The 57,671-nt window shown below is 47.5% G+C and carries 47 protein-coding genes and 3 pseudogenes (1 of these 50 running past the window's edge); 46 read left to right on the top strand and 4 right to left on the bottom strand.

What is annotated here, in order from left to right:
• From O9H85_RS30065 to O9H85_RS30125, 13 genes are all read left to right on the top strand, one after another.
• On the top strand, positions 1 to 209 hold a 209-nt coding region (locus tag O9H85_RS30065), incomplete at its 5' end, for a transposase (RefSeq protein WP_269885096.1).
• 308 nt (positions 210 to 517) lie between these two features.
• Positions 518 to 1,087, top strand: a complete 570-nt coding sequence (locus O9H85_RS30070) for a TetR/AcrR family transcriptional regulator (protein WP_269885097.1) — start codon at positions 518 to 520, stop codon at positions 1,085 to 1,087.
• Between the two features lie 444 nt (positions 1,088 to 1,531).
• Positions 1,532 to 2,029 (top strand): ComEC/Rec2 family competence protein, encoded by a 498-nt coding sequence (locus O9H85_RS30075; RefSeq protein ID WP_269885098.1) that lies wholly within the window; start codon positions 1,532 to 1,534, stop codon positions 2,027 to 2,029.
• 289 nt (positions 2,030 to 2,318) lie between these two features.
• Positions 2,319 to 3,092, top strand: a complete 774-nt coding sequence (locus tag O9H85_RS30080) for an SDR family NAD(P)-dependent oxidoreductase (protein ID WP_269885099.1) — start codon at positions 2,319 to 2,321, stop codon at positions 3,090 to 3,092.
• Positions 3,093 to 4,068: 976 nt separating this feature from the next.
• Positions 4,069 to 4,392 (top strand): NIPSNAP family protein, encoded by a 324-nt coding sequence (locus tag O9H85_RS30085; RefSeq protein WP_269885100.1) that lies wholly within the window; start codon positions 4,069 to 4,071, stop codon positions 4,390 to 4,392.
• A gap of 68 nt (positions 4,393 to 4,460) precedes the next feature.
• Entirely contained in the window at positions 4,461 to 5,000 is a 540-nt protein-coding gene (locus O9H85_RS30090; RefSeq protein WP_269885101.1) for an NAD(P)H-dependent oxidoreductase, read from the top strand.
• Positions 5,000 to 5,635 carry a DsbA family oxidoreductase gene (locus O9H85_RS30095; RefSeq protein ID WP_269885102.1) on the top strand — a complete coding sequence of 212 codons (636 nt, stop codon included), beginning with the start codon at positions 5,000 to 5,002 and terminating at the stop codon, positions 5,633 to 5,635. Before O9H85_RS30090 ends, O9H85_RS30095 begins: the two co-directional genes overlap by 1 nt.
• Positions 5,636 to 5,752: 117 nt before the next feature.
• Entirely contained in the window at positions 5,753 to 6,412 is a 660-nt protein-coding gene (wrbA, locus tag O9H85_RS30100) for an NAD(P)H:quinone oxidoreductase (protein WP_269885103.1), read from the top strand.
• 22 nt (positions 6,413 to 6,434) lie between these two features.
• Positions 6,435 to 7,172, top strand: a complete 738-nt coding sequence (locus O9H85_RS30105) for an SDR family NAD(P)-dependent oxidoreductase (RefSeq protein ID WP_269885104.1) — start codon at positions 6,435 to 6,437, stop codon at positions 7,170 to 7,172.
• A gap of 60 nt (positions 7,173 to 7,232) precedes the next feature.
• Positions 7,233 to 7,469 (top strand): tautomerase family protein, encoded by a 237-nt coding sequence (locus O9H85_RS30110; RefSeq protein ID WP_269885105.1) that lies wholly within the window; start codon positions 7,233 to 7,235, stop codon positions 7,467 to 7,469.
• 190 nt (positions 7,470 to 7,659) lie between these two features.
• Complete coding sequence (locus O9H85_RS30115) at positions 7,660 to 8,079, top strand: organic hydroperoxide resistance protein (protein WP_269885106.1); 420 nt, start codon at positions 7,660 to 7,662, stop codon at positions 8,077 to 8,079.
• A gap of 17 nt (positions 8,080 to 8,096) precedes the next feature.
• Complete coding sequence (locus tag O9H85_RS30120; protein ID WP_269885107.1) at positions 8,097 to 8,306, top strand: hypothetical protein; 210 nt, start codon at positions 8,097 to 8,099, stop codon at positions 8,304 to 8,306.
• A gap of 312 nt (positions 8,307 to 8,618) precedes the next feature.
• Positions 8,619 to 9,695, top strand: coding sequence for an NAD(P)H-dependent flavin oxidoreductase (locus O9H85_RS30125; RefSeq protein WP_269885108.1), 1,077 nt, complete (start codon positions 8,619 to 8,621; stop codon positions 9,693 to 9,695).
• Between the two features lie 190 nt (positions 9,696 to 9,885).
• Here the strand turns inward: O9H85_RS30125 and O9H85_RS30130 are convergent, their stop codons facing one another.
• Positions 9,886 to 10,755: a LysR family transcriptional regulator gene (locus O9H85_RS30130; protein ID WP_269885109.1), complete on the bottom strand. Its 870-nt coding sequence runs from the start codon at positions 10,753 to 10,755 to the stop codon at positions 9,886 to 9,888.
• 134 nt (positions 10,756 to 10,889) lie between these two features.
• Between O9H85_RS30130 and O9H85_RS30135 the strand changes: the two genes are divergently transcribed.
• The 13 genes and pseudogenes from O9H85_RS30135 (at position 10,890) to O9H85_RS30195 (ending at position 35,921) form a co-directional block, all read left to right on the top strand.
• Positions 10,890 to 12,056: a YbfB/YjiJ family MFS transporter gene (locus O9H85_RS30135; RefSeq protein ID WP_269885110.1), complete on the top strand. Its 1,167-nt coding sequence runs from the start codon at positions 10,890 to 10,892 to the stop codon at positions 12,054 to 12,056.
• Positions 12,057 to 12,091: 35 nt separating this feature from the next.
• Complete coding sequence (locus O9H85_RS30140; protein ID WP_269885111.1) at positions 12,092 to 12,661, top strand: TetR/AcrR family transcriptional regulator; 570 nt, start codon at positions 12,092 to 12,094, stop codon at positions 12,659 to 12,661.
• Positions 12,662 to 12,941: 280 nt separating this feature from the next.
• Positions 12,942 to 14,741 carry a cache domain-containing sensor histidine kinase gene (locus tag O9H85_RS30145; protein WP_269885112.1) on the top strand — a complete coding sequence of 600 codons (1,800 nt, stop codon included), beginning with the start codon at positions 12,942 to 12,944 and terminating at the stop codon, positions 14,739 to 14,741.
• Entirely contained in the window at positions 14,716 to 16,341 is a 1,626-nt protein-coding gene (locus O9H85_RS30150; protein ID WP_269885113.1) for a response regulator, read from the top strand. The genes O9H85_RS30145 and O9H85_RS30150 overlap by 26 nt, the downstream gene beginning before the upstream one ends.
• Positions 16,342 to 16,452: 111 nt before the next feature.
• Positions 16,453 to 17,832: an ABC transporter substrate-binding protein gene (locus tag O9H85_RS30155; RefSeq protein ID WP_269885114.1), complete on the top strand. Its 1,380-nt coding sequence runs from the start codon at positions 16,453 to 16,455 to the stop codon at positions 17,830 to 17,832.
• Between the two features lie 90 nt (positions 17,833 to 17,922).
• Entirely contained in the window at positions 17,923 to 18,825 is a 903-nt protein-coding gene (locus tag O9H85_RS30160) for a carbohydrate ABC transporter permease (RefSeq protein ID WP_269885196.1), read from the top strand.
• 32 nt (positions 18,826 to 18,857) lie between these two features.
• Positions 18,858 to 19,736 (top strand): carbohydrate ABC transporter permease, encoded by an 879-nt coding sequence (locus O9H85_RS30165; RefSeq protein WP_269885115.1) that lies wholly within the window; start codon positions 18,858 to 18,860, stop codon positions 19,734 to 19,736.
• A gap of 44 nt (positions 19,737 to 19,780) precedes the next feature.
• The gene (locus O9H85_RS30170) at positions 19,781 to 22,057 is read left to right on the top strand and encodes a heparinase II/III domain-containing protein (protein WP_269885116.1); all 2,277 of its coding nucleotides are present in this window, start codon (positions 19,781 to 19,783) and stop codon (positions 22,055 to 22,057) included.
• A gap of 51 nt (positions 22,058 to 22,108) precedes the next feature.
• A complete protein-coding gene (locus O9H85_RS30175) occupies positions 22,109 to 22,912 on the top strand; it encodes a putative protein N(5)-glutamine methyltransferase (RefSeq protein WP_269885117.1) in 804 nt (267 codons plus the stop codon).
• Positions 22,913 to 23,143: 231 nt separating this feature from the next.
• Positions 23,144 to 23,607: pseudogene (locus tag O9H85_RS30180) on the top strand (NUDIX hydrolase).
• A 1,030-nt stretch (positions 23,608 to 24,637) separates the two neighbouring features.
• Complete coding sequence (locus O9H85_RS30185; RefSeq protein ID WP_269885197.1) at positions 24,638 to 27,709, top strand: carbohydrate-binding protein; 3,072 nt, start codon at positions 24,638 to 24,640, stop codon at positions 27,707 to 27,709.
• A 138-nt stretch (positions 27,710 to 27,847) separates the two neighbouring features.
• Complete coding sequence (locus O9H85_RS30190; protein WP_269885118.1) at positions 27,848 to 30,952, top strand: efflux RND transporter permease subunit; 3,105 nt, start codon at positions 27,848 to 27,850, stop codon at positions 30,950 to 30,952.
• A 40-nt stretch (positions 30,953 to 30,992) separates the two neighbouring features.
• Positions 30,993 to 35,921: an Ig-like domain-containing protein gene (locus O9H85_RS30195; RefSeq protein ID WP_269885119.1), complete on the top strand. Its 4,929-nt coding sequence runs from the start codon at positions 30,993 to 30,995 to the stop codon at positions 35,919 to 35,921.
• Positions 35,922 to 36,038: 117 nt separating this feature from the next.
• Here the strand turns inward: O9H85_RS30195 and O9H85_RS30200 are convergent, their stop codons facing one another.
• Complete coding sequence (locus O9H85_RS30200; RefSeq protein WP_269885120.1) at positions 36,039 to 36,587, bottom strand: GbsR/MarR family transcriptional regulator; 549 nt, start codon at positions 36,585 to 36,587, stop codon at positions 36,039 to 36,041.
• A 330-nt stretch (positions 36,588 to 36,917) separates the two neighbouring features.
• Here O9H85_RS30200 and O9H85_RS30205 point away from each other — a divergent pair, with 330 nt between their 5' ends.
• The 13 genes and pseudogenes from O9H85_RS30205 to O9H85_RS30260 all read left to right on the top strand — a co-directional run bounded on the left by O9H85_RS30205 (position 36,918) and on the right by O9H85_RS30260 (position 47,936).
• Positions 36,918 to 37,730, top strand: coding sequence for an HAD family hydrolase (locus tag O9H85_RS30205; protein ID WP_269885121.1), 813 nt, complete (start codon positions 36,918 to 36,920; stop codon positions 37,728 to 37,730).
• 64 nt (positions 37,731 to 37,794) lie between these two features.
• A complete protein-coding gene (locus tag O9H85_RS30210; protein ID WP_333474284.1) occupies positions 37,795 to 37,986 on the top strand; it encodes a DMT family transporter in 192 nt (63 codons plus the stop codon).
• A complete protein-coding gene (locus O9H85_RS37575; RefSeq protein ID WP_333474283.1) occupies positions 37,937 to 38,062 on the top strand; it encodes a DMT family transporter in 126 nt (41 codons plus the stop codon). The genes O9H85_RS30210 and O9H85_RS37575 overlap by 50 nt, the downstream gene beginning before the upstream one ends.
• A 39-nt stretch (positions 38,063 to 38,101) precedes the next feature.
• Complete coding sequence (locus O9H85_RS30215; protein ID WP_269885122.1) at positions 38,102 to 39,178, top strand: putative 2-aminoethylphosphonate ABC transporter substrate-binding protein; 1,077 nt, start codon at positions 38,102 to 38,104, stop codon at positions 39,176 to 39,178.
• Positions 39,179 to 39,283: 105 nt separating this feature from the next.
• Positions 39,284 to 40,315, top strand: coding sequence for an ABC transporter ATP-binding protein (locus O9H85_RS30220; protein ID WP_269885123.1), 1,032 nt, complete (start codon positions 39,284 to 39,286; stop codon positions 40,313 to 40,315).
• A gap of 14 nt (positions 40,316 to 40,329) precedes the next feature.
• On the top strand, positions 40,330 to 42,036 hold the full coding sequence (locus tag O9H85_RS30225; RefSeq protein WP_269885124.1) for a putative 2-aminoethylphosphonate ABC transporter permease subunit: 1,707 nt from the start codon (positions 40,330 to 40,332) through the stop codon (positions 42,034 to 42,036).
• A 292-nt stretch (positions 42,037 to 42,328) separates the two neighbouring features.
• Positions 42,329 to 42,853 (top strand): annotated as a pseudogene (locus O9H85_RS30230) (DinB family protein).
• A gap of 169 nt (positions 42,854 to 43,022) precedes the next feature.
• Complete coding sequence (locus O9H85_RS30235; protein ID WP_269885125.1) at positions 43,023 to 44,015, top strand: DUF2167 domain-containing protein; 993 nt, start codon at positions 43,023 to 43,025, stop codon at positions 44,013 to 44,015.
• An 89-nt stretch (positions 44,016 to 44,104) separates the two neighbouring features.
• The gene (locus O9H85_RS30240; protein ID WP_269885126.1) at positions 44,105 to 44,536 is read left to right on the top strand and encodes an SRPBCC family protein; all 432 of its coding nucleotides are present in this window, start codon (positions 44,105 to 44,107) and stop codon (positions 44,534 to 44,536) included.
• Between the two features lie 792 nt (positions 44,537 to 45,328).
• Entirely contained in the window at positions 45,329 to 45,673 is a 345-nt protein-coding gene (locus O9H85_RS30245) for a YkgJ family cysteine cluster protein (protein WP_269885127.1), read from the top strand.
• 202 nt (positions 45,674 to 45,875) lie between these two features.
• The gene (locus O9H85_RS30250; protein ID WP_269885128.1) at positions 45,876 to 46,559 is read left to right on the top strand and encodes an HAD family hydrolase; all 684 of its coding nucleotides are present in this window, start codon (positions 45,876 to 45,878) and stop codon (positions 46,557 to 46,559) included.
• A 210-nt stretch (positions 46,560 to 46,769) separates the two neighbouring features.
• Positions 46,770 to 47,312 (top strand): annotated as a pseudogene (locus tag O9H85_RS30255) (alpha/beta fold hydrolase); the annotation flags it as partial.
• A gap of 93 nt (positions 47,313 to 47,405) precedes the next feature.
• Positions 47,406 to 47,936, top strand: a complete 531-nt coding sequence (locus O9H85_RS30260; RefSeq protein WP_269885129.1) for an AAA family ATPase — start codon at positions 47,406 to 47,408, stop codon at positions 47,934 to 47,936.
• A gap of 114 nt (positions 47,937 to 48,050) precedes the next feature.
• On the opposite strand, the gene O9H85_RS30265 is transcribed toward O9H85_RS30260, so the two are convergent.
• On the bottom strand, positions 48,051 to 48,617 hold the full coding sequence (locus tag O9H85_RS30265) for a manganese efflux pump MntP (RefSeq protein WP_269885130.1): 567 nt from the start codon (positions 48,615 to 48,617) through the stop codon (positions 48,051 to 48,053).
• Positions 48,618 to 48,755: 138 nt separating this feature from the next.
• Between O9H85_RS30265 and O9H85_RS30270 the strand changes: the two genes are divergently transcribed.
• From O9H85_RS30270 to O9H85_RS30290, 5 genes are all read left to right on the top strand, one after another.
• Entirely contained in the window at positions 48,756 to 49,316 is a 561-nt protein-coding gene (locus O9H85_RS30270) for a Chromate resistance protein ChrB (RefSeq protein WP_269885131.1), read from the top strand.
• A 771-nt stretch (positions 49,317 to 50,087) separates the two neighbouring features.
• Positions 50,088 to 50,255, top strand: coding sequence for a protein YhfH (gene yhfH, locus O9H85_RS30275; protein ID WP_269885132.1), 168 nt, complete (start codon positions 50,088 to 50,090; stop codon positions 50,253 to 50,255).
• Positions 50,256 to 50,612: 357 nt separating this feature from the next.
• A complete protein-coding gene (locus O9H85_RS30280) occupies positions 50,613 to 51,944 on the top strand; it encodes a DRTGG domain-containing protein (RefSeq protein WP_269885133.1) in 1,332 nt (443 codons plus the stop codon).
• Positions 51,945 to 52,083: 139 nt separating this feature from the next.
• Positions 52,084 to 52,848 (top strand): hypothetical protein, encoded by a 765-nt coding sequence (locus O9H85_RS30285; RefSeq protein WP_269885134.1) that lies wholly within the window; start codon positions 52,084 to 52,086, stop codon positions 52,846 to 52,848.
• Complete coding sequence (locus tag O9H85_RS30290) at positions 52,845 to 53,615, top strand: stalk domain-containing protein (protein WP_269885135.1); 771 nt, start codon at positions 52,845 to 52,847, stop codon at positions 53,613 to 53,615. The genes O9H85_RS30285 and O9H85_RS30290 overlap by 4 nt, the downstream gene beginning before the upstream one ends.
• A 159-nt stretch (positions 53,616 to 53,774) precedes the next feature.
• On the opposite strand, the gene O9H85_RS30295 is transcribed toward O9H85_RS30290, so the two are convergent.
• Entirely contained in the window at positions 53,775 to 54,809 is a 1,035-nt protein-coding gene (locus O9H85_RS30295; RefSeq protein WP_269885136.1) for a hypothetical protein, read from the bottom strand.
• Between the two features lie 630 nt (positions 54,810 to 55,439).
• On the opposite strand from O9H85_RS30295, the gene hutH reads away from it, so the two are divergent.
• Together hutH and hutP are read left to right on the top strand one after the other, a co-directional pair.
• Positions 55,440 to 56,996, top strand: a complete 1,557-nt coding sequence (gene hutH, locus O9H85_RS30300; protein ID WP_409348224.1) for a histidine ammonia-lyase — start codon at positions 55,440 to 55,442, stop codon at positions 56,994 to 56,996.
• Between the two features lie 247 nt (positions 56,997 to 57,243).
• Positions 57,244 to 57,671, top strand: the 5' portion of a protein-coding gene (hutP, locus tag O9H85_RS30305; RefSeq protein ID WP_269885137.1) for a hut operon transcriptional regulator HutP. Its footprint extends 49 nt past the window's final position; only the first 428 of its 477 coding nucleotides appear in the window; the start codon lies at positions 57,244 to 57,246; its stop codon lies off the right edge, out of view.

The following is a 57,671-nucleotide window of genomic DNA, read 5'->3' on the forward strand; positions in this document are numbered from 1 at the left end:
ATCTGAGATGGCTTCACACGATTATTTCAAATGCAAAAGCTTTTATTGGCGGAACTTATCACGGATTAGATTCAAAACATTTACAGGCGTATCTCGATGAATTTTGCTATCGGTTTAACCGACGTGAGGTCAAGAGTGAATTATTCAACCGGCTAGTTCATTGTTGTCTTTCGGCAACGACGATCACCTATCCTGAGCTAGTTGGATAATCAAATAGTTTAATATCAAAAGGGCTGCCGGTTTAGGGAAGAATCTTTCGTGAGCTTTAATGAGGGATCAGGAATTCGTTCGCTTTTATATGCAAGGTGCGTTAAAGAAGGCTTCGAACCACATGTCCGCTATGAGTGTGCCTCTCCACGATGCTGGTGGCAGAGCGACTTGGAGTTGCGGTCCTACCACACTTAATGGCAGTGTTGCCGGGACCGCTGGAAGATTACCAAATCGAGTAGGCATACTAAAGATGATCGCATCTGCCCATTAGGTTGACAGCGTATCTATTAAAAGGTAGAATGCAGAGATGAATAAAAATAAAAATACAGCAGAAGCTATTTTAGATACTGCTCAGTCGATTGTACAGGAATTTGGATTCAATGGTTTCAGTTATGCTCATATAGCTAAGAAAGTAGGAATACGTACCGCAAGTATTCATTACTATTTCCCTAATAAGGAGGACCTAGGAGAAGCGCTGATTGAGAGGTATCACAAAAATTTTATTACTTCAATTGCTCAAATTGATGCCGAAATTCAGAATAATATAGAAAAACTACGTAAGTTCATACTGCTTTATGGTGGCCCAGTCAAAGATTATTGTACCTGTATGGGTGTTATGCTGTCTACTGACCTAGCTTCTTTATCAAGTAAAACACAAGATGGAATAGCACAGTTGTTTACAAGCAATTTGGAATGGTTGAAACGAGTGTTGGATCAGGGGCGGCGTGAAGGTCAATTAAATTTTACTGGTTCTACAGATGCACTTGCTCATCAATTTCTTGCTTCACTTCAAGGTGCGCAGTTATTAGCAAGAAGTTTTCGGGATCAAAATAGATTTAATATGATTGCCGAAGGACTAATATCCGCTTTAATTTAAATAAAAGCGGATTTTCTTGCTTTCATAATCTATCTATAATAAATAGAATAACATTTCAAATCCAAGCTTGACACTCTATCTATTAAAAGGTAGAATACAACAGTGACTACAATATTCAGAGCGGATTTAGGCTGGATATTTTCAGATTGATCTAGGTTACTTGCACAGTTGTTTGCAGTAAATAATGGGTCTACTGTTTAAGCGTTTATTATTTAACGATTTTTTTTCGAATTAATTCTATCATTTAATAGATAGATTTCAGTTCAAAAGAATGATCTAAAATAAAGGAGCCATTCGTGGAATGTAGATTTTGCTGGACAAGCAGTATGTGTCGAGAATAAACGTGAAATTGATCTTGGCAACGATGTGAAGCTTACATTGCTTTCCCCAACACTTAACAAGCTTAAACAATTAGGCGAATACTGAAAGAGAGCGCTATACAAAATGGGATACAAGAAGGAGATCACCGATGGTGACATTTTTGATGACGCATTCGAATTTCTTGTATCTAGAGAAAAAACACGTGCTATAATCAATCATGAAAAGAAAGTTTCTTCATCCCAAGTAAATTTAGAGACACTGTTAAGAAACCCTTTCACTGAGGATACAAGTGCTGCTAACGGAAGTTCTATTGCGTTTATTTTGCAATTTATGGGCAAAAAGATTTTGTTTCTTGGTGATTCTCATCCTTGTATTATTGAGCAGGAACTTAGGTCTCTTTATGGTGAAGAGCCGATCTGGTTTGACGCAGTGAAAATATCTCATCATGGGTCGAGTGGTAACACAAGCCCAAGTTTACTTAAGCTGATTGACTCTGCTAATTTTTTGAGGATCCGTTTTCAGAAAATGAGTTTGTACGCCTTCAATCGAGAACTGATAATAATAATTGGTACTATAGCTGTAAACCATAAATTATTCGTACACTTGACGTTATTTTTGTAGCCGAGTGAGTTTGCCTATACACCTCGCTGTCGTCTATTCCCTAACTCAACACTGCTAGGAGTGTGCCAAATTGATTATCTACCCTAGCCCGAGGTCTTGAATCTCCGCTTTGCGTAGTTTACGGCTTAAGTTTATGTCGCAGTGCGGATCTCGCGGCTTGCTAATGGGAGTACAATTGATTCAAGTATTATTTATAGGTAGAATTAAATAAAGAAATGAGTTACTAATCACAAAAATCACTTTCGACTATGTCGTATATCGTGTTAATTTAAACTAGGAGGTTGCGGCTATGGACTTAAAATTATCTGGAAAAAAAGCACTTATTGTTGGAGGAAGCCGTGGCATTGGTAAAGCGATTGCCCGCCAAATGGCTCTGGAAGGTGTAGACTGTACGATTTGTTCAAGAAACGAATCCTCGCTAAAAATCGCTGCAGAGGAATTGGCTCAGGAAACAAAGAGAAATATCTATCCGATTGTGGCAGATACCACGAATCCTGACTCTATCCTAAAATTAGTTGAAAATTCAGTTGCGGCGATGGGGAGTATTGATATTCTAATCAACAGCGGGGCTCGTGTTGGCGGTCAAGTGCCAGAGGATTTTAACAGCATTAAAGATGAACTTATTCTGAAAGATTTTGAAGAAAAGTATTTGGGCTATTTTCGCAGTATCCGTGCTGTAGCACCTTATATGATAAAAAATAATTGGGGACGTATCATTAATATAAGCGGTTTAGCTGCCAGAATAGGCGGCAGTTATTTTAGTTCCGGTCCGCGTAATGCATCTGTTGTCCATTTAACAAAATCCGCATCATTGGAATTAGGGAAGCACGGAATTACCGTCAATGCGGTTTATCCAGGGATTGTAAGTACGGAAGCATTTAGAGAACGGGTTACTGATGAGGATGCTTTACGCCAGTTAGAGGCAATGAATACACTCGGTCGCTTGATTACAGCGGAGGAAATTGCTAATGTCGTTACCTTCCTGGCTTCACCCTTGTCGGCATCGATTAGCGGCGATGTCATTTCGGTTACCGGCGGCATTGGAAATTCCGTTTATTACTAAAAGTTAGTACGATACTGTTAACTGTAACGCAGATTATCAATAATGCTATATTGGGTCTTTTGAAAAAAAATAGTATTTTAGAAAACGAGCCTCGCTATAATCTGAGTCTCGTTTTTTTGTTTTTATCGTTGTGTGACTTGGTTTTGGGCACCAGTATAAGGACTCGCAGCAGATTTAAATTTGTTGTAGGAATAGCGGCTAAAGAATAATACGCGGCAGCCGCACATTATGGATGTAAATGTCGGGCGGACGAAGATGGGGCGGCATTACAGTTTCTCATTTAAGACTTTTTTCTGACCAACTCGGATGTTCTACAAAACCCAGCCAGCACCACCTTTTTGTCGCGGTAAACACTTGACCAGCTAGATTTCCTGTATATTTGGATTTAGGTATCTAAATTTCAGATATAATTCATCATTATTCTGTATTATGCATGATACGTCGAATGTAGTAATATGAACGAGCGGACAAGAAATCATGAACACATTACACTACAAGGTGAGCAATTAATTGCAAGAAGTTTTCGGGATTTAAGCAGGTTTGATAGGATAGCCAAAGATTAATATCCGCTTTAACCTAAACAGAAGGCGGCATTTTTTTAAATATAAAACTTACCTATTAATAGGTATATAAAGTGGTAATGGAGACATGAGTTTTCAAGGTAAAGTGGCAGTGTTTACAGGTGGAAGCAGCGGTATTGGATAGGCAGTGGCCATTGGACTGGTGAAAGAAGGAGCAAATGCTGTCATTATTGGCTGCCGCGAACAAGCGCTGCAGAGGCTGCAACAGAAATCAATAAGTCATGAGCGCACGTCGCATATATTGCCGGCAACATTTCGAATCACCAAATCGCAGAACGCTTAATCGGCGAGGGACTTTCGCGCTTGGACCGTCGTCACATTGGTGGACAATGCCGGTATTTTTCTAGCGAAACCAATAGTAACGAACCATTTTATTAAATGGAGGAGGTGAAGTGATGTTGTACGAGCTGCGAGTGTATCATGTGAATCCTGGCAAGATGCAGGTAATTCAAGATAGATTCAAAGATCATGTTATCGACTTATTTATGAAGCATGGCATGAGAGTGACGCTATTTTGGGAAGATATTGATGAGGCAAATAACCGTCTTTATTATATTGTCGAGCATGCCAATATGGAAATGCGTAACCTCAACTATGATCGTTTCCGCAACGATCCTGAATGGATTGAATTAAAACGAATTACAGAACTTGACGGACCCTTAGTAAACAAACAAGAGAGTATTTTTATGAAAAACGTATCATTTTTCGAGAATATATGAATCATGCTGGAAACAGGCCGTAAATAAAAAAGATTTTTAAAATAACTACGAAAAGGAGAGCAACTAAAATGAAAACATTAGTAATCGTTACTCACCCGAACATCGAAGCATCCAACTGGAATAAATCATGGGTGAAAGAATTGAAAAAGCATGACGATATCACTATTCATGAATTGTATAAGGCATATCCAGACGAAAAGATCGATGTTTCTAGAGAGCAGCAGTTAATTGAGGCGCATGACCGGATTATTTTTCAATATCCGCTTTATTGGTACAGCACGCCGCCATTACTGAAAAAGTGGTTTGATTCCGTATTGCTGTACGGCTGGGCTTATGGGCCGGATGCGACGAAAACAGTGGGTAAAGAAATCGGAGTTGCGATCTCGACTTATGGTACGAAGGAGTCGTATCAAGCAAGGGGCTCCAATCGTGTTACCCTGGAAGAAATATTGAGTCCAATACAAGCACTTGTTCGTTTCATTAGTGCCACTTACCTGCCTCACTTTTCACTAAACGACACTTCTGATGTGACGGAGGAACGCTTGGCACAGAGCAGTATCGATTACGTTCAACACATTAAAACGGTAAAGCCAGTGGTGGTTGAATAATGAAGAAAAACTTGACCATTGACGTTTACATGGATACGATTTGCCCCTGGTGCCGAATGGGAACGACCAGTCTGCGATCCGCTTTGAAACAATTGCCAGAAGACACGAAGGCAACCGTCCGTTGGCATGCTTATCAGCTTAACCCCGGTATTCGTCCTGAAGGAGAAGATTATCGGCAGGTTATGATTGGCAGATTAGGCGGTAATGCACAATTCGAAGCCAGAATGAAGCAGTATAACGAAACCGGTGTTCGTTTCGGCCTTACATTTAATATGGATATTGTGAAATATACACCGAATACGACGTTATCCCATCAGTTAATTGCGGTTACGCCAGAGGACTTGCAAGAGCAATTGATTGAGAAGATCTATACGGCATATTTTGAAAAAGGTATTAATATCGGTGATGTGGATGAACTTGTGGAAATAGCAAGATCCAACGGGGTCACTGACGATGCTGCTGAACTCAAAATACGGCTCCTTAAAGGCGATGGGCTTGAAAAAGTTGAATTAGGACAACGCAACGCACAAAAATTGGGAATCAGGGGGGTCCCTTACTTTGTAATTAATGAGGAGATCAGCCTATCCGGTCTACAATCTCCAAGTGAATTTATTAACGTGTTTGAAAACAGTTAAGCTGCTGTGCTGGATTACAGAACGATATCAAAGCCATAACTTTCTGATCATTTATCCGCATCCGCGGACGGAGATTCGGCACTCGGCAGATAATAATAAAAGTTTGGAGCGATACCAATGGGCATAATTCAAAAGCTATTTAAAAAGGAGACTACACAAATGTCAACAAATGTAAATTTAGCAGTCATCTATTACAGCTCGAATGGAACGAACTTTCAATTGGCGCAATGGGCAGCGGAAGGCGGTCGTCAAGCTGGGGCAGAAGTGAAAGTTTTAAAAGTCGCAGAAACTGCGCCGCAGTCCGTTATTGACAGCAGTCCATCATGGAAAGCGCATCTTGAAGAAACCAAAAATATCCCAACTGTGTCTGTAGCTGATTTGGAATGGGCGGATGCGATCATTTTTAGCATGCCAACTCGATTCGGTAATTTACCAGCTCAATTGAAACAGTTCCTAGATACGACAGGCGGTCTTTGGGCTCAAGGCAAAACAGTGAATAAAGTCGTCAGTGCCATGACTTCCGCTCAAAATGCAAATGCCGGACAGGAACAAACGATCCTTCAGCTATATACGTCAATGTACCACTGGGGTGCGATTGTGGCAGCTCCCGGATTTACTGATCCATCCGTTTTTGTTGCCGGAGGGAACCCATACGGGACAAGCGTGACAGTGGATCAAAATGGGAAGATGAAGGAAGACGTACGCGCTGCTGCTGAACATCAAGCAAAACGCACCGTATCGGTTGCTAAAGCATTGAAAAACGGTTTAGGACAATAATTGGGAAAAGGAGAATGAACAAATGAGTATTCGGGGAAAAGTATTCGTAATAACCGGCGGAAGCAGCGGACTTGGGAAAGCTATGGCGGTTGAGATGGTGAATCGAGGCGCGAATGTCGTTATCAATGGACGCCGAGAGCAAGAGTTGGCTGAGGCTGCAAAAGAAATCGATCCTACTGGAAAACAAGTGCGGTTTGTTGCCGGTAATGTTGCAGATCCTAAGATCGCGCAGCGCTTAATCGACGAAAGTTTGGCTCAATTTGGACGCGTTGATACGTTGGTTAATAATGCCGGAATCTTCATGTCTAAGCCATTTACGGAGTATTCAGAAGAGGACCTTGCAACGTATTTATCGACTAATGTCGTCGGCTTCTTCCATGTTACCCAGCGTGCAGTGGCGGAGATGCTGAAACAAGGAACGGGACACATCGTTACGATCACGACGAGTCTGGTTGACCAACCGTCGGCTTCCGTTCCTTCCGTACTCGCCTCATTGACGAAAGGCGGTCTGAAATCTGCGACGAAATCACTAGCCATTGAGTATGCTTCCCGAGGTATTCGCGTGAATGCAGTCTCACCGGGGGTCATTAAAACACCAATGCACCCTGTTGAAGCACACGAAGCCCTTGCTAAACTACATCCAATGGGACGTATGGGCGAATCGCATGAAATCGTTGAAGCCGTCTTATATCTGGATTCAGCCAACTTCGTAACGGGTGAAACCCTTTATGTTGATGGTGGACAAAATGCTGGTCACTAAGCAAATATAGCAGCAGATACTAAATAACTAAATATTCCAATTCGAATGGGGAGAATATCCATGCCGATCGTTACGATCCAAGTGACCCGCGAGGGCACAGCACCAGATCGTCAGTCTATCACGGCGGAAGAAAAGGCGGCGCTCATTAAAGGGGTTAGCGAGCTTTTGCTCAACGTTCTGAACAAGCCGTTAGAATCTACCTTCGTAGTTATCGAAGAGGTTGACACCGATAATTGGGGTTGGGGTGGACTACCTGCGTTGGAGTATCGTAAGCAGCTTGCCGATAAGAGGAAGTAATCGTTAGATAGATGACAATGCGGGCGTGATTAAGCGTTTTTGCACCTGATGACACGATTGTGATCATGGCATGCTTGTCGGGGATTCATGGGCAGTAGGTTCTGCCTTGCTGATCCGGCAGGTTCGCCAACGCAGTCGTGTTTGTCATTATACATTAAATATGTAGATACTCATTAAGGAGGAAACTTACATGCAAAACTTATACACAGGTACAGCAACAGCAGTTGGAGGAAGAAACGGAAAAGTGGTTTCTTCTGATCAGGTCATTTCACTTGATCTCACAATGCCTAAAGCGCTCGGCGGATCTGGCGCTCATGGAACGAATCCGGAACAGCTTTTTGCAGCTGGATATTCCGCTTGTTTCGATGGCGCAGTTGGTCTAGCGCTTCGCCAAAAGGGAATCAAAGCTGAAGGTACAAAGGTAACTGCCCATGTGACCATCGGCAAAACCGAAGACGGCGGCTATGCTTTAGCGGCGGAGCTTGATGTGACAATTGTCGGTGTGACTCCGGAAGTGGCTAGAGAGATTGCTGAAGCGGCGCATCAAATATGCCCGTACTCCAAAGCTACAAGAGGCAACATCGATGTGAAAATCAAGCTTGTGGAATAAGAGCTTTCCCAAATAGGGTGGCAGCCCATTTATGGCTGCTGTATGCTGACGGTATCCGTGCGTTCTCTGTGCATCCGGACGCGGCTTCGCGCGAACGAAACTTCCAGGCCTTTATGGAAGATCCTGAATGGCTGGACCTTAAGGAGAGAACTGAAGCAAACGGTCCTCTGCATGAGAAAATCGATATTATCTATATGAATAAAGCGCCTTTTTTCCAAACCGAGTAGAGCAAGAATTATGCAAATATTTAACCGTTTGACGATGCAATTATTTCTGCTTACCCCTCATCGAGTGATTGGCGCTAACCACTTATTGGTCAATGACGTCTTCTCTGCCGCTCGAGTTGCTTAACGATGTGCTCAGTTGGGTAGAATACTGTGAACAAGAGCGAAAATCAAATAAATATCTATCTGATATCTCATTTTAAGATATCAGATAGCATGTTTATGTATTATTCACGATTATTAAATGTATGTATACTTTTAGAAGTAAGCCCACGGCGATAAGATGAGGATCCAATCAAGAAGGAGTGAAATCCAATGAAAATCACGCTACAAACCGCTCTATGCGAACAATTTGAAATCCGCTATCCGCTCTTTCTCGCCGGAATGGCAGGCGGCCCTTCTACGCCCGAACTGACGGCAGCAGTATCCGAGGCGGGCGGACTTGGCACTCTGGGGGCGGCCTACATGGAGCCGGAAGCCATCCGAGCGGCTGTCCGTCGCATAAGAGAACTAACTGCGGCGCCCTTTGGAGTCAATTTATTTGTATTTCAACCTGGCGATGACAACGCGAGAATTGAAGAAGTTCAGAGCGAATTGAACAAGATGCGTAATCATCTTGGTATTCCAATCGCATCGGGAAACGAAGTGCAGACACCAAATTGGTTCGAAAAGCAGTTTGAAGTGCTGCTAAAAGAGAAGGTACCCGTCATCAGTACTGCTTTCGGTGTATTGCCGGCTCCATTCATGCATGCGGCAAAATCGTCTGGACTTAAGGTAGTATCCATGGTGACGACTGTACGAGAAGCGCTGCTTGCGCAGGAGATTGGCTGTGATGCAATAGTCGCTCAGGGCAGTGAAGCGGGTGGCCATCGCGGTACATTTGTCATTGATGTTCACCCGATGGGAGCGAATATAGGAACAATGGCGCTTGTCCCACAGATTGTGGATAGCGTAACGATTCCCGTTATCGCTGCGGGCGGGATTATGGATGGTCGAGGTCTTGCTGCCGCTCTGGCACTTGGTGCTCAAGGAGTGCAGATGGGTACACGCTTCTTGACTGCCATTGAATCGGGAACGAATGCGGCATACAGAAAGGCCCTGCTTGCGAGTGATGAAGAAAGTACGGTGCTTACCAAGGCATTCTCGGGAAGACCGGCTCGTGGAATAAATAACGCGTTTAATCAGCAATGGGAAGCAAGCGGAGTAGCCCCTCTCGCATTTCCAACACAAAATACCGTAACTCGCGATATCCGTAATGCGGCAGGCAAGCAGCAGCAGGCGGAGTATTTGTCATTGTGGGCGGGGCAGGGTACTCGGATGCTGACAGCGGAGAATACAGCCAAGCAAATTGTAGACGAAATCATAAATCAAGCCGCGGCTTTAATCGATTAATGCAGTTTATGGCAATTTAGGGGCGTCGTTGAGTTAGAGGAAGGGAGAATCTAATCGGCAACTGCGTAGCACCGCCGTCATCGCCCAGAGCGAGAAAGAATATGTCGCTCAAGACGATGGCAGTGTTGCAGTGGTAAGCAGTCATACCGTCGCATCGAAGGAGATTGGATTCCACCAGGATTTCAGTGCCTTAACTAAAATGGGCTCGCATCTCCGATAAGAAGGCTGACAAGGCGGGGGTGATTAAAGCGTCTTTGCGTCTGATAAACACGGTTGTGACGATGGCATGCTTGCCGGAGATCGTATGGCAGCGGATTCGGCCTTGATGCTCCGGCTCGGCTACGATAGAACGCGGCATAAGAGAAATGCCGAGGCCGGCGCTGACACAGCCGATTATCGTTTCAAACGATTCGAATTCCATCAACTTAACGGGTAATATGCCTTCTTCATTGAGTAATTGATTTAATTTTGCCCGGAAGGAACAGCCGCTGTGAAATACGAGAATCGTACGCTCTTGCACATCATGGATTGAATTGACGGGCGGATGGGAGACCGGGGTGACAAGTACCAGTTCCTCATCAATTACCTTTTCTTGAACCAAATCGGGATGTTCCACAGGACCTGCCACGAATGCTCCGTACAGCTCATAATGAAGAACGGCATGAAGATGCTGCTCGGTAGGACCGGTGATTAAAGAGATGTCGACCGCCGGATATTCGGCATGGTATTTGGTAAGCAGCTTAGGCAGACGAACGGCAGCGGTTGTCTCCACTGCCCCTATAAGTAACGGACCTGAGGGGATAGAGGAGTCTCCGACGGCCTGTCTGGCTTCTTGAATGACATGCAATATTTTCTCCGCATAGGAAACAAGGATTTGCCCGGAAGGGGTTAGTGTAATCCCCCGATTGTGGCGGTAAAATAAAAGGGTCTGTAAATCGGCCTCCAGCTGTTGAATCTTATGGGTGACGTTGGATTGGGCAAAGTTTAATTTCTGAGCCGCTTTGGATATACTTCCTTCTTGCGCTGTCGTAAAAAACACTTTAAGCAACTGAATGTCCATTTAGACCTCCTGTGTATTTAGGTTTGGATATCTGAATTCACGATAATTAACATCATCATTCTGTATTATACATGATAACAAAAATCATAGTATCATGAATAGGCGGTCCAAAGATTATGAAAGGAGGAACGCGTATGAGAAGACACACGTTGATTGTTCTGCTTGGAGGCATTGCGGCACTGATGGTAGCTATGGGAATCGGAAGGTTCGCTTTTACTCCGATCCTGCCGATGATGATGGAACACCATCTGTTCTCTGCAGCCGGTGCGGGCTATCTGGCATCAAGCAATTATTTGGGGTATTTGATCGGCGCGTTTGTCCTGACGCTAGTCCAAGTTAAAAGCCGATCCATACTGCTGTTCGCCGGGTTAATCGTCAGTATTGCGACTACCTGGGGAATGGGGGAATTCCACAGTCTTGAGGCATGGCTCGTGCTCCGGTTTTTATCTGGCCTCGCCAGTGCGGTTGTCTTTGTCATCACATCCAGCATGGTGATGGATCGTTTATCGGCGCTACAAGCCGGAATACTCTACGGAGGCGTGGGAGCAGGCATTCTTCTGACCGGACTTTCGGTTCCTCTGCTCGCCAGAAACGGCGATTGGATCGAAGTATGGAAGGGACTAGGCCTGATCAGTATGATCTTAGGTCTGGGGGCCTGGTATTCGTTACGGGAAAGGCATTCCGGTACGAAGACAGCAAGCTCTCCTCTTAACCATCAATCTTCAGCCGTTCGACGGATCTTGATATGTTTGACGATTGCCTATGGCTTGGAAGGCTTGGGCTACATTGTTACCGGGACCTATCTTGTAGCGTACGCAAAGACGGTTTCAAGCATTCCGAATATCACATCGCTCAGTTGGATATTGGTTGGTATCGCCGGAGCGCCTTCGTGCGTCGTTTGGTCGATGCTTGCCTCCCGATGGGGAAAAAAGTGGACTTTGACCGTCTCTATGTTTTTACAATCCATCGGCATTGCGATTCCGGTTCTTATTCCTTCTTCAACCGCCGTATTCGCGGGCGCCTTCTTGTTCGGGGCAACCTTTATGGGGATCACGATGCTGTTCGTTGCTTTTGCCAAGGATTTGTATCCGCAGAATAATCGAAAAACGATTGGTTTGCTGACCACCTTCTTTGGCTTTGGGCAAATCATCGGGCCGCTCATTGCAGGTCATCTGATCTCGGGCAATGGCAGCTACCTCACCGCTTTAATCGGAGCGGCTTTCATCGTCTTCTTGGGGGCGCTGAGCTTGCCGCTGGGTATCGGCAGTGCCGACCGGAAGCAGCTCAAACTTGCGGAATGATTGAAACGCAATCTACTAAAAGGTAGAATAACAGTATGACTAAAACGAAAAATACTGCAGAGATTATTCTGGATACAGCTCAGTCGTATGTTCAGGAATTCGGGTTTAACGGATTCAGCTATGCGCACATTGCAGAAAAAGTAGGGATACGTACCGCAAGCATTCATTATCATTTCCCCAATAAGGAGGATTTGGGAGAAGCGCTGATTGCACGGTATCACAGACGTTTTATTGCTACAATTGCTCAAATCGATTCCGAGACGCCGAATCATTTGGAAAAACTGCGCAGATTCACTTTGCTTTACAGTGGACCTGTTCAAGATTATTGTACTTGTCTAAGTGTTATGCTTTCTAGCGACCTAGCCACCTTATCGGAGAAAGTGCGAGAAGGGTTAGCTCAGTTTTTTACCGCTAATTTAACATGGTTGGAACGCGTGTTGGATCAGGGGCGGCGTGAAGGGCATCTAAACTTCGAAGGTGCCGCGTATGTGCGATCCCATCAATTCCTTGCTTCGTTACAAGGTGCGCAATTACTTGCAAGAAGTTTTCGGGATTTAAGCAGGTTTAATATGATTGCCGAAGAATTAATATCCGCTTTAACTTAATAAGGCGGATATTTTTCAATACTTATTAGGAACGATCGGTCAAATAAATACGTGCATTAAATCAACCACACGTTTCGGAATGGAGCTCGGTTACCATATTACCCTTGTAAAGGACAAGCCCAAGCGGATGACTCTCTCCAAAATCGGTCGTACCATTGGAAAGCTGCCTATCGACGGCATTCTACAATTCCTTTCCATCTTAACCGCCTTTAAAGAGAATTTTATTCCCCCATGTTGAATTCGTTTACAATCTATTTTTAAGGCTTAGGGGTGTGAACCGATGAAGCAGCTGCTGTACCGCCTCTCCTTCAAAAAACGCATATGGGTATCTTTCGTCCTCCTCATGATGGTGGCGATTGCCGCGTCGGGCTGGAGCTCCTACGTCATCTCTTCGAGCATTGTGGAGCGTAACGCCCTTCGGCTAAGTCAGGATACGATTAACAAATCATCGCAGGTGCTCGATGAGAAGCTTAAAAAGATTATCCTGTTGATCATGTCGCTCAAAATGAGCGATCCCTATATCGAGGTGCTGCGCGACGTTTCACGGGGGGACGTGCGCTATTACTATACCCGTTTATCTGCGCTTCAGCCGATACTGGCGCAATTGAAATTTAACGACGATTTTATTCAATCGGTCTTGATCGCAACGCCGATCGGGGATTTTTACCCTACTACCTATACGCGGTTAAACGATAGCTCCTACTATCAATCCGATATGTATAAGAAAATCAAATCCAAGCAGCGGGGCGTATGGATGGAAGGTCATGAGGATTCATTTTTTTACGGAAAAGACCGGGTCGTTTCCTTCGTGATCGACGGCTCCGGAGAGAAGTACGTGGAGGACGTGTTCATCGTCGTCAATATTAAGGAGAAGGACCTGCAAAATCTGATCGTCGATCAGGTTAGCAGCTCCACAGGGTATTCGTTGATTAACAAGGAGGGTCAGCCTGTAATAGGCAATACCGCGCAAGATAGCGGTACCGCGCAGGATTCGTGGCGACTGGCACCGGCATTTTTAAATCATTTTGACGGAGAAGAGAAAAGCGGTAATTTCAGCTACGTCATTGACGGCAAGGATTACCTGATCAATTACACCCGACTCGATGTGGGGGAAGGGTGGATTTTGTACGACACGCAGTCCAAGCAGGTGGTGCTTAAGGAAGTCGATGCGATCAAGTGGATGACGCTTCTTTTTATCGTGGGATTCGTGCTGCTCGCGCTATTGCTGTCCAACATGCTGACCGGCTTGCTGCTGCGGCCGTTGTTGCGGCTGCACATGCTGATGAAGCAGGTGGAGCACAATGATCTGGACGTCCGGTTCCACAGTGTATACCAGGATGAAATATCTCAGGTGGGGATGCGGTTCAACTTGATGCTCGACGAAATTAAGAAGCTGATTCACACGGTGAAGCTGGGAGAAGAAGAGAAGCGGAAGACGGAGATAAAAGCTTTATCGGCCCAAATGGAGCCGCATTTTCTGTATAATACGCTGAATACGATTTACTGCAAGTCGGTGCTTGGCCATACGGAGGCTGTCAACGAAATGATTTTATCGCTGTCCACGATGTTCCAGCTGGGATTAAGCCAAGGGAGAGACATTCTGCTGATCGAAGATGAGCTGCTGCATGTCCGCAACTATTTGACGTTGCAGCAAAATTGCTATGAGGACCGGTTCGATTTCCACATTGATGTGGAGGACGAGTCCATCCTGCAGCTCCACATTCCGAAGCTGACGCTGCAGCCGCTTGTTGAAAACGCGATTCTGCATGGCTTCCAAGACCGTGAAGAGGGCGGCCGCATCCGGATTGTGCTGAGGCGGACGAAAGAAGTGCTATACGTTTCCGTCGAGGACAATGGCATCGGTATGGATGTGGACCGTGTACTGCAATCGATGGAGGGGCCGCTTGTTTCCCAGAAAGGCTACGCGCTGAGAAACATCGGGCATCGACTGCGGCTGTTCTACGGGGAGGACGCGACGATCCATTATTATAGCGAGCCGGGGAAGGGGACCAAGGTTCAGTTGATCATCACGCTGCATGAGGGGGAGAAAAACTATGCCGACAACGGATATGAGGTTTAACATCTGCGTCATTGACGATATCAAAAGCACGGTCGAAATGATCGCCACCAAAATCCCTTGGGATACTTACGGCATCAAGGTCGTAGGCACAGCGAAGAACGGGGAAGAGGGGCTTGCACTTATTCAGGAAACACGCCCCGATATTATTCTTACGGATATCCGCATGCCCCGAATGGACGGGCTGAAGATGACCCGGCGCATGATCGATTTGCTTCCGCAATGCAAAGTTATTATTCTCAGCGCCTATACCGATTTCGAATATGCGAAGCAGGCGATCCGGCTGGGAGCCTTTGACTTTGTGAAAAAGCCGTTTTCGATACAGGAAATTACGAAAGTCGTGCTCGAAGCCAAGCAGGCGCTCGAGAGCGAATACAATCGGCAAGAGCGGATTCAGGCGATGGAGAAGAAGGTTCAGGAAAGCTTGCCGCTGTTGCGCCAAGAATATTGCGGCCGGCTGCTGCAGCACGAACTGCGTCCTGAGGAAGCGCAGGATTACTGGCAGGAGATGCACGTCGAACTGGAGCCGGAGGGGCTCGCGGTGCTCATTATAGAAATCGATCATTTTATGGACAAGTACGCCTCCCAGCCGATTCATGAGATCGAGCTGGTCCGTTTTGCACTGCACAATATCATCGAAGAGACGATTCACGGAGAGACCCGTGGCGTCGTCGTTCGCGACGGTCCGAGCTACTATGCGTGCATCATCAACAGCAGACTGGAGGAAGAAGCACGCCGGATTGCGGAGGCTTGCTGTGAGAATATAGCGAGCTGCACCAAGTTCACCATCTCGATCGGTGTCGGTACGGTCGTCAAGGCCGTACACGAGCTGCCGCAATCATACAAGTCAGCGCTATCGGCGTTAGCGTATCATTTCTACACGGGGGGCAACGGTGCTTTCAGTCTTGGCGATGTGCCGAAGGAGCAGGAGGCTTACCCGAGATACGATCAGGCGAAGGAACAGGAGCTGCTCATTTCTCTAAGGGCAGGCAACCCGGACAAATCGCTGCTCGCGCTGGAGCGCTTGTTCGACGACGTCACGCAGCTCCATCCTCTGCCGGATCCGCAATATGTCCGAAGCATGTACTATGAGCTTGCACTGGTTATCCTGCGCACGTTCTACGAGCTGGTGCCGCTTGCCGTCCTGCAGCCGTATGATCAGCAAATACGCGACCGCAGCAGTCAAGCGCTCGACAGTATTAAGCCGTTTCAGCAGCTGCTGAGGGATTTGTGCCAAGCCGGCTGCACCTGGATCGAGAAGGAGCGGGTCAGCGATTCCACGCAGCTCATTCACCGTGCGGTCGAATATATCCGGTCGCATCTGCAACTTGATCTGACGGTCGAGCATTGCGCGAGACAGATGAGTATTAGCGGGGGGCACTTCGCCAACCTGTTCAAAAAAGTGACCGGCACGACGCTGAACCAGTTCGTCACGGCCGAGCGGATCGAGCGGGCGAAGCGGCTGTTGATCGAAAATTACCAGGTTCAAGAGATCGCTCTTTCCCTCGGGTATGAGCACAGACGCTATTTCAGCGAGGTGTTCAAGAAGCATACGGGCCAGACGCCCTCGGAGTTCAAGGATGCGTACATTGGGCAGAAATGATGAATTTCTGCCCTTTTTCTTTGTTTTGCCTCATGTTGTAAGGAGGATGAATCCACTACAATAAGCAGCAAGAGATCTTACAAGAACCAGAAAAAAGGGAGGCAAACCAAGATGAAAAAGACAGCTATCACTGCGGTAAGCGTACTGCTGGCCATGAGCTTGAGCGCATGCGGAGGCGGATCGGACGATGCAGGTAAAGGCGCTGCTGCCAGTAATACCGGCGCGAAGCCCGGAGAGAAAACGAAGATCACGTACTGGACGCTGGACCGGCATGATGCAGATTATATCAAAGAAGTGATCGCGAAATTCAACTCGACGAACAAGGACAATATTGAGGTGGAGCTGGTCGTCAAGGCTGACGATTATGCCCAAGCTTTGGACTTGGCTTTCTCCGCCGCCGAGGCGCCTGATGTGTTCCGGGTGAAGGAAAATACGATCCAGACGTATTACAAAAAAGGCTACATGGCCCCGATTGACGAGTATTTGACCGAGGAGCAGAAAAAGAAGTTTCCGGTGATGCCTGACCTGAACCAGTTCGACGGCAAAATGTACAGCCTCCCGAACTACGGAAGCACGATGCGCCTCGTCTACAACAAGGATTTGTTCGACAAGGCCGGCATTACTAAGCCGCCGACGACGCTGGCGGAGCTGGTCGAGGACGCCAAGAAGCTGACGGCTGCGGGGAAAGCGACAGGCGCTTACGGTTTTGCGCTGCCTTTCAAGACGCCATCGAGCGCATGGGGCCGCTCCGCACGGGTCATCGCCGAATTAAGCGGCTACGGCGGCTTCGGCTACGATTTCAAAACCGCTAGATATGATTTCAGTGGATTTAAAGAGATTACGAAGGCGTTCAAGCAAATGCGCGACGACGGCAGCACACTGCCTGGTATGGAAGCGCTTGATATTGATCCGCTGCGCGCGCAGTTTGCCGAAGGCAAGATCGGGATGTACTTATCGTTCTCCTCGGAGCCGGGCGTGTACAAGAGCCAGTTCCCTGCAAAAATCAACTGGGCTGCGGCGCCTGCGCCGACGATCGACGGATCGATCAAGGGGGCTTCCGGCTTCCTCGGCGGCCAGTGGCTTGCCATTAACAAGGATTCCAAGAAAAAGGACGCCGCCTGGAAATTCATTAATTACATGTACGGCGACGATATTTTGCAGCCGTATCATGAGAAGGGCTACGGCATCTCGATGGTTCCTTCCATTATCTCAAAGGTGAAAAAGCCGGATATTAACGGCATTGAAGGCTTCCTGCCGAATAAATATGACGGCGTATGGCCGATTGTGCCGACCGTGACCGTACAAGGCGTTAAATACGAGGATGCCTTCTGGAAATATATTCTCGAAGGCGGCGATTTGGACAAAGTGATCGCGGATCTGAACAAGCGCTATAACGAGGCTTTGGACAAAGCGATTGCGAACGGTGAAGTGAAGGCGAAGCCGGATGCAAGCTTTGATCCTGCCAAAATGCAAGGAACGTTTGCGAAATAGAGCTGTATAACGGAGCCTGTCAGCCGGATGCTGAAGGCTCCGATTTTTAAAATGATATAGCTTATGAGGAGGTGCGGTTCTATGTTTCAAATGAGAAGATGGAGCGAGCAGCTTCCGGGTATCGGATTTACGCTGCCCAGCCTGCTGCTGACACTCGTATTCGGCGTCTACCCCATTTTTTGGGCGATGCGGTATATGTTCTACGATTATAAGGGCTACGGTAAAGAGCGGTTCGTCGGCCTGAGCAATTTTACACAGCTGTTTCACGATCACACTTATTGGGATTCCGTCGTCAACACGTTTATTTATGCGGGAGGTAAGCTCATTCTGACGCTTCCGTTATCGCTCATACTGGCGGTCATTCTCAATCGGGGGCTGCGCGGGAAGCATCTGCTCCGAGCGATTTATTTTATGCCGACGATCGTGAGCACTTCCGTCATTTCCGTGGTGTTTTTTATCATTTTTAATTCTTTTAATGGAATTTTGAACCAATTCCTGCTTCGCTTTCACATCATTGATAAAGCCATTGACTGGCTGGGCCCTGAACATGCGATGCTCAGCGTCATTATTATTGCGGTGTGGGGTGCGGTGGGGAATTATATGCTCCTGTTCATCGCCGGGCTGCAAAATATTCCGAACGACGTCTACGAAAGCGCCTCGCTCGATGGGGCGAACGCCATGCAAAAGTTTTGGTACATTACGATTCCGATGCTCGGACCGGTGCTCCAAATGGTCATTATGCTGGCGATCATCAACTCGCTGAAGGGCTACGAGAGCATTATGGTATTGACGGAGGGAGGCCCGATCGGTAAGACGGAAGTGATGTTCTTGTACGTATATAAGCAATTTTTCCCGATCGCGACATCCGGCAGCTCGGTTGAACAGCAGATCGGCTACGGCAGCGCGGTCGGTTTTGTAACGGCCATCATCGTAGGTGTGGTGACTCTGCTCTATTTCTACGCGTCAAAACGGATGAATAAGGTGTACGAATAAGCCGCCCGTCCAAACTTACAGGAGGTGTACAGATGACAACGGAAGCCGTAAAGCTTCAGTCTGCCGTTCCAGCTTGGTCGATCCTGTCCGCCGTGAAAAAATCGGCGTTATGGATCTTTCTGCTTTTCGTCGCTCTGTTGACTATATTTCCCGTCGTCATAGCTTTTTTAGGCTCGTTCAAATCGAACGCGGAGCTTACGGGAGGGGCGACGATTTTGCCGGAGTCGTGGCATTTCAACAACTATGCCGAGGTGTGGCAGCAGGCGCATTTCTCCACCTATACGTGGAACAGCTTGTTTATCAGTATTTTCACGACGGTAGGCACCCTGCTTGTCGCCTCGATGGCGGCTTATGCGGTCGATCGGCTGCACTACGCAGGTAAAAAGTTTTATGTTGTACTGCAGGCGGCGACGATGTTCGTTTCCATTGGCGCGGTCGTGCTTCGGCCGCAGTTCGAGCTAATGGTGAAGCTGCATTTGCACACGTCGCTTTGGGGCGTTATCATTATTTTGATTAGCGGTCATGCGTCCATCTTCTTTATCCTGCTTAGCTTCGTGAAGGCGATCCCCAGAGAGCTGGATGAAGCGGCGATGATCGACGGCTGCTCCAAGCTGTGGATATACACCCACATTATATTTCCGTTGTTAAAGCCGGGCCTTGGCGTAGCGGCGCTGTTTATTTTTCGCGGGGCATGGAACGAATACATCCTGCCGCTCGTGTTCACGATGAGCAAGCCGAAGCTGCAGGTGCTGACCGTCGGTTTGGCGGGTCTTCGCTACGGCATCTCTGCGGCGGCACAGACCCACTACATGATGGCGGGCGCTTGCTTGTCGATTTTACCGTTATTGATCGTGTATGTACTTGCGAACAAGTCGTTTATGCAGGTGACCTCGGGTTCGGTCAAAGGCTGACGGGAAGATCAAGATAACTTATTTACAGAAAGAAGGAACCTGCTATGAATGCCCTTCGGTTGAAAAAGCTGCTGCACAACGCCTCCGATCCCGCATATCGGCGGGCATGGGAACAGCTGCTGAGACGTGCCCAAACAGCTCTGGCCATCGATTATCCCGTCTCCGAGCAGGAGCGGGGAGATTGGACGCATTATTACTATTGCAGCTATGACGGGGCGCGGCTTCGCTTCGATTGGAGCCGGCCGGGGCTGCACGAGTGTCCGGTGTGTGTGAAGGAGTGGGCCGGGGAGCCGTTCGACGGAGCTTGGGTAACGCTTGCTCACTCGCAGCTGGGCAGCGGGATGAAGGATTTGGCGGTATACAGTCTGGTTGCGCAGGATCCCGTGGCAGTGACACGGGTTCGTGAGGTGCTGTTGGCTTATGCCACATACTATGAGGGGTATAAGGTACACGGGAATATCCCTTATAACGGGCCGGGAAAGCTGTTCGCCCAGACGCTCGACGAAGCGCATTGGATTATCGATCTGTGCTACGCCTATCGTTTGATAGATAGTCATCTGACCGATGAGGAAAGGCACTTGATCCAGAGCGGCTTGTTAAGGCCATGCGCTGCGTTTCTTATCAGCCACAAGGAGCATCAGCTGCATAACCACGCCATGCTGATTACTTCGGCGATCAGTATGCTCGGATTTCTGCTGGACGATAAGATGATCCATCGTGCGGGACTCGAAGGAGCCTATGGACTGCTTGACCAGCTGAGCCGGGGAGTCTTGGACGATGGCATGTGGTACGAGGGCAACTTCCAATATCATTTCTACGGCTACCACTCGCTGCTGCAGTACTGTATTCTCGTAGAAGGCACGCAGTGGGATCTGCTGGATCATCCAGTGCTTAAGCGAATGTTTGACTTGCCGCTAAGCTATCTTTTGCCGGACGGTACGCTGCCGAATCTGAATGATGCGAGCTACGCGATGTCCGTTGCATCGCTCGCGCCCTATTATGAAATGGCTTACGCGTGGTACAAGGACGCCAAATACGGCGAGCTGCTGCGTCTGGCTTACGGCAGGGGATTCGACCGATCCGCAAGCAGCGCTGCAACGCGCGTGCGGGATCTGCAGACGTTGGAGATGGTTGCAGGGGAAACCGCCGGGGAAGCTGCAGAAGGAACTGCAAATGACGCGGAAGCGGCAAGGGTACTGGCGACAACAGCAGGACCAATGCAATATTTTGCTTTCGAACCCGTCGAACGCAGCTCGATGGAAGCGCTGTGGTTCGGCGAGGAGCTTGGCAGAGAACCGATCACAGACGAGCTGACGAAGCTGATGACCGCTGACTATACCTCGGACATTAGCGGTTTGACCAAGCTGGTGAACCGCAGCGGCTGGCATCTGCTGGTGAAGCACAGCACGTTCGGCGGGGAGCACGACCATATGGATCGCCTCGGGCTCTCGTTCGGCGTCGGCAGCGTGCCGCTGTTCATCGATCCGGGCACCACGGCGTATGGTGTACCGGCGCATTACGGCTGGTTCAAACGTACGTATTCGCACAATACGATATGCTTGAACGGCAAGGATCAGCCGCCGGCCGACGGGCAGCTGCTGCAGTACCGTCAGGAGCCATGGGGCGACTGGGTCGAAACTACTGTGAACTGGTACGGCGACGGCTACCGGATGAAGGGCTCGATTATTTTGCCAAAGGAGATGTGTCCGTGGGATGATGAGGTATACCGTGGCGCGAGTGTGCGAAGAGTGAATGCACTAACCGATCGGGTACTGCTGGATATCGTCAAAGTCACCGTCCCGGCGGAACGGGAGATCGACCTGCTGTACCATATGAGCGGCAGCTTGGAGGACGACGGACCATGGCAGCCTTATGATGCCCCGGTAAGCGCTTTGTCGCAGGAATGGCTGCACGGGAAGCAAAGCAAGCGGCATGAGAACGTGGAATCGCTGGGCTGGAGAATGAAGGAAGGCCGGCTGCTGCAGGCGAGCTGGTGCTCCGAGCCTTCGGAGCTGATTACGGCACGCACGCCGGATAATCCGCCGAGCGGATCCCGTCAGACGCTGATTCACCGGGTACAGGGTACAGCCGCAGCGGAGCGGGAGGTGCTGTTTATCCATGCTTTTATCTACGAGGGTGATGGCGGAACGTTCAGCGTAAGCGGTACGACCGGTGAATCGGAAGCGGCCGACGGTCTGAAGCTGCAAGTAAAATCTGGAGAGGGGGGGGAGCTGCTAATTAGCCTCAGCAAGGCGAAGATAGATGAGACATGGAGTTTGGAGTGGATAGGCGACAAGGCCGCATTGACTTTCATCCGGTAGCCTCATGGTGCAAAGCGATAAAATATTATAGATCCGAAATGAGGAAAATTAGTGGAATTTTACGGTGATTTTCAAGGAGATGCCCTTTTTTCAAACATTGTCAACAGGCTTCGGGCCGCCGGTTGTGTGTTTGCCGAAGATGAGGCCCGGCTGCTCGTTTCCGCGGCTCGGACGCCGGACGACCTTGCCGCCATGGTGGATAAGCGAGTTGCTGGTTTGCCCCTCGAGCACGTCATCGGCTGGGCGGAGTTCTGCGGTTTGCGGTTCGCGGTGGAGCCGGGAGTTTTCGTCCCCCGACTCCGTACTGAGTTTCTTGTACGTCAGGCTGCTGCCCTCGCCCGATCAAGTGCCGTAGTGGTGGACCTTTGCTGCGGCTCGGGTGCGTTGGGCGCCGCGTTGGCCGCTTCCCTAGAACGGATCGAGCTGCACTCGGTCGATATCGACCCCGCCGCGGTACGGTGTGCCCGTCGCAACGTCACTGCCGCCGATGGTCACGTGTACGGAGGTGACCTCTACGAGCCGCTGCCCGCCACACTGCGGGGCCGCATCGACGTCCTGGTCGCTAACGTCCCCTACGTACCTACTGAGGCAATCAGGCTGCTGCCTCCGGAGGCCCGCCTACATGAGGCGCGGGTGGCGCTCGACGGGGGCACGGACGGGCTTGACGTCCAGCGACGGGTGGCGGCCGAAGCGCCGCTCTGGTTGGCACCGGGCGGCCACCTGCTAATCGAGACTAGCGAGCGGCAAGCGCCGCAGACCGTCGAGTTCTTCGCTCACAACGGACTGATCCCGCAAGTGGCCAGTTCCGAAGAATTGGACGCCACCGTCGTCATCGGAACCAGACCAGCCTTTTAGCGTCGATCGGGTAGCTAGTCCTATTGGATATAGACGAAGTAACAAGTGCACTTATAATCAACTCGACGAGGCTGCCGCGGAATGAACAACCGGCAGCCTAATTACATTTATTGGGCAGTAATCATTAGAAATCGTCTTGTTTATCCATACATTGACCTGTATAATCACTCCAAACAAATTTTGGGAAATGATTGATATCAATAGAAATGATGAGAAGGAGAGCAGAAAAAAATGGCGCAAACTGGAATTGTTTTAGTTGTTAGTGTATCTATCATTCAAGAAGACAAGGTTTTGTTTTGATAATAAAAGAAAACAAACCGATTGCCAGGAATAAATGGAACTTTCCGTCTGGAAGGATAGAACCGGGTGAAGATATCTTAGATGCTGCACGTAGAGAAGTAAAAGAAGAAACCGGATATGATGTCAAACTTACGGGGACAACGGGCGTTTATAATTTTATTAGCAGCACCAACAATCAAGTCATTATGTTTCATTTTACCGGTGAAATTATTGGCGGTTCCCTTCAATTAGAAGAAGATGAGATCATAGATTCCAAGTGGATCGCGGCATCCGATTTATTGATTCCAGACCTGCATGAATTTCGTAGTGCATCCGTTATTAAACAAATAGCGGAGAACCTCATCAACGGTAAAAATTATTCATTAAGTTTCTATAATCCTAATTTGGTCAAGTAGATACTACGGAAGTAAAAAAGCATTTAAGAAATATATAAGGGTAACTCCGGTAGAATGGGAAGTCGAGCACGCAAAATAATTCGACATTCCAGCTTATTTCACTAACGGTATTTAGTTTAATATCAAAAGGGTTGCCGGTGGCAGCCCTTTGCTGCGTTATATAAGGGGTATCCGAAAAGGGTACCTCTAATTTTTTCCAAATCACTTGCAGAGACGTTCGTATTAACAAAATCTTCATTTGAGTTTTACATCAATTTTACCTATTGAAGCTGGAACTATTGTACAATTTATTTTGTACATAATGAAATAAAGGACTATTTTACTAGAAATATTGGTAGTGTTAAAAAAATATTGAACACACAAACAGGATCATTCAAAACGCGAAAATCGCTGTTGGAGCCAAGGCTCGACTTCCCAAGCGTTAAACGAATCGTTCGCTTTCGATATGAAAGTTTTTTTCTGCATGGATGTGAGAATTTTTGGGGAGGTGATGCTTACGGGTTGAAGTGGCCTTTAATTACCACATCAGACTTTGCATGTCCCGTTCGTCATTGTACGAATTGGCTCTGGGTAAAGGATTTTATCGGGACACGAATCGCGATATGCAAAAAGCGTATCCGCAGGTATCGCCGCGAACGTCAGATTGGGAGTACTCAGTATTATCTAGTTGAGCAAATAACTTTGTTTGGAGTAAACTCCTGGTGAAAGAGTGAGCACGGGCTAGTAAATTTTTTATCTGGAGGACATCAAGATGAAAATTAAGAAATTAAGTAAGAAATTATCGGCGGCCGCTTTAGCCTTATTCGTTTTGGGTGCAGGATCCGCCTATGCCAGCTATAGTATGGTAGCGGGACCTCAGGTGAACGGCACCGCCTACACGCCCTCTGGCTGGAAGGTAACGCCCGTTGGTGTGCAGAAGCCTGCCGGCTTCTACCCAGCCAACGCCGTACTATCGCCGGACGGCAAAGCAGTCCTTGTTCCAACCGTCATTGGGGATCCCAACAACAACGGCGTGCAATCGATCAAAGTAATGGATGCGAAGGACGGCAGTCTTATTCAGGATTTTGACCTCAGAAGTGGTGACCATAGTATCCGTCAAGGCGGGGGGCCTGGATTGATCTTCAGCCACGACGGCAGGAATATCTACCTCGCCACGGCTAACAAGAACTCGGTCCTCGTCTTTGACTGGGACGCCTCCGTGAGCAAACTCAAGCTGAACCGACAAATCGATCTGCCGTCGGGCTCGTTCGCACAGACCGTCGCGATTTCACCGGACGACAAGACTCTGTATGTGGCCGCCGGGTTCAAAAACAAGCTCCTCGCCGTCGACATAGCCTCCGGGAACACCGCGCAGGCATCGGTAGGCTCCTATCCGTACGGTGTGGGGCTATCGGCGGACGGACATACGGCGTACGTCACGAACCAGGCCGAGAGCACGATCTCGATCCTCTCCGTGGACGGACTCACGCTAACGCCGCAGAATAAGCTCACCGTCGGGACCCACCCAAACAGCATGCTGCTCGACGCGAAGCGGAACTGGCTCTACGTCGCCAACGGTGACAGTGACACGATATCGATCGTTAACACCGTGAGCAACACTGTCGTGAACACGATCTCGCTGGCTCCGTATCCGGACGCGCCTAATGGTAGCTCGCCGACTAACATGACGCTGTCGCCCGACGGTGGTACGCTGTATGTCGCCAATTCCGGCAACAACGACGTCGCCGTAGTAGACGTCTCTGACAAAGGCGAGTTCGGCCGCACTAAGGGGCTCATCCCGACCGGCTGGTACCCGACCGGCGTGCAGGTCGCTCCGGGCGGCCAGCTCCTCATCACCAGCGCCAAGGGACTCGGCACCGGGCCGAACGTGGGCAAAGACCCCGCTAATCCGCAAAACGGCCCTTACATCACGCTCATGCTGCAGGGTTACTTGTCGGTCGTTCCGGCACCGAGCGAGTCTCAACTTGCGACGTACACCCGGATGGTGCGGGAGAACAACGGCTTCGACGATAAGGGAAAGGCGAAGGGCTTCGACAAGCACTTTAACGCACCAGGCACCATCGTACCGCGTCACCCCGGCGAAGGTTCACCGATTAAACATATCATTTACATCGTCAAGGAGAACCGCACCTACGATCAGGTGCTTGGCGACCTCGGCAAGGGCAACGGGGATCCTTCACTGACTCTGTTCGGCTGGAATGTCACTCCGAACCAGCACAAACTCGCCCAGCAGTTCGTGACGCTGGACAACTTCTACGCCGATGGCGAGGTGAGCCAGGATGGCTGGGACTGGGCGACAGAGGCCAACTCCAACCCGTTTAACCAGTATCTCACGCATCAGTATTATGGCGGCACTGGCGGAGGGTACGACTCCTCCGGTTATTTGGATTCGCAGGTAACGGCAGGCAATGCGGACCCGAGCCGTGCATTCCTGTGGGACGCGGCCGCTGCGGCCGGTATGACCTTCCGGCACTATGGCATGCATTCGTTGCCTTCGGACTGGTTCGGTCCGAACAACGAGGTGAAGTGTCCAGCAGGCAAGTACTGCACCTTCGAGAAGCTGCTCAACGATAATACCGACCATGACTACCCGTGGTTTGACATGGGCATCACCGATATGGCGCGGTATCAAGAGTGGAACAAGGAATTCCAGCAGTACGTCGCTAATGACAACCTGCCGACCTTCCAATTCATCGACCTGCCGCGCGACCACTCTGCTGGCGGGGGTACGGCGTTGGCGCTGGCCACGGATAACGATCAGGCACTGGGCAAGATCGTGGAGACGGTATCGCACTCGAAGTACTGGAAGGATACTGCGATCTTCGTCGTCGAGGACGACGCGCAGGGAGGCGTGGATCATGTCGACGCCCACCGTACGATCGCCCAAGTGATCAGCCCCTACACGCAGCGGGGCATCATCGACTCGCACTTCTACAGCCAAGTGTCGATGCTGAGAACGATGGAACTGCTAGTTGGTCTGGGACCGCTCACCCAATTCGACGCTGCGGCTTTACCTATGATCTACTCTTTCGGAGATAAACCGAATTTCGCCGGCTATGATGCGGTAATGGCACCTACGGTAAGCGCGACCGTCTCTTCGCCGATCGTTAATTCGGGTCAAACCGTTACCGTCACGGGGACAGTTAATAACAGCGCAGGTTCTCCGTTGTCGGGTACAACGCTGCATTTGGTAGCCCCGAACGGATGGACGGTCACACCAGGAGACATTCCTATGAAGGAGATTCCCTCTGGGGGCAGCGCTAGTGCGAGCTGGACAGTTACTGTACCGATGTCGGTGTCAAGCGGTCGTCAGCAGTTTACGGTCCAGGCTAACTACCCGCTCATTGGGAACTTCACCGGAAGCAACACCGGAAGCATCAGTGTAACTGTTAATGGTGCTCCTGTTCAAATACCTGGAAAAGTGGAAGCAGAAGATTATTTGGATATGTCCGGGATTCAAACAGAGAACTGTAGCGAAGGCGGACAGGATGTAGGCTATTTAGATCCGGGAGACTGGATGGATTACACTATAAAAGTTCCAAGCTCGGGAACTTATAAGGTTAATTACAGAGTGGCCGTAAACTCCTCGACACCAGGCAGCGTTAATTTCCTTCTAGATGGTGTCTCGAAAAAAATAACTTCGTTGCCGTCAACAGGCGGGTGGCAGAATTGGGCGACAGTATCAGACCAGGTTGACTTGACTGAAGGCATTCATACGGTAAGGCTTCAAGTAGCTCAATCAGGCTGGAATTTAAACTGGTTTGAACTGGCAAATGTTGCAGAAGCAGGGTCCCAAACGGCAGGGCTGGCACAGCCGACGGAGCCATCGAGTACGCAGTTGGCAGTGAGCGTACAGTCTGTCATGAAGCCCGAGAACATGGTCGGACAGCCTGACCAGGTCGATCCTCAGAAGCTTAATGAGGAGATCTGGAGGGCCATCAAGGGACCGAACGTCCCGATGCCTGCGCCCAAGCATAATTTCTACACTTCCGGGAACGCCGCTGGCAAGGACAGCGACGACCTATCAGGAGCGGGATCCGCGGCTCGAAAACAACTTGCACGCACGATTGAATCTTGGAATCAAGGAACTGTAAATAATTAATAAAATCCGGTTACTATGAACCATATACCCGGAGGCAGACAGGCTATCCGGGTATATGGACCAAAGCGCCTGGCGGCAAGAAGGAAACAGGAAGAAGGGGGCGTGAATATCGGGCTCTGAATAGGAGGCCGATCCGTTATGCAGCGAGTGATTGAAGCAGCGATGAAACGTTCGATGATAGTTGTCGTATCGATTTTGCTCATTTTGGGTTGGGGTGGAATATCCGCCTATAAGATGGAACGCGATTATCTCCCACCTATCAATAACTCTACGCTCATGATCAGTGTGCGGGCGGACAACTACCAAGCCGATCAAGTGAAAGCAAGCCTAGCAGGAGTGATGGAGCAGGCGATACGAAATATTAACGGATTAGAATCACTGGAGATCAATTCCTTTAACGGCGGATTGCTGTGCAGTCTTTACTTTCCCTTTCGTTATGATATGGAAAAGGCCGAAGGAGAAGTTGCACAAGCATTGACCGGTCTGACCCTCCCTTCCGGAGTTCAAAAGCCTCTTGTCACTCGGGTGAGTACCAGCTCTTTTCCGATTATGAGGCTTAGTGTGGCGAGCCAGTCCGATCAAGCGGATGAAAATGCCCTTCGCACCTCGCTTCAGAACGAAGTGGCGAGTCCACTCAAAAGTGTGCCCGGAGTAGGTGACATACGTATCACCGGCGGGGGGGATAACGGATTTGTAGTGACGCTTCGGATGAAGGATCTGGAGAAGACGGGATTCACATTGGATGACGTCAAACGCTCCCTTGTTTCGCCCGGTACGGTCTGGCCGCAAGGGAAGATCATCACCGACCATTTATCGATTCCTATCAGGGTCACGGGCCCGGGTGCAAGCGCTCAGGATGTAAACGAGACTCTGATTCATGGTACGAACGGGAAAACCATCCCGCTATCTGCCGTAGCAGACGTATCCGCATCCATGGTCGATCTTCAGACCGTTTCGCGTACGAATGGTAAGCCTAGTGTCATCTTGGATGTGATTAAGAATCCTTCATCGAATATTATCGATGTATCGAATCGAGTGCATGAGCGTATCCAAGAACTTCAGAGAGTTTTACCCAAAGACATTCAGCTTTCGGTCTCATTCGATCGTGCTGAAGATGTCAGGGCATCACTTAAAGGGCTGATTCGTGAAGGGCTGCTAGGCTGTCTATTTTCCATGCTGAGTGTCTTGTTATTTCTTCGAAATATCCGAGCTACTCTATTGATTGCCTTGTCCTTGCCGATTTGCCTGCTCACAACGACGGCTTTGCTGAAATGGATGGGAATCAGCTTGAATATTCTTACCGTATCCGGATTGGTAGTCGCGATGGGGAGAGTCGTAGATGATTCGATCGTCATTCTTGACAATATGGTTCGAAAAATCCAGGGCTCCGATCGTAAAGTCCATCTTCAGCTCTTGTCCGGTGCGGTTCGTGAATTGATGCCCGCCATTGTTTCGTCGACGGCAACGACGATCGTAGTGTTTATCCCGATCATCCTGGTGGGAGGGATCGTTCAAGCTAGTTTCTCGGCTTTTGCCTGGACGGTCGTCATTGCTTTAATCGTATCGCTGTTCGTTTCGCTTTTCGTCGTTCCGGCGTTCGCCCATCTCTGCTGGAGAGAATTTCGAGTGAATTCTCATACCACCCAGCCCTTTGCGAATCGAATGCTGCGATGGGCATTTTCTCGAAGAAAATGGGTCATGGCTCTGACCCTTGTTATTTTTGCCGGCACAACTGCGGAGGCATTCGTTCTTCCTGTGAATTTTCTTCCTACAAGCGGTCCGGGGGAAATTTCCATTAAGGCAGCGTTACCCGAAGGGAGTTCTCTTAAGGCCGTCGATAGCGAAGTAAAAAGGGTGGAGGATCTGTTAAAATCGAATTCACAAATCGAAACCTTTACTTCAACCATAGGCTCCTCCTTTATGCCACAGTTTGACGATGTGTTTGACGATGGCGGGGGATGGATTCAATCCACAACGGAAGCCAATCTAACGGTTAAAGTAAAAGCGAATGTAAATGTGGATACGGTTGTAACGGAACTTCGAAATCAACTGTGGGCTTTACAAAGTGCCGCCAAGTATACGGTGACCAATCGTAATATTTCGGGTGATGATTCGCAGTTAAAGGTCATCTTTACAGGAGCGGATGCCGAGGCGCTCGATAGTATCGCCCGGAAAGCCCGAAATATACTGAAACTCGTATCTGGACTTAGTGTTGAAGGAATTGAAAATGATGAGGGAAGCGGCACTTCGTACCATTTAGTTCTAAATCAGGATCAAATCAAACGCAGCGGAATCAAAGTAGAGGATATTGTAAATCGAATTCAGCCGTATTTATCACAAGGAACAAGGCTGGATGCATCCGTAGGCGGTCAACCTATCCCGCTCATCCTGAACACGGATCTCGATTCTACGGCCAAACAATCCGGGAAGGACGTCCTATCCTTATTGGCGAATGAAACCTTTGAGTCCAAGGATGGACAAAGTTTCAGCTTACAACAGCTCACTTCTATCGCTCCAAACCATGGATTATCCGTATACCGGGATCGTGACGGTCACCCTTTCTCCGTTGTTACCGCCAATATCGTTACTCAGGATGTAGAAAAGGTGACTAACCAAGTCCGAACGGTTATGAATGGATTAAACCTTCCAAAAGGAGTGAGCTATTCTTTCGGAGGGATTTCCGGACAAGTTCAGCAGATGATCATGGAAATGGCGATTTCCTTGTCTATTTCTGTGGTGCTCGTTCTCTTGATTGTGAGTTCAGTCTTCCGAGGATGGACAGCTCCTCTGTCCGTACTTGTATGCATCCCGCTATCCCTCATTGGCTCGGTATGGGGAATGGTTCTATTCGGAAAGCAGTGGAATCTTGCCGCATTTATTGGGGTTTTAATGCTCATTGGCATCGTGGTAACCAACGGAATTGTACTGGTCGATAAAATAGAGCGGAACATGTCAAGCGGGATGATTCCGGAAGAGGCCATTATACAGGGAACATTATCCCGTATACGGCCTGTCCTTATGACGGCATTCGCGACGATATTGACATTACTTCCGCTGGCGCTTTCTTCCCGATCGGACACGGTAATTTCCCAAACTCTGGGCATTGTGGTTGTGGGCGGGATGCTCAGTTCAACATTCATCAGTTTAATTCTGATACCTATCATTTATAAGTGGATGCATAAAAAATCCGTTGTTACTTCTTCGGATTCAAGCATCGCCATAATGGATGGCAGGGTTATATAATTTTAAGCTTAAAATATGGTAGAAATGGGGTTTTGCCAATATGGTTTTCTCACAAAGCATATTGCTGAACAAAAAACGATCCCGAAAAACGTTGCGTTTAATCGGTTGTCTTGCATCAGTCATGATGTTGATTTTCAATGTGTTCGTCTCATCTTTCATTCATGTCGCTGACGCTGCTGCCGGCCAGACTATAACACCGGACAAACCCGTTTTCATTCAAGGGGAAACCATTACCCTATCGTACACAGGGGCCGGTGCAAACGGGAAGGATTGGGTCGGTCTCTACAAGGGTGGATCTGGCTCATACTTTACATGGAAATATATACAGCCTGGCGACGGGAAAGTTAGTTTCACTGGGCTGGCCCCAGATAATTATGATGCGGTCTATTTTGTAAATGACGGTTATACGTCAGTGGCTCGCACGTCATTCCAAGTCGTTCCACGCGTCCCTGTGACCGGAGTGACTCTTGATCAACCGAAGGTAAGAATGTATCCAGGCGAAACCACAACATTAACGGCTGCTGTTATGCCCGCTAATGCGAACGATACCCGTGTTTCGTGGACAAGCAGCGACCCCACTGTTGTATCTGTAAACTCAATAGGCGGCAGCGCATCGCTGACCGGAAATCTTCCTGGGAAGGCGACAGTGACGGCCACAACTTATGATGGAAGTTTTACGTCTGTTGCGAATGTTACAGTGGACCCCATAGGTTATATCCGAGTGGCGGGAATAGCGGTAGACAAACCGGCAGTAACACTAGGGAAAGGGCAAACGACGCAATTAAATGCAACGATCAAGCCGACGAATGCGAGTAACCCGAATGTCGTGTGGACAAGCAGTAATCCAAGCGTGGCTACGGTAACCGCAAGTGTATACGCTGGTACGGTTACCGCAGGTGTATACGCTGGTACGGTTACGGCAGGCGTGTACGGTGCGACTGTCCAAGCGATAAGCGGGGGAACTGTTACCATTACAGCGACATCAGCGGACGACCCGGGATATTTTGTTACCTCGACGATCACGGTCAATGTGCCTGTAACCGGAGTATCACTGGATCAGACAAGTATGCAATTGCTTGCGAATCAATCTGCACAGCTTCATGCCATCTTGTCTCCTGCAGATGCGTTGAATAAAAATGTGACATGGTCATCCAGCGATCCGAATATTGTGCAGGTCACGGGCATCAGCGGTACGACCGACGCCAATGTTGTTGGCTTGAAGGTCGGGACGGCCAAAGTCACCGTACGTACCATTGATGGGAATTTCACGGCAGATTGCACGGTCAAAGTAACACAATCGATTTCAAATCAAGAATTGCTGCATTTGAAGTTCGATGACAATTTAACCGATAGTTCTCTCTACAACACGAAGGTTCTAGTTAATGGGCCTGCTCCTGTTTACGTGCCCGGCAAATTTGGCAAGGCGCTTCAGCTTAGCGCTTCCAGCGTAACCGGTGCTACATATCTGGATCTCGGCAACTCGGATCAATTTTTTAAATTTGGAAGATACACGGATTTTACCTTTGCCTTCTGGACGAAAATTCCAACAACGGATAATGTGGCAACATCCATTATCTCCAACATGGATTCGAGCCTGGCGGCGAACAACGGCTGGAATATTTCCGTAGCAGGAAACGTAATCAGAGCCCAATACGCCCCTTCCGGTTATCCGGGTTTGGTCATGAATATGGATGGTGTTGTCGATAACAGCTGGCATCATGTAATTGTTTCGTACAAGCGGGATGGAATGGCCACATTTTATCGGGACGGCGTTCCAGTCTCATCTTACGATATCAGCTCGATCATGGGGGACGTTGACACTCCCTTTACGCCAAAAATCGGAGTCGATGGGAAAGGTCAGTTCTTAGGCAAATCCAATGTTATCCTCGATGAGATGAGAATGTTCAGAAAAGCAGTAACGGCTGATGAAGCGATGACCTTATACAAGGAAGGGCAAGTATTTGTCTCAGGTGTTACCGTCGATAAATCGGTTGTTGCCTTGAACAAGGGCGAGTCGACACAGCTTAACGCCACCCTCACACCGGCTAATCCGGATAATCCGAATGTGACATGGAAAAGCAGCAATCCGTTCGTTGCGTCCGTTGCAGGTGGACTCGTGACGGCGGTTTCCGGGGGTACAACGAAAATCACTGTAACCACGGCCGATGGAGGGTTCCAGGCGGTTGCGAACGTTACGGTCAACGGTCCGTCGAACCCGGTCGCAGGGGTCAAATTGGACTCCCCAACTCTTGAAATGCGGCAAAGCCAGAAGGCCAATCTTCATGCGGTTCTATCTCCGGCGATGGCAACGAATCAAAACTTGATCTGGTCTTCCAGCGACCCGACGATCGTAGGTGTAACAGGGGTTCCGGAAGGAACGGATGCCGTTGTTGAAGGACTGAACCCAGGGGTTACTATCGTTACGGTTCGAACCGAAGACGGAAACTTTACAGACACATGCATCGTCACGGTAGATGACAGCGCAGGCAATAAACCGAACATGATAAAAATGAGCTTTGAGAATAATATGCTTGATATCGCAAGGAATGTGAATGCAGCCGTTTACGGTACCCCGGCATTTGTTCCCGGCAGAATCGGCAATGCACTGCTCCTTGATGCAACGGGTACTTATCTGGATCTGATCAAGCCCCAACTCGGCGACGCTTCGGATTTTGCTTTGTCGTTCTGGATCAACTCCGCGGCAACGACCGATAATCGAGTGCTGGTTTCCAACAAAGATGTATCCAATCCTGTGGGCACAGGTTGGTCTGTCGGGCTTGAGAATGGCGGCATCCATTGGAACTATAAGACTTCAGGCAGCGCACCGTTAGATTACATCGTTGCTAACGTAGCGGATGGTAACTGGCATCATATTGCCATATCCCATGACCGGGCTTATGACAAATACGCCGATTTCTACAAAGATGGAGTATTGATAGCCAGCGTTGATCTTTCAAACAATGTTGGAACGATTGATTCCGGCTTTTCCACGAAATTAGGCGCAGACGGAACAGGACATCTTTGGGGTAATGCGAAGGTACAAATCGACGAACTGCAATTGTACAATAGAACGTTAAAAGCAAGTGAGGTCGCTCAGCAATTCTCTGTACCATCCAATCCGGACAACCCGGCTGCACCTGTCATAACATTGAAAGGCGACAATCCGATGATCGTTGGACTCGGCAGCGCATTTACCGATCCGGGCGCAACAGCCATGGACGAACAGGACGGAGACATTACTTCTCTCATTAAGGTTACAGGCAGCGTGAATACGAGCCTAGCAGGGACGTATACGCTGCTATACGATGTGACTAACAGTAAGGGCAGTAAGGCAGCAACCGTAACTCGAAGTGTTTATGTGAAGGACATGAACGTAACGGTGCCGGATACGCAAGCTCCAATCTGGCCAGTTACCAGTACCCTGACCGCTTCCAATATCGGTAAACATGGGGCGACGCTCAATTGGACTGCGGCCATAGATAATGTAGGAGTAACTGCATATAAGTTATACACAGTTACGGGAAGCACGTACTCCGAGGTAATCACGTTAGGCAACGTATTAACCTATAATGTAAAAGATTTGAATCCTGGTTCGAGCTATACATTTACCGTTAAAGCCGGGGATGCAGCGGGGAATTGGAGTAATTACGGACCTAGCGTTACCATTCAAACTCTCCGTAATTCCAGCGATGATTCGAACAATCATCCTCCTGCATCTGGCAATGCCGGGGGAGCGCCATCTACACCTGAACCAATAAAAACGGGTAAGGAAAAAGATAAGGTGACTTTAAATCTTACTACTGACGCCAAAGTAACGAATGAAAAGACTAGCGATGGCAGGTCCGTAACGAAAGTAACCGTAGATGCGGACAAGCTGACGAAAGCCTTCTCTACTTCTGATCAAACCCGGCTGGTTATCATCGAAATCAAAGGTTCCGATCCGGTGAACAAGGTAGAACTCCCTGTAAATGCTCTCTTGGATGCCGCTGCTAAGAAGCCGGGAGCCATTGTACAAATTAAAGTAGATGGGGCAAGCTATAGTCTCCCGGTACATGTGTCTAAGAATTTGCCAAAGGATCAGGTAGTCACAGTCACTATTACGAAAGTATCCGGAAATTCTGATGATGCTCTGAATGCCGCAATCCGTAAGGAAGGGGCACAGAAGCTGGCTAACCCGGTTGACTTTAACGTAAGTGTAAACGGTAAGGATATAACGGATTTCAATGGGGCTTATGTAGAACGTACCTTGACCTTACCATCTGAAGTAGACCCAGGCAAGGTTACAGCGGTTTGGTTTGATGGGAACAACCGCATAAGCTGTATCCCGTCCGTCATTTCAAATGTCAACGGATCGGCTGAAGTGACGATTCATTCTCCGCATAACAGTATTTATACGGTGATTCAGTCCGACAAATCTTTTGCCGACATGCAGGGTCATTGGGCTAGAGCGGATGTGGAAATGTTAGCGAACAAGCTGATTGTGAACGGAGAAACGGATCGTACCTTTGCACCTGATAACCGGATTACACGTGCTGAATTTGCAGCTCTGCTGGTACGTTCGCTTGGTCTGGTCGAAGTAAATTCGGAGAAGCCGTTTGCGGATGTGAATTCAGAGGACTGGTTTGCCGGATCCGTAGGAGCAGCGCAAAAGGCCATGCTTATTGCCGGCTTTGAGGATGGCACCTTTAAACCGAATGCGAACATTACCCGCGAACAGATGGTTTCGATGATCGTACGAGCTCTGAAAGTCGGCGGAAAAGAAGTTCAGGCCGATACTCAAGCACTTGATAAGTTTACTGATCGTAACGGTATTGCCGATTGGGCAAAAGATGCGGTGGCCGGGTCCCTTGCAGCTAATATTGTCCAAGGCATAACGGATACGACATTTGCTGCAAAAGAGAACGCTACACGTGCTCAAGGCGCTTCTATGTTGAAGAGAATGCTGCAATATTCGCAATTCATTAATTAGTTCCAATATAAATTGACTGCTGAAGAAGTAAGATTAGACAAGCAAAGAGATGGTGTTCTTTCGACACCATCTCTTTTTTTTATACAAATTATTTGGAGGCATGTATGTTATGCTCAGTTACGACCCAGGGGGCTGTTTAAAATATTCGCCTCGCTTCAGACCGTCGACAAATTGCTGCAGCCATTCGTAATATCTATTTGCATGACGAAGCTTATGTAAGTCTTGAAGGGCTGCCTGCCGTTCATTGTCCGGTGTCTGTTCATCAAGGATGAGCTCTTTCAGCTCGGGAAGAACATGGTTAATGGCTGATGTCATTACATCGATTTCACGCTGGAGCTTCAGAGTGAAAAAGTTTTGAAACGCAAGAAAAAAGTTTGTCTCTGCCATATACAAATCCTTTCGCTCCTGCTTTTCCTCCAATTTCATGACCATTTGGGATTCCATCAGCGATCGAACCGCATAGCTCATATTGCTTTTGCTCATGTTCATGCGCGTCTTCATATCTTCGAGCGTCATGGGCCGATCTTCAAAAAACATAATCCCGTATAATTGTCCGGACGAATGAGTCGCGCCGTACAAATCCATCGTTTCAGCAATGGCTTCAATCACTTGCTGCCTGATGCGCAGCCTTTGATCCCTTTTCTGATTCTCTGCATTTTGAGACACTAGATTGTTCACATCCCCGTTCGTATCGTTAATCCTCTCTTGTAGTATACAAAATATTTTTAACGGATGCGAGGAGAAGGGGATTTACGTAAAATTTACTTTGGATTAATAGTCTGTTGACACAAGGATAATTCGGTTTAGTGTACAATAAATATTGTACATAATGAAATGAATAGGGTGTTTAGGGGTGAAAACATATAATGTTAAATATAATTTGAACGATATGAAATATTTGGTCCGCTCTCGCAGTCAGAGACATGGGTGTTCCTAGCAGCCATTGCGTTAACCAACTAACAATTAAAATCAGCTTAGATAAACGTGCGGCATGGTATGGGAGTGATTACAATTTATAATTTATGGGTACATGGAAAATGCTTCGCAGTCCGAGGTCTTCTGTTTGACAAGGATGGAACGCTGCTTGAATTTGTCGGACTGTGGGGGGGATGGAGCGAAGCATTGATCCGTCATTTTACCGAGTGCTTTCCGGCTGACACACGACAACTTATTGCCGATCAGTTTCCTGCTTTACTGGGAGCCCATGTTGATTCAAAAGGCCGCATTGTCGATTACGATCGTAACGGTCCGCTGGCGATGGCGTCTACAACCGATTTGCTTTCGGTCTTGGCCTGGCATGGTTACCGGTTAGGTCTGCCGTGGAGCGAAGCGATGACAATCGTTCGAAGGTGTAAGCTGGCAGCGGACGAGGAAATGCAGAAAACCAGGCCCGTTCGCGCCCTCCCCGGCTTAAAGGAATTTCTCGAGCGCTGTCATGCGCTTCAAATTCCTTTGGGCGTAGTGACGGCAGATGATACGGTCGAAGCGGAAAAGCATTTGGATTGGATGGGGATCAGGCAATATTTCCAAGTTGTCATCGGCAATGATCTGGTAGGCACGGGAAAACCCGATCCCGAGATGGTGGAGAAGGCTTGCCGGCAGCTGCGATGTTCTCCTAATGAAGTGGGCGTTATCGGGGATACGAACGGTGATATGAAAATGGGGAGAGCGGCGGGAGCTGCCCTGACCATTGGATTTTGTAATCGAAAGCCGACGGATTCGAAAGATAGCTATCTACTCGATGCGGATGCCCTCATTACTGACTATGCTCAAGTAGGAATCGAAAGATCAACAATGTATGAAGGGTGAGTAAGAAGTGGGTACTATTTTTTTGTTTCTTGCCATCGTATTCGAATTATCGGGTACGCTATCGATGAAAATATCCGGAGGGTTCGCAAAATTGTGGCCGTCCATCCTGATGTTTGTGTTTTACGGTAGCAGCTTCACTTTGCTTAATTTGGCTTTGAAGCATATTGAAGTCAGCGTCGCTTATGCCACATGGTCCGGGAATCGGCATGGTTTTGATTGCGCTGGCAGGGTACTTCTTTTTCCAAGAACAGTTTAATGCTGCGAAGATCTTTTGGATTACGCTTATTGTAATTGGTACCATAGGATTGAATCTAAGTAGTAAGCTGTTATAACTAATAACTACGCATCATGCGTGAAAATGGAGGATAACTATGAAATTTAAATGGAAATCGATCGCAGCTCTATTAGTCGTTACAGGTTTATTGGCGGGATGCGGAAATGGAACGAAAAACGCAACGCAGAATTCTTCGACGACGCCTGCAACCGATAAACCGGCGGAGTTAAATATCTATACGGCAATGGAAGATGAACAGATCAAAACGTATGTCGCGTCCTTCAAGGCCCAGCACCCGAACATTAAGCTTAACTTTGTTCGTGATTCGACAGGGATTATCACAGCTAAGCTGCTTGCAGAGAAAGAAAATCCTCAAGCTGACGTGATCTTTGGTCTGGCGGCAACCAGCCTTCTCGTTATGGATGATCAGAAAATGCTGGAACCATACGCACCTAAAGGTGTTGAGAGGGTTCTGCCGGAATTTAAAGATAAGGCGAATCCGCCGAAATGGGTCGGTATTGACATTTGGGAGACTGCATTTATTGTAAATAAGGTAGAAATGGAAAAAAGGAAATTGCCGATTCCGCAATCGTACGAAGATTTGATTAAGCCGGAATATAAAGGATTGATCGCCATGCCGCATCCGGCATCCTCAGGTACCGGATACTTGACCGTTAACGCGTTCAACCAGCTGTATGGCAAGGATAAAGCATGGTCGTACATGGATAAGCTGCATGAAAATATGATGGTGTATACGCACTCCGGTTCCAAACCTGCGAAAATGGCAGCTTCAGGAGAAGTTCCGATCGGCATCTCTTATGGATACAGCGGCATCCAAGAAAAGAAAAAGGGTGCTCCGGTTGAAGTGATATTCCCGAAAGAAGGATCGGGCTGGGACATGGAAGCGAACGCGCTCGTCAAAAAGAAAGAGATTAAGCCGGAAGCGAAACTGTTCCTAGACTGGGCGATTAGCGATGAGCCGATGAAAGAATACAATAAGAATTATGCTATTTTGAGCGTCAAGCAAGAAGGTGCGAAAATTCCGGAAGGCTACAGCAAAGACCCGGTATCCCAATTAATCAAGGTGGACTTGTACCAAGCTGCCAGAGATCGCGATGCAGTGCTTGCAGACTGGGATAAGAAGTATGGATCGAAGGCGGAGCCGAAAAAATAAATCCAATGATTACGCTGTGTAATATACGAGGGATGCCGATTTTTGGCATCCTTCCTATTTCGTAAGATCCTTTTAGGTAAATTAGCTAAAAGAAGGAGTATCTGTATGAATCAAGGTTACTTATCCGTGCGAAACCTTTCCAAGCGATTTGGGAAGCAAGCTGCACTGCAAGGGATCGAATTAGATATCGATAAGCATGAGTTCATCTGTCTGCTCGGACCAAGCGGTTGCGGCAAGACAACGTTGCTTCGGATCCTTGCGGGGCTGGAAAAAGTCGACCAGGGACAAATAACGATTGCAGGGAGAGACATCACCGCAGAGCCGGCCGGGAAACGGAACTTCGGAATGATGTTCCAATCCTATGCTTTATTCCCTAATTTAACTGTAACCGAGAACATTGCTTATGGACTTCGCAATCGTTTAACCAAATCCCAAATTGCCGATCGTGTAGACGAACTGCTCGAACTAGTGGAACTAGGTGAGCAGCGGAACAAAGTGCCGTCTCAATTGTCGGGAGGCCAGCAGCAGCGGGTTGCTCTCGCACGTGCGCTTGCGTTTTCACCGGATTGCCTGTTGTTGGACGAGCCGTTATCTGCACTTGATGCTAAGGTTCGAGTCAAGCTGCGCCGTGAAATTCTTCGCCTTCACGAGCAATTCGGTATGACCACGATTATGGTCACGCACGATCAGGAAGAAGCTCTGACGATGGCGAGTCGCATCGTTGTCATGAATCAAGCACGGATTATCCAGATCGGTACACCACAAGAAGTGTATGAAAAGCCCAACAGCCCGTTTGTCGCCGATTTTATCGGAGCGATAAGTTTTGTTGAAACGGGGAAGGAAAAGCAGGGAAGTGTACTGGCTATTCGGCCGGAACATGTTCAATTGGTTCGGGAAGATCGAGGAAAGAACAGATATGCGATAGTGAGGGATTTCGAATATCGCGGGGCCTATTATCGGGTATTCGCGGAACTGCTCGATCAGCAGGATCATCCGGTGCAGCAATTCGTTACCATTGATTTGCCTTCTCAGGCGATGTCTAATTTCAATGTTAAGAAAAATCAGAAGCTAATGTTCGACTTGCCGCCCGAACACGTTATTCGGTTTGATTCGACAGCAGGCATCGCGGTGGGATAAGGGGGACTTCTGTTATGGAGTTGTTAAAACGAATTCGTCCTCATTCTAACGCTTGGAGTCAGAAGCTGATCATCCTGGTCATGACGCTGGCGTTAACGATTACGATCCTGCTGCCGCTCGTGGAACTCGCGATGAAAGCCGTAAGTAATCAAGACGGACAATTTATAGGATTGACCAATTTTGCAAAATATTTCTCAACGCCGGCGCTTTCTGCTTCGTTATGGAATTCCCTTAAGGTTTCATCGATCACGACCGTTATTGCAGTGACGCTTGGATTCGGGTTTGCGTTTGCGCTTGAGAGAAGCGCGATTCGAGGAAAATGGTTTTTCCGGGCGGTAGCGTTACTGCCGCTCTTCGCGCCTTCGATGCTCCAAGGATTAGCGTTGATCTATTTATTCGGCAATCAGGGATTGATTTCCACCGGTTTTTTCGGGCGAATCCCGGAATTCCGAATTGAACTGTATGGACCGATCGGGATCATCATATCGGAAATCTTGTATACATTTCCACAAGCATTTCTTATGCTATCGGTTGCGCTTGCGAGTTCGGATTATCGGATATATGAAGCGGCGGAAACTCTGGGGGCCGGGAAATGGCGTAAATTTTGGACCATTACCGTTCCCGGAACTAAATTTGCGCTCCTTAGCTCGATTTTTGTTTGTTTTGTCATGACGTTTACGGATTTTGGGGCGCCCAAAGTTGTTGGAGGGCAGTACAATGTACTTGCGACTGATTTGTTTAAACAAGTCATTGGCCAACAAAATATGCAAATGGGCGCCGCAGTCGGTATACTGCTATTAATTCCTGCTGTCATATCGTTTGTCATAGACCGAATTTCCCAGCGAAAACAAAACGGCCAGCTAAGCGCAAAATCGAGCCCCTATCGAATTGAAGCGAATAAGCTGCGCGACGGAATATTATTTATATTTTGCCTGGTTCTGTCCGTCGCGATTTTGAGTATTATTCTTGTAGCTATCTACGGGTCATTAGTAAAAGTGTGGCCTTACAATTTGGAGATTTCACTCTCTAATTATGATTTTTCAAATATCGCCGGCCAAGGTTCAGACCCATTTGTCAACAGCCTGGTCATTTCGCTTTGTACCGCGGTGATTGGTACCGTAGTAACCTTTTTGTTCGCATATCTCATTGAAAAATCCCGCGGATACCGTTTCTTGCGCACTGCCGCATATTTTCTTTCCATGCTCCCGCTGGCGCTGCCAGGATTGGTACTGGGGCTCATTTACGTATTTTTCTTCAATAATCCGAACCAACCGCTCCACGGGTTGTACGGTACCATATGGATCATCGTCATATGCAACATTGTGCATTTTTACTCGGTTTCGTTTTTAACCATGACCTCCGCTCTCAAGAAGCTTGATAGCGAGTTCGAGGCTGCATCAGAATCGATGAACGTACCGTGGTATCGGACGTTGCTTCGGGTTACGGTACCGATGTCGTTACCGGCGACTTTAGAGATCGCGATGTATTTTTTCATCAATAGCATGGTTACGGTCTCGGCGATCATCTTCTTATATGCACCGGACTTGAAGCCGGCTTCCGTAGCCATTGTCAACTTGGAGGATTCAGGCGATATAGCTCCGGCAGCGGCATTGTCGGTTTTGATTATACTTGCAAACCTGATCGTTCGTACGGCTGTGATGGCGTTGACGCGACCGATGCGTCGTCGGATGGAAGCGTTGCTGGTTCGCAAACAGCAATAAACCAACTTTAAGCAGGTTCCCATGAGGAACCTCAGGATATAGAGAAACCCGGATATGCAGAAAAAATGCTAAAGGTTAGTGGGGTATCCCCTGTAATTGAAAATTTTCCGATAACAACAGCGGTCGAAAGGGGATACCCTACCGGGTACCCGGGCAGATTTCTCTATCTTATGGGTTTCTCGTCAATCTGAGGTTTCCATTGAGAAACCTGTTTTTATTTACAACAGCAAGCATATACATGTTATATTGTTGGAAGAGTACCTCGGGATTAATCATAGAAAGGAGCAGTCATATGAATTTCAATATGAAAGAGGCTATTGAAGTTCTGGAGCGTACGCCGCAAGCTTTGGAATATTTTTTATCCGGTTTATCCGATAGTTGGTTGCAGTGCAATGAAGGCGAAGGGACCTGGAATGTCTCTGAAGTGATTGAGCACCTGATTGAGGGAGAGAAAGTGAATTGGATACCAAGGTTAGAATTTATTCTTCAGGAAGGTGAAAGTAAACCGTTTCCCCCATTTGATCGTTATTCTCACTTAAATGAAAGGTCTGAACGATCGATTGAACAGAAGTTGCTTGAATTCAAAACGATTAGATTACTAAATACGACCAAGCTTAAGACTCTTATCGAACCTGAATTGCATCTTGAATTGACGGGTTCACACCCTGCATTCGGTGTAGTAAAGTAAAGAGAATTGCTTTCAACTTGGGTTGTTCATGATTTAACGCACATGGCTCAAATCGTACGGGTAATGGCCGAGAGATACAGGATGGACGTTGGGCCTTGGAAAGAATATTTAGGTATATTGAAAAAGTGAGATAAAAGGTCAGATCCCGCATTGAATAAAGCGGGTTCTGATCTTTTTTTAACGTTACAGAGCCGCATCAGAATGATTTTTACAATATTTAAATTCCATTTTAGTAAAATAAATGGTAAAATAATACTATTATGTCGAATTTACTCGAAATTAGAGAAGGGGACTATGTATGAATTTGGGGAAAATGCTTCTTACAGCTGTTGTCTTATTCGGTATCATGGAAGGCCAAATCTGGGCGGAAGGGGACAGCGCCAATAACGCCAATAACTCAAAATATCACTGGATCAAGGGCGGTACAACGGTCGATCTTGGCCCCACTTCAACCCTCGATCTGGAGAAGGATTTTGTATTCTTGAATGCGACGGATACGAAGCAATTGCTAACGGACAACCACGATAAGCCAAGCGGCACTGAAATCGGCAGTGTTTATCCAGCCGATCCGAAGCAAAACTGGTCTTTGTTTCTCGAATATCGGGATTCCGGGCATATCAAAGACGATGAGAAGAAAAGCATTGATGCTAATGCTCTCTTGAAAAGCTATCAAGACGGCACAGAGCAACGAAACAAAGATCTCCCTCCTGAAGAGCATTTGCGAATAACGGGTTGGGATGTGAAGCCGTTCTATAATGAAAACACGCATTATCTCACTTGGTCAATTGCCGCTACCGACGCCAAAAACCGTCCGCTTGTTAACTACGACGTACGGATTTTAACTCGAACCGGGTACATATCGGCCATTCTGGTTTCCGACCCAGAGCACCGTGCAGAGGATGAGAAGATTGTTTCTTCGCAAGTACTGAGTGCTTTAAAAATAAAAGCAGGCCAACGTTATGAAGATTTCGATGGAAGCAAAGATAAGGTGTCGCAGTATGGATTAACGGCTCTAATTCTCGGCGGGGCAGGACTGGCGGTTGCCAAAAAGGTTGGATTGTTGGCTGCGCTGTTGGTGTTGCTAAAGAAATTTTGGATTGTGATTGTAGTCGTTCTCGGCGGCGGTTGGCGCTGGCTAAAGGGACGTTTTGCCAGACGCCGTATGTTGGCTGAAGAAGCTTCGACGCAAGCCTCGCAGCAAGTGGCCGCTGCTCTCGATCAGCGAAATCCCGAGGAAGCCCAAGTACAAGTTAATAAGGACACACCGTCAGAAACCAAACAAACTACCTAAAAAGTTAAGATCACATCAAGTATAAGGTAAGCTTAATGGGACATCATGGAATCTGTATGAATCCAATCGGAAGAGGGATGAGTTAGGTTATGAATAACCTTACGAAAGTTAAAATATTAAAACCAGCGAATCAAGTATTTGAAGCCTTCGTCGACCCTTCAAAGATCGGAAATTTTTGGTTCTCATCGAGTTCTGAAAAATGGGAACCGGATAAAACGGTAACATTGAGATATGATGAATACAACGCACAAGTGAATATAAGAGTAATGGAAATCGAAGTAAATAAAAAAATCGTATTCCAGTGGGGCGATGCAGGAAATATTGTTACTATTACGCTTAAAGAGTTGGATCCTTCAAGTACAATCATTGAAGTGAACGAAACAGGTTTTCAAGAAGCCGACGAGGAGTTAATACATAAATTGATAGACAATAAAGAAGGTTGGGTTTTTATGTTGACCTGTTTGAAAGGGTATTTGGAATTTGGCGTTAATCAATTGAGAACAGGATTAGTGAAGGATTGATTTGTTGTAATGTGGAGCAGCAGACTTTAACGAGCGGGCGGCATGATAGCCTGCTCTTTTCATTTTAGTTAACCGGCAAAATCGTGAGACGCCCTTGGACGGCTCTTTTTTTAACGATATAGAAAGTTTAAGTTCGCTAAAGCATTAATGCGGACTGCGACTTTCTGTACCAAGAAAAACTTCCGCCATAAACGGTCTGGCTTCTTTGAACGACTCCGATAAGGAGTTTTTCTTATACCCCTCCTCTCCCCATCGAATAAAAATAAAAACGATCAGACCTATTCACCGACTGTTATTTCGGCACGTCGGCACTCCGTCCCGATCCATGTCCTTAATCGCTGGGATCGCGATTCTAGATACAAGGCAGCCACTCGTTTGTATTGCCCCACAAAAGAGTTGGAGTATCGGCTAGCCCTAAGGGAGGAGTGGAGTATATCGAATATGAGAATTCGTATAATTAGGCATTCAATAATTAAAACTTTAACCTGAATTTGTTAGAAATTTATTAGTATATCCTGAATAAAAACTGAAAATAATAACTTGAATGGCTGCCGGACCAAGATCCATACCGCATTCCATTGATTTTCCTCAAGAGCAATGGTTGGAGAAGTACGCGGCATAGTCTTTGAAAGTTACCTTGTAATTCATCCAATTGACACAAATGGTATATTGACATAGAATATTTTTGCGATAAAATTCAATTTTTTATTATTGAAAACCCTTGAGACGGATGGTATATAGGTATTATGAGTATTTAAACAATAATCCTCCGAATCTTAAGGAGGGGTGTACTTGGAAAGTCTTCCATGTCAAGGCTGCAAGGGAATGTGCTGCGGTCCTGTTCCTGTTTCAGAGCAGGAGCTTAAGAATATAAAGAAGAAAATTAAAATGATGTCTCCTAAAAATCGATTAGAGTTGGAAAATCAGATCAGGTATTATGGTACCTGCATATTTTACGATCAAGTGAATGACAAGTGCGGAATTCATTCGGCAAGACCATCGATATGCCGAGCGTTCGTGTTGTATAAGAATTTGGTTTGTTTTCGCAAACCGGAAGCAGCCGCAGCGGCAAATTGGAATATGAAAGAAGTTTATGCCGGTATATTAAGCAAGGACTTTACTTGGAAGGATTTCTGACTCTAGCCTGCGCTCGTTAGCTACCGGGTATTAGGTGTGAAGCTATAAAACTGTGGCTTGACTGCTTATCGTCGCTGGACTCAAGCGTAAATATGAATGTTATGGGCAGGGTGCCGTACCCTGCTCGTTTTATTGTGTTATATGGAGGGAAAACCATTATCACCCAGAATAGTTATACTAATCATGGTAGGGGGTGAACACATTGGATCATAAGGCCGTTTTTTTTGATTTGTACGAGACATTGATTTCGGAATATGAGAATGGGTACAGGAAGGCTCCGCGTTCAACCTACGTAATCGAGCAGCTTGGAATGGATTCGAAATTATTTGATAGCGAATGGAGTAAAAGACAAGAAAAAAGAATGGACGGGACCTATCCTGATTTTCCTTCTGTAGTACGGGAAATATTCAGTCACCTTGGTTTTGAAGTTAACGATGAAATCGTTGACACATTACATAGAGAACGTATACTGTCCAAATCTATACCTTTTAATCCTATTGATTACGATATTTTGAAGATGCTGGAGCAAATTAAAGGGGTTGGAATGAAAACTTGTCTGATCAGCAATTGTACGCCCGAAGAAGTGACAGCGTGGCATACTTCCGCATTAGCCCCCTACTTCGATGATGCAATTTTTTCTTATGAGGTTAAAGCGGCAAAACCCAATCCTTTAATATATCACTTGGCTTGCGAAAGAATGGGCGTTTCCCCATTCGAATCCGTATTTATAGGCGATGGGGGCTCCAATGAGCTGGAAGGGGCGGCAACAGTAGGAATGTCCGTCTACCACGCTACATGGTTTATTCCGCCATTCATTAGTGAAAAAATTACCGGCTACTTCAAACTGACAAAACCGTCCGAATTCATTGCGTTATTAAAAGGTTAAGTTAAATTCCATCAAAGCTGACGCGCGGCAGTGGGGGAGGATACTATGCCATACATCCAAATAAAAGATTTAGACATGTTTTATGAAAAAATGGGTATCGGTGAGCCCATCCTATTTCTACATAGCGGTTACTCAAGAGGGATATTGGCCTTTGCGTGTCAAATGCTTGATTTTCAAAAGAACTATACTTGTTATTAACCGGATTTCAGAGGCCATGGGAGAACCAGATGCGATAGCCTGGAATGGAGCACGCCTCAGCTTGTAGAGGATACATTAGGATTTATGGATGCGCTCAACATTTCAAAGGCACATATTATTGGCTATAGTTTGGGGGCGAATGTTGGATTGTATTGTGCAGTAGATCATCCAGAACGAATTGCTACCCTGACTACAATAGGAACCGCCGGATTTGCTGACCCAACGGGTGTGGAGAAATTTGAGCCGGAATGGTTATTAGAACACGGGAAGCAAGATATCATTAATCAAATGGTTGAAAGACACGAGGAGGCACACAGAGGTAATTGGCAAGAGCATATGCGGTTGGTAGCAAAGGATTGGCGTCTGTATCCTCAACTTAAGGAAGTGCAGCTTAGCAGCATTCGTTGTCCCTCCTTATTTATTACCGGAGAGCATGATCCGTTTGTCGGAGAAGAGAGAATAAAATATTTGAGTTCTCTGGTTGAAGGTTCACGTTACCTTGTCGTTCAAGGCGGCAGTCACAGACCTCATATGCTTAGAGAGCATCCGGTGTAGGTCAATGATTCAATACTTGATTTTATAAGCTTACATCCTTTATCACGTTATTAAATTCTCTCGTAAGCTAGTTAAACGATAGGGGGAGTTTCTATGTTTTTTCTTCAAATGTCGGGGTATCCCGGTTCGGGAAAATCTACTTTGGCCCGGGCGATTTCCAAAAACACAGGTGCGGTTGTAATTGACCATGATATTGTCAAATCCGCATTATTAGAATCTTCGGAATCCGTTATTGACCCCAAAGTCGCGGGCAAAATATCCTACACGATCGACTGGGCCTTAGCCGACTTTCATCTTTCACAAGGTCATAGTGTTATTTTTGATAGCCCGTGCATGTACACGGAGATGCTGGAGAAAGGAACGAGGCTGTCGGAGAAATATCATGCGAAATATAAATATGTCGAATGCTTTCTCAATGATTTATATGAAGTAGATAGGAGGCTGAAGACACGAGAGCGAATGAGAAGCCAAGTTTCCGAAGTGCCTTCTGAAGTGTTACATACGTTCAAACTTTCGATTGATAACAGCAAGAGCAAAAGACCGTCCGCTCCTTATTTGATCGTGGATACGGCACAATCTTTGGATCGTTACTTTGACGAAGTGATGGCTTACATGAACGAATAGATCATTCGGAAAGAGGCTCCAAAAAATGGATCGGAGCACGGAATGGACGGGGGCGGAACGCATACGAGAGTGGAACCCGCATTCTCCCCCGTGACCGGGGCGTGAACTGCAGAGCTAGCCGCCAGATATCATTCCTAGCACGGCTTCCCCCAATATCCATAGACCGAGAAGGCCCAGTACCGTACCCGCCAGCTTCTCGGACCATTCCCCCAGAAGCGGCTTCAGCTTCGCCCCAAAGGCAAGACCGATCGAAGTAAACACAAAAGCTTGAACAGCGATCAATACGATGGTCAATGCAATCGGAACACCGATGAGTCCAATGGAGAAACCGACCGCCAGTTCGTCCAGGGAAATGCTGAGCGCCGTTACTAATAACGTCCATCCGACCAGATTCCGTTCCAATTTTTCTTCTTCCTCCTCTTCATCCTCGAAGAAGATCAACCATACGGCAACCGCCAAGAGTAAAATTCCACCGACGATAGAAGACCAATGGCCCATCAACTGTCCTGAGCTGTTCCCGATGAGCAGCCCGATCAGAGGCATTAGGGCCTCTGCACAAGCAAACACAAGTGCAATTTTTAGCTTCCCTTTTGTTTTTACGAAGCCTAGGGACATGGAGATAAGAAGCGTATCCATCCCTAACGTTAGAATTAAAACAATCATCTTCATGGCTGCTGCCATTCGTCACCGCTCCTATAGTCAAAAATGAAACACCTGATTCAAAAATATCACGAGATAAGGGAATGTGCAACAGTTGTTGCGTATTTTTTTAAGAAGAATTAAACTAATAAGCAAAACAATGCGAATGGAGAACGATGTATGAACCACGATTCGTCCTGGCTCTTGTTTTCATATCGGGTCCCGTCCGATCCTTCGACGCTGCGGGTGCGGATTTGGCGCACTCTGAAATCAATGGGAGTTTTGTATATCCAGCAATCTGTTTGTTTAGCTCCCCTAACCCCGGAGGTTAAAAAGAAACTGCAGCAAATACAACAAGTGATCGAAGAGAGCGACGGGGAGTCTTTATTGTTGGAGGTGAGCCAATTCTCGGAAACCTCAACGGAAGAGTTGGTCGAAATGTTTAATAAGCAGCGATCGGTTGAATATAACGAATTTCTTGGCGGATGCAGCTTATTTTTAAGAGAAATCGAGACGGAATCGGAGAAAGGCAACTTTACATTTAATGAGGTTGAGGAGAATGAAGCCGATCTGGTCAAATTGAAACGATGGCACAGGAAAATTTTAAAAAGGGATTTTTTCAATTGCGCCCTTCATTCACAAGCCTTGGATCAGCTTGGTCTGTGTGAGAGCGTGCTTAATGAGTTTACCCATAAGGTATACCTGCTTGAAGGGAAGGCGGAGGGGGAAATCATCCAATGAGATTTGCGTAACGGAAGCTGAAAGAGGGAAATTGGTGAATAGCTTATTATGAAACGAATCAAGGAGGGGCAGGCTGCCCCTCCTTGATTCGTTTCATGCATTACAGCAAAGAATGCATCGCGGGAGAAAAGGACCTTTTTAAAAGCATGAAAATGATGCGATTTCTCTAAAACCCAGCACAAGGGGCAACCATATTCTACCAGTCCACCAAAAACCTGTGACCGTAGCACGTCCGACTGAAGTTGGATAAAACCAGAAGCGATTTCTATTAATCAGCCATATAAAAGTGTATCTATACAAGCAGCGAGAAATAGTGAAAGGACTAACTATATAAGCAGGAATTGGAGGTTCAAAAAATGGAGGGGGAAAAGGAGGGGCCTGATATCCGGCCGCTCCAAGTGGCGGTCCAGGTGGAGATATAAATGCCATCGGATTTCACTCCTGTTCTAAAATAGGCTAATGCAATATATGTGGCTATGAATGCTTCGGATTGGGCTGATACCATAACAGGATCGAGTAGGCCATTATAGATATCGGAAAAGTGAGCTAATCGTGATGGTCCAAAGGGCCGCCATTTTTTTGAAAAAGTGTAATACAAGAAATATTATTTATTATATATAACAAAAGAATATCGCATGGATAATAATTATAAAATAATTTAAATTATATATAATAATAAAATAATGTTGTTTTAAAAATATAACTGTTATATAATAATGAAAAACGATGAGGAATATATATGGAACAATTTATTGGGGAGGAGGGATAAAAATGCTTTTGAAATCAACGCAATTTTGGGAGACATTGGAGCCGAAATGCTGTACCGCCTGCGGCGAGAAACTGGAAGAGCTGGCCGATTGTTATCGCAGTGTATGCGATCAATGCACAGAAACAACATTTTATCCGATCGCTGATTTTAAAAAAGTAAACAATCGATAGGAGGCAACGGCGAATGAGAAGCAATGCATTACCTGTAGAAAGGAATGTTATCCCAACGGGCTACACTTATTGTCAACAGTCAACGCGAATTTACAATAAAGTAAATGATTTCACGGCGTCGGAACTGAGTGAATGCGGTGCTACGGTTTTCTATGAGCTGTCCCCGATTTACATGTCATTATATTTCGCTTTTACCCCGGGAATCGAAATCGAATAACGAGTCCAAATATGAAGGCGCCGGCTGACCAGCTTGCGCTTTTTTGTTTGCATTCCGATTCCTCGACAGCCTGTAGTTTTTTATACTGTTGTTATATAATTAATGAAAACAGTATATAACAGTTTAGTCGAGGTGCTGCTATGAATCATGGAAAAGACGCACTGCATACGAAGCATGAACAAATCATTCAATATATTCAAGCATTAAATATTGGGGACAGGTTGTCCGTAAGGCAAATTTCGCAAGATTTGGAAGTCAGCGAAGGGACGGCTTACCGTGCGATTAAAGAAGCTGAAAGTCTCGGCATTGTCAGCACCAAAAGAAGGATCGGAACCATTCGAGTCGAGAAAAAGGAAGAGCAGCAATTTGATAAATTAACATTCGCCGAGATTGTCAATATCGTTGAAGGAACGGTTTTGGGCGGATCCGGCGGGTTGAATAAAACGTTAAACAAGTTTGTCATTGGCGCTATGCAGTTCGAAGCGATGCTGAAGTATATCGAACCGGGAAATCTGCTGATAGTCGGAAATCGGGTTCAGGCCCATATGTGCGCTCTCGGGCAAGGTGCGGGCATCCTTATTACCGGGGGATTTGATACGACTTCGGATGTTAAGGAACTGGCTGACGAGCTGGAGCTGCCGATCATCAGCTGCAGCTATGATACATTCTCGGTAGCCTCCATGATTAATCGGGCGATAGAAGATCGGCTGATTAAGAAGCAAATCATGTTAGTCGAGGATGTTGTCCGTCAAGACGCAACGGTTTACTCGCTTACTGAAAGCAGCACGGTAAAGGACATGCAGAAGCTGGTGGAGGAAACGAAGCATACCCGCTTCCCTGTCGTTGACGCAGACAATATTCCAGTCGGCATTGTTACCGCTAAAGACGTCATGGGAGCCGCACAGCATCAGCTTATCGAGTCTTTTATGACGAAGAATCCGATATTGATCAGCTTGAAAGCGACCATCGCTTCTGCCGGACATACGATGATTTGGGAAGGGATTGAACTGCTGCCTGTCGTTGATCATGAACGTAGAATGGTAGGAGTCATCAGCCGCAAGGACGTTATGGTGGCAATGCAGTACATGCAAAAGCAGCCTCAGAACGGAGAAACCTTCGAGGTTCAGATCTGGTCGGGCATGGAAGAAATCCGCAATAAAGACGGAAGTCTGTTGTTCAAAGGTACGATTACCCCTCAGATGACGAATTTTGAGGGTCTGGTATCCGAAGGCGTGCTATGCACGATAATGACTCGAGCGGCTTACTATACGGTTAAAGAATATCAAAAGGGAGATTTGATTCTGGACAGCGCGTCCAATTATTTCCTTGTTCCGCTGCAAATCGATGACGAGATCGAGATTATTCCCACCATTATCGAATTAAGCCGCAGGTTCTGCAAGATCGATATTGAAGTTACATGCAGAGGTACACGCATGGCCAGGTCCATGTTTACAGCAAGAGTGCTCAAATAACCGGGGACCGTCGATAGGGGGTACCGCACAAAGAGCCGTCCGGACATCCGGACGATTTCTCTTAGGGGGATTGAATTTGTTATATCAGTGGGACGAGCATTTATCCATGCCTCGATTTCAACGATGAGGCATAGCCAGAATGATGTATGCTTCCGTTGTTCTCATGATTTTGCTGTCTATCTTTCTAATTACATACCTATCGGCAACCTCCTACCATTCCATTCTAATGGAAACCATTACATCACGCGCCACGACGACGCTCGAGCTTGTGTCCGCTTCCGTGGACAATGATATAGGCCGCATCAAGAAGACGATCACCTCGATCCTTGATGATCGAGAAGTCAGCGCCAGTATGTCTCAAATTCGCATCAGCGGAATCACCCCATCAGACAATTCCTATACGCAGCAATTGGATCGGCAATTATCGGGTTATTTCCACAACTACGCCTCCGATTTGGTTTCGGTAGCCTTTTTTTATAAAAACGAAGGCGTTTATTATTACCGGAGTACGCTAGATGTAAAGGAAAAAGTAATTCGAGAATCGCCTTGGTACAGGCAGACGCTCGACGCTAAAAATGAGGTGCAATTATTCAGCGGTCAAGACGACGGGATCATGGCGGGTACGGGCAGCTCGACCATTACGGCTGCGATTTCTCCAGCGGGCAATCCGTTATATGAGGGGATCGATATGATTGTATTTGTATTTACGGATCGCACGCTGCAGCAGCATTTGCAGTCGCAAGTATCGAAGTCCGGTGAACTGCTTGTCTTAAATGAAAACGCTTCCTTCAAAATATCCGGAAATCAGAATCAGGATAAGAGGGGAGTTTTCGAAGACAGATTCATCTCTACGGAATCCAGCCATGGAACGGGTTCGAGGAATTTATCCGGCAAAGAGTATTGAACCGGGACGGCCAGCGCGGCGAATGGAATGACGGCGGCATCACCTATGACAAGCTGGTTTTCCCGGCGGCCGGCAGGGTAGCGGATGATCCTTACGGTCTTGGCTTCTCAGGCCTGGCTTATATCGACAAGGGCGTGAAAATGCTGGCTCTGGCGGACAATAAGAACGGCCCGTATTATTCGCCCACTTACGAGAATGTGGCCAGCGCCAAGTATCCTTTAAGCCGCCTGATTTACTTTAACGCCAATAAGGAGCCGGGCAAGCCTCTGAACCCCGTGCTTGAGGAGTTCCTGAAATTCATCCTTAGTAAAGAAGGACAGCAGCAGGTGTTAAAGCACGCCATTTATATGCCGCTGCGTGCCGAGCAGGCAAGCGATAGCCTCGCCATACTGACCGGTGTACCGGAAGTGAAAGTCGTTATGAATAATAAGGAACAAAGCTTTGTTCAGGCTCCAGTCATTAAAGACGGCAATACGCTGGTGCCGTTAGGGGACATCTTTGAAAAGCTGGGAGCCACGGTTACATGGGATAGCGGCAAAAGATCCGTTACTGCAATAAACGGGAGTACGAAGCTTCAATTCACGCTAGGGGCTGCAAAGGCAATCGTCAACGGGGCGGAACGACCGCTTGAGGTTCCGGTCCAAATCGTAAGAAATCCGTCCGGCATCAACAGTACGATGGTTCCGCTCAGATTCGTATGTGAGGCGCTTGGCGCGAAGGTGACTTGGGATAAAGCAGCCAAAGCGGTTACGATTCAAACTCAATGATAGATCGCGAAAAGGAGCTTGCCGTCAATATTGAAGTTATCCCTTTCAAGTAGACACTAATTTAAAACCGCTATTGTGCAACCTTAGTTCGAAATTTTACCGGACTAAGGTTGTTTATCTTTTCTTAAAACGCTCATGGTTATAAAAACGGATGTACGACTATACAATACCTGGATTGGCTAACAGGATGGCTTCGGCGGTTTCCCAGACATTCGGTAAGAAGTGAATGACGTCTTCGGCGCGACGAATAAGTGAGTCGGATGAGGTGATTCCGAGGTCGGCGACGATGGCGTCAAAGGCCGGAGCGAGTTCAAGCTGCTGATCGGGGGCGTCTGCAGCCAGAATCTTGTGGCAACGGGCAAAGGTCGCAACGATCCAGAAAAGTGCTTCGCGGTGATAGCCGGTCCGGATGAGTTCTCGACTTCCGTCGATTGCAATCGGCCGCGCTGTGGTTGTGATGTCGGTGCTAAAGAAGAATGGAGTCCTGGCCTTTGCCGTTGCAACGTCGAATGTTCGTGCAAGTTGGTCGAGATGATATTCGACGTCGCGGGGAGTCAAATGATTACAATCGAGCAGCCTTAGTAAATCCGGATAGAAGTCGATGCGGCCGTACTCCTTAAGTACGTTGCGGGCGGCGAGGTAGCGGAGCCGCACAGTGGGGTTGCGAAGCGCCGCCACGAGAAGGACATGTGTGGTTACGCCGGTCGAAAACAGCCATGCCATGATCTGGTCGTGCCGTGGCGCAGAAATATCGATTGACCGCAGCCCGTTCTCAATCTTCTGCCGGGCGTTCTCGCAGCGGCGACGAACCCATACCCTTTCGGCAAAGTGGCGCGAGACCTCTGTTTGCATTCTACGCAACTGTCCTGTGGGGTCCGCAATGATTGTATCCACGCGGAAGCTGCCTGCAAGGTGATAGGACGTCAATACCTCCTCGATAGAAGCAAGCTGGTTCCATGACAGATACGTGATCTCAATCAACGTATCACGGTAGACGAACTTCCCAAGCTTGAGCGGAGGTTCCGCTTGTTCGGTAACGACCACAACATCGATATCGGAAGCCTCAGACATTTCCAAGTCATCAGGCAGCCCTATCGTCGAGCCGCTGAAATACGCCCCCATGAACCATTCTTCCGTACTAGCGTTCTGCAAAACCCACTCTGCCGCTGCAGCTCGAGCAGTTCCAACTCTCATGGATTTTCCTCCTTCATATTCGACGAGGGAATTACCTCTACGGAAAAGTTTGAATCCTTATTATACATCTTTATATAAATATTGGTAGTCTGTTTATTTTCTGAAAAATGTTTTATGATATGAGTATAAGACAAAGGGGCCTAAGGGCTCCTTTTTACCATTGTTCCACAAAGTAAGGGCCATCCCGCAAAGGATGGCCTTTAAACTTGTCGTCTTAGATATCGTGGAGAACTTTACCATAAATGGCGGCTAAATCATCTGCTGCTTTTGATCCGCCTATTCGCCGTATATGAAATGGAGCACGGGGAAATCCGGTTCCACGATACCGTACACCATTTGCGTACGCAGGATACCGTCAAGAAGGCGTATCTTGGACACTAGCCGTCTATATGAAAAGATAGACTCCCCATCGATAAATTGTTGTTGACTGTGCTCCTTCAAAGGTGTAAAGTAAATAGTAAGCTCTATATAGTTATTAGCGAATAGAATGTAGCTTTGATTGAGGGAAGAACCGTTTCCTTATCCAAGTGCATTCTTTTTTGTTTTTTTAGGAAAGAACCCGGTTTGATGGCCTTTAGCGAATAGTCATTAGAAGCCGCTACCTATACTACTTGTAAAGCAGGTGCGGATATGCTAATAACTGAACAAATGATGAAAGAACAAAACGTAGTGTTAGTAGGCGGAGGAGCATTAACGATCGAGCAGGTCGTTCAGGTTGCCCGCTTCAACGCTAAGGTGGAGCTGCATGAAGAAAGCATCCGCAAAATGGCGAAGAGCAGAGCCTATGTGGAAAAATTGCTCAGCGAGAAAAAAGTGGTGTACGGCTTGACCACAGGCTTCGGAAAATTCAGCGATACCTATATTTCCGGCGAAGATGCGAAAACGCTTCAATTGAATCTCATTCGAAGCCATGCCTGTGGGATCGGCGTGCCGTTCCCGATTGAAGTCGCAAGAGCGATTATGCTGCTGCGCGTCAATGCGCTGTCGCTCGGCTACTCCGGCATACGCCCGGAGGTCGTGCAATTGATGGTCGGCATGCTGAATCAAGGTGTGACGCCTGTCATACCGGAAAAAGGCTCGCTCGGCGCAAGCGGCGACTTGGCTCCGCTGTCCCATCTGGCGCTCGTGCTCGTCGGTGAAGGAGAAGCTTACTATCAGGGCAACCGTCTGCCGGGAGGCCAGGCCATGAAGCTTGCCGGACTTGCTCCCGTAGCACTGGAGGCCAAGGAAGGACTGGCCCTGATCAACGGGACGCAGGTAATGACGGCGGTAGGTACGCTGGCTTGCCGGGACGCGATGAATTTGGCGAACTGGGCGGACTGCACGGTAGCATTGACTTGCGAAGCGCTGTTCGGTGTCCGGGACGCGTTCGATGCGTTAACCCATATCATCCGCCCGCATAAGGGACAACGCCAATCTGCGGAAAATATAAAACGGTTAACCTCCGGAAGCAAGCTAATGACGAACCAGGGGGAACGGAGAGTGCAGGATGCGTATTCCTTGCGCTGCGCGCCGCAGGTCCATGGGGCAAGCCGCGATGCGCTGGCGTACATTGCCGAGAAGCTTGAGATTGAAATCAATTCGGCTACGGATAACCCTTTGATCTTTGTAGATGAGGAGCGGGTGATCTCGGGCGGGAATTTCCACGGGCAGCCGATTGCCCTGCCGATGGATCATCTGTCCGTAAGCACTTCAGAGCTGGCCAATATTTCCGAACGGCGGATCGAAAGACTCGTCAATCCACACCTTAATGAGCAGCTTCCTCCTTTCCTAACGAACAATGGAGGCCTTCAATCCGGTTTTATGATCGCTCAATATGCAGCCGCAGCCGTCGTTTCCGAGAACAAGTCGCTCGCTCATCCCGCAAGCGTGGATTCCATTCCGTCTTCGGGCAATCAGGAGGATCATGTGAGCATGGGAACCATTGCGGCAAGAAAAGCGAAGCAGATCGTGGAGAATGCTTACGCCGTTCTCGCCATTGAGCTGCTGTGCGGGGCTCAAGCGGCTGATTTCCGCGATCCTAAGCTGCTTGGGCTCGGGACCAAATGGCTCTATGACCAATGCCGCAAGCTTGTCCCGGCCGTTGAGGCGGATCGAGTGCTTTCCGATGATTTTCAAAAGATAGCGGATTGGATGAGGCAAACCGATATTGCTTTGAGCTTGTCGGAGGTAGTCAAGATTCAATAGCTTGATGTCTTTCAAACGTGTACAGGACCGTTTTCTGCCCTGTCTTTGGCTTTAAACGGTCCGTACATCATATGGAATGTTATTGATATTGACATAAAGATGTACTCTGGTATAATAAAAACAAATAACCTAGTGCTCCATTTAGCCTATAGTCAATAGAACGAGCTTGGCATGAAGGGATTTTTATCCTTCAATGCGAAGTTTTTTGTTTTTTTGGGGAGCTTATATACCAGAAAGGATGATTTCCATGAGTAACCCGAATGAAAGAAATCGATTCGATTGCAGCAATTATACGATGGGAAAGCTAACCTCGCTCTTGGTCATGCTGCACAATGAAGATGCGGGTACGGACATTGAGAATGAAATGAAGAGAAGAGGATACCGGTATACCATAGGAAAGGTTGGCGCAATGGATTTGGTAAAAGTAGTGACGGCTATTGAAACCAGCGCCAAATCGAACAAGGTGATCGATCCGAATTCTTACAGGGAAGTCCATTCGTTATACCATGCCATTATCGAAGCGATTCAGGGGATCGGGAGAGGAACGGTCCAATTCGGGGATATTCTGCGGACCGTCGGACTAACCTTTTGCATCACAAGAGGAACGGTTGATATCTCGGGATATTCCGGAGAATGGTTAAGCGTCTGCATCTACGGAACGATTGGAGCTCCTAA

This window comes from Paenibacillus gyeongsangnamensis, assembly GCF_027533625.1.
GTDB lineage: Bacteria > Bacillota > Bacilli > Paenibacillales > NBRC-103111 > Paenibacillus_G > Paenibacillus_G gyeongsangnamensis.

Bases quoted from the DNA above. Each gene is read 5' to 3' on its own strand.
- O9H85_RS30150 (WP_269885113.1), top strand. From the start codon at position 14,716: ATGCCGACAACGGATATGAGGTTTAACATCTGCGTCATTGACGATATC.
- O9H85_RS30110 (WP_269885105.1), top strand. From the start codon at position 7,233: ATGCCGATCGTTACGATCCAAGTGACCCGCGAGGGCACAGCACCAGAT.
- O9H85_RS30195 (WP_269885119.1), top strand. From the start codon at position 30,993: ATGGTTTTCTCACAAAGCATATTGCTGAACAAAAAACGATCCCGAAAA.
- O9H85_RS30185 (WP_269885197.1), top strand. From the start codon at position 24,638: ATGGATGCGAAGGACGGCAGTCTTATTCAGGATTTTGACCTCAGAAGT.
- O9H85_RS30280 (WP_269885133.1), top strand. From the start codon at position 50,613: ATGAATCATGGAAAAGACGCACTGCATACGAAGCATGAACAAATCATT.
- O9H85_RS30235 (WP_269885125.1), top strand. From the start codon at position 43,023: ATGAATTTGGGGAAAATGCTTCTTACAGCTGTTGTCTTATTCGGTATC.
- O9H85_RS30225 (WP_269885124.1), top strand. From the start codon at position 40,330: ATGGAGTTGTTAAAACGAATTCGTCCTCATTCTAACGCTTGGAGTCAG.
- wrbA (WP_269885103.1), top strand. From the start codon at position 5,753: ATGGGCATAATTCAAAAGCTATTTAAAAAGGAGACTACACAAATGTCA.
- O9H85_RS30070 (WP_269885097.1), top strand. From the start codon at position 518: ATGAATAAAAATAAAAATACAGCAGAAGCTATTTTAGATACTGCTCAG.
- O9H85_RS30140 (WP_269885111.1), top strand. From the start codon at position 12,092: ATGACTAAAACGAAAAATACTGCAGAGATTATTCTGGATACAGCTCAG.
- yhfH (WP_269885132.1), top strand. From the start codon at position 50,088: ATGCTTTTGAAATCAACGCAATTTTGGGAGACATTGGAGCCGAAATGC.
- O9H85_RS30155 (WP_269885114.1), top strand. From the start codon at position 16,453: ATGAAAAAGACAGCTATCACTGCGGTAAGCGTACTGCTGGCCATGAGC.
- O9H85_RS30260 (WP_269885129.1), top strand. From the start codon at position 47,406: ATGTTTTTTCTTCAAATGTCGGGGTATCCCGGTTCGGGAAAATCTACT.
- O9H85_RS30270 (WP_269885131.1), top strand. From the start codon at position 48,756: ATGAACCACGATTCGTCCTGGCTCTTGTTTTCATATCGGGTCCCGTCC.
- O9H85_RS30295 (WP_269885136.1), bottom strand. From the start codon at position 54,809: ATGAGAGTTGGAACTGCTCGAGCTGCAGCGGCAGAGTGGGTTTTGCAG.
- O9H85_RS30165 (WP_269885115.1), top strand. From the start codon at position 18,858: ATGACAACGGAAGCCGTAAAGCTTCAGTCTGCCGTTCCAGCTTGGTCG.
- O9H85_RS30215 (WP_269885122.1), top strand. From the start codon at position 38,102: ATGAAATTTAAATGGAAATCGATCGCAGCTCTATTAGTCGTTACAGGT.
- O9H85_RS30160 (WP_269885196.1), top strand. From the start codon at position 17,923: ATGAGAAGATGGAGCGAGCAGCTTCCGGGTATCGGATTTACGCTGCCC.
- O9H85_RS30105 (WP_269885104.1), top strand. From the start codon at position 6,435: ATGAGTATTCGGGGAAAAGTATTCGTAATAACCGGCGGAAGCAGCGGA.
- O9H85_RS30205 (WP_269885121.1), top strand. From the start codon at position 36,918: ATGGGAGTGATTACAATTTATAATTTATGGGTACATGGAAAATGCTTC.
- O9H85_RS30145 (WP_269885112.1), top strand. From the start codon at position 12,942: ATGAAGCAGCTGCTGTACCGCCTCTCCTTCAAAAAACGCATATGGGTA.
- O9H85_RS37575 (WP_333474283.1), top strand. From the start codon at position 37,937: ATGGTTTTGATTGCGCTGGCAGGGTACTTCTTTTTCCAAGAACAGTTT.
- O9H85_RS30080 (WP_269885099.1), top strand. From the start codon at position 2,319: ATGGACTTAAAATTATCTGGAAAAAAAGCACTTATTGTTGGAGGAAGC.
- O9H85_RS30135 (WP_269885110.1), top strand. From the start codon at position 10,890: ATGAGAAGACACACGTTGATTGTTCTGCTTGGAGGCATTGCGGCACTG.
- O9H85_RS30090 (WP_269885101.1), top strand. From the start codon at position 4,461: ATGAAAACATTAGTAATCGTTACTCACCCGAACATCGAAGCATCCAAC.
- O9H85_RS30285 (WP_269885134.1), top strand. From the start codon at position 52,084: ATGATGTATGCTTCCGTTGTTCTCATGATTTTGCTGTCTATCTTTCTA.
- O9H85_RS30075 (WP_269885098.1), top strand. From the start codon at position 1,532: ATGGGATACAAGAAGGAGATCACCGATGGTGACATTTTTGATGACGCA.
- O9H85_RS30220 (WP_269885123.1), top strand. From the start codon at position 39,284: ATGAATCAAGGTTACTTATCCGTGCGAAACCTTTCCAAGCGATTTGGG.
- O9H85_RS30240 (WP_269885126.1), top strand. From the start codon at position 44,105: ATGAATAACCTTACGAAAGTTAAAATATTAAAACCAGCGAATCAAGTA.
- O9H85_RS30190 (WP_269885118.1), top strand. From the start codon at position 27,848: ATGCAGCGAGTGATTGAAGCAGCGATGAAACGTTCGATGATAGTTGTC.
- O9H85_RS30265 (WP_269885130.1), bottom strand. From the start codon at position 48,617: ATGGCAGCAGCCATGAAGATGATTGTTTTAATTCTAACGTTAGGGATG.
- O9H85_RS30210 (WP_333474284.1), top strand. From the start codon at position 37,795: ATGAAAATATCCGGAGGGTTCGCAAAATTGTGGCCGTCCATCCTGATG.
- O9H85_RS30095 (WP_269885102.1), top strand. From the start codon at position 5,000: ATGAAGAAAAACTTGACCATTGACGTTTACATGGATACGATTTGCCCC.
- O9H85_RS30130 (WP_269885109.1), bottom strand. From the start codon at position 10,755: ATGGACATTCAGTTGCTTAAAGTGTTTTTTACGACAGCGCAAGAAGGA.
- O9H85_RS30125 (WP_269885108.1), top strand. From the start codon at position 8,619: ATGAAAATCACGCTACAAACCGCTCTATGCGAACAATTTGAAATCCGC.
- O9H85_RS30085 (WP_269885100.1), top strand. From the start codon at position 4,069: ATGTTGTACGAGCTGCGAGTGTATCATGTGAATCCTGGCAAGATGCAG.
- O9H85_RS30115 (WP_269885106.1), top strand. From the start codon at position 7,660: ATGCAAAACTTATACACAGGTACAGCAACAGCAGTTGGAGGAAGAAAC.
- O9H85_RS30170 (WP_269885116.1), top strand. From the start codon at position 19,781: ATGAATGCCCTTCGGTTGAAAAAGCTGCTGCACAACGCCTCCGATCCC.
- hutH (WP_409348224.1), top strand. From the start codon at position 55,440: ATGCTAATAACTGAACAAATGATGAAAGAACAAAACGTAGTGTTAGTA.